The 57,671-nt window shown below is 51.4% G+C and carries 44 protein-coding genes and 1 pseudogene (1 of these 45 running past the window's edge); 19 read left to right on the top strand and 26 right to left on the bottom strand.

Annotated features, from left to right (window positions below; genetic code table 11):
• Nucleotides 1-113 (top strand): annotated as a pseudogene (locus ACQ4M4_RS19750) (IS982 family transposase); the annotation flags it as partial.
• A gap of 192 nt (nucleotides 114-305) precedes the next feature.
• Here ACQ4M4_RS19750 and ACQ4M4_RS19755 read toward each other — a convergent pair.
• Together ACQ4M4_RS19755 and ACQ4M4_RS19760 are read right to left on the bottom strand one after the other, a co-directional pair.
• On the bottom strand, nucleotides 306-1,019 hold the full coding sequence (locus ACQ4M4_RS19755) for a TenA family protein (protein WP_430686175.1): 714 nt from the start codon (nucleotides 1,017-1,019) through the stop codon (nucleotides 306-308).
• Between the two features lie 33 nt (nucleotides 1,020-1,052).
• Nucleotides 1,053-2,066, bottom strand: a complete 1,014-nt coding sequence (locus ACQ4M4_RS19760; RefSeq protein WP_430686176.1) for a phosphoribulokinase — start codon at nucleotides 2,064-2,066, stop codon at nucleotides 1,053-1,055.
• Between the two features lie 615 nt (nucleotides 2,067-2,681).
• On the opposite strand from ACQ4M4_RS19760, the gene petH reads away from it, so the two are divergent.
• Nucleotides 2,682-3,914 (top strand): ferredoxin--NADP reductase, encoded by a 1,233-nt coding sequence (gene petH / locus ACQ4M4_RS19765; RefSeq protein ID WP_430686177.1) that lies wholly within the window; start codon nucleotides 2,682-2,684, stop codon nucleotides 3,912-3,914.
• 231 nt (nucleotides 3,915-4,145) lie between these two features.
• Here the strand turns inward: petH and glpX are convergent, their stop codons facing one another.
• Nucleotides 4,146-5,186, bottom strand: a complete 1,041-nt coding sequence (glpX, locus tag ACQ4M4_RS19770; protein WP_430686178.1) for a class II fructose-bisphosphatase — start codon at nucleotides 5,184-5,186, stop codon at nucleotides 4,146-4,148.
• A gap of 625 nt (nucleotides 5,187-5,811) precedes the next feature.
• Nucleotides 5,812-8,040, bottom strand: coding sequence for a SpoIIE family protein phosphatase (locus tag ACQ4M4_RS19775; RefSeq protein ID WP_430686179.1), 2,229 nt, complete (start codon nucleotides 8,038-8,040; stop codon nucleotides 5,812-5,814).
• A gap of 1,170 nt (nucleotides 8,041-9,210) precedes the next feature.
• Here ACQ4M4_RS19775 and ACQ4M4_RS19780 point away from each other — a divergent pair.
• The 4 genes from ACQ4M4_RS19780 (at nucleotide 9,211) to ACQ4M4_RS19795 (ending at nucleotide 13,047) form a co-directional block, all read left to right on the top strand.
• Nucleotides 9,211-10,056, top strand: a complete 846-nt coding sequence (locus ACQ4M4_RS19780; RefSeq protein WP_430686180.1) for a diguanylate cyclase domain-containing protein — start codon at nucleotides 9,211-9,213, stop codon at nucleotides 10,054-10,056.
• Nucleotides 10,057-10,159: 103 nt separating this feature from the next.
• On the top strand, nucleotides 10,160-10,768 hold the full coding sequence (locus tag ACQ4M4_RS19785; RefSeq protein ID WP_430686181.1) for a DUF6272 family protein: 609 nt from the start codon (nucleotides 10,160-10,162) through the stop codon (nucleotides 10,766-10,768).
• Between the two features lie 81 nt (nucleotides 10,769-10,849).
• Nucleotides 10,850-11,191: a slr1659 superfamily regulator gene (locus tag ACQ4M4_RS19790; protein WP_430686182.1), complete on the top strand. Its 342-nt coding sequence runs from the start codon at nucleotides 10,850-10,852 to the stop codon at nucleotides 11,189-11,191.
• Between the two features lie 44 nt (nucleotides 11,192-11,235).
• On the top strand, nucleotides 11,236-13,047 hold the full coding sequence (locus ACQ4M4_RS19795; protein WP_430686183.1) for an adenylate/guanylate cyclase domain-containing protein: 1,812 nt from the start codon (nucleotides 11,236-11,238) through the stop codon (nucleotides 13,045-13,047).
• Here the strand turns inward: ACQ4M4_RS19795 and ACQ4M4_RS19800 are convergent.
• The 5 genes from ACQ4M4_RS19800 to ACQ4M4_RS19820 all read right to left on the bottom strand — a co-directional run bounded on the left by ACQ4M4_RS19800 (nucleotide 13,014) and on the right by ACQ4M4_RS19820 (nucleotide 16,080).
• Entirely contained in the window at nucleotides 13,014-14,270 is a 1,257-nt protein-coding gene (locus ACQ4M4_RS19800; protein WP_430686184.1) for an amidohydrolase family protein, read from the bottom strand. The two genes, ACQ4M4_RS19795 and ACQ4M4_RS19800, sit on opposite strands and share 34 nt — an antisense overlap.
• Before the next feature lies 1 nt (nucleotide 14,271).
• A complete protein-coding gene (locus ACQ4M4_RS19805; protein ID WP_430686185.1) occupies nucleotides 14,272-14,697 on the bottom strand; it encodes a GlcG/HbpS family heme-binding protein in 426 nt (141 codons plus the stop codon).
• A 102-nt stretch (nucleotides 14,698-14,799) separates the two neighbouring features.
• A complete protein-coding gene (locus ACQ4M4_RS19810; protein ID WP_430686230.1) occupies nucleotides 14,800-14,961 on the bottom strand; it encodes a Uma2 family endonuclease in 162 nt (53 codons plus the stop codon).
• On the bottom strand, nucleotides 14,949-15,287 hold the full coding sequence (locus ACQ4M4_RS19815; RefSeq protein ID WP_430686231.1) for a Uma2 family endonuclease: 339 nt from the start codon (nucleotides 15,285-15,287) through the stop codon (nucleotides 14,949-14,951). Before ACQ4M4_RS19815 ends, ACQ4M4_RS19810 begins: the two co-directional genes overlap by 13 nt.
• A gap of 157 nt (nucleotides 15,288-15,444) precedes the next feature.
• Nucleotides 15,445-16,080 (bottom strand): DUF3318 domain-containing protein, encoded by a 636-nt coding sequence (locus tag ACQ4M4_RS19820; protein ID WP_430686186.1) that lies wholly within the window; start codon nucleotides 16,078-16,080, stop codon nucleotides 15,445-15,447.
• 532 nt (nucleotides 16,081-16,612) lie between these two features.
• On the opposite strand from ACQ4M4_RS19820, the gene purL reads away from it, so the two are divergent.
• The 3 genes from purL to ACQ4M4_RS19835 all read left to right on the top strand — a co-directional run bounded on the left by purL (nucleotide 16,613) and on the right by ACQ4M4_RS19835 (nucleotide 22,747).
• On the top strand, nucleotides 16,613-18,952 hold the full coding sequence (purL, locus tag ACQ4M4_RS19825; protein WP_430686187.1) for a phosphoribosylformylglycinamidine synthase subunit PurL: 2,340 nt from the start codon (nucleotides 16,613-16,615) through the stop codon (nucleotides 18,950-18,952).
• Nucleotides 18,953-19,354: 402 nt separating this feature from the next.
• A complete protein-coding gene (gene purF, locus ACQ4M4_RS19830) occupies nucleotides 19,355-20,878 on the top strand; it encodes an amidophosphoribosyltransferase (RefSeq protein ID WP_430686188.1) in 1,524 nt (507 codons plus the stop codon).
• A 372-nt stretch (nucleotides 20,879-21,250) separates the two neighbouring features.
• On the top strand, nucleotides 21,251-22,747 hold the full coding sequence (locus ACQ4M4_RS19835; protein WP_430686189.1) for an ArnT family glycosyltransferase: 1,497 nt from the start codon (nucleotides 21,251-21,253) through the stop codon (nucleotides 22,745-22,747).
• 23 nt (nucleotides 22,748-22,770) lie between these two features.
• On the opposite strand, the gene scpB is transcribed toward ACQ4M4_RS19835, so the two are convergent.
• The 4 genes from scpB to ACQ4M4_RS19855 all read right to left on the bottom strand — a co-directional run bounded on the left by scpB (nucleotide 22,771) and on the right by ACQ4M4_RS19855 (nucleotide 26,184).
• Nucleotides 22,771-23,325 (bottom strand): SMC-Scp complex subunit ScpB, encoded by a 555-nt coding sequence (gene scpB / locus ACQ4M4_RS19840; RefSeq protein WP_430686190.1) that lies wholly within the window; start codon nucleotides 23,323-23,325, stop codon nucleotides 22,771-22,773.
• 92 nt (nucleotides 23,326-23,417) lie between these two features.
• Entirely contained in the window at nucleotides 23,418-23,924 is a 507-nt protein-coding gene (locus tag ACQ4M4_RS19845) for a hypothetical protein (protein WP_430686191.1), read from the bottom strand.
• Between the two features lie 242 nt (nucleotides 23,925-24,166).
• Nucleotides 24,167-24,769 carry a 3-isopropylmalate dehydratase small subunit gene (gene leuD, locus ACQ4M4_RS19850; RefSeq protein ID WP_430686192.1) on the bottom strand — a complete coding sequence of 201 codons (603 nt, stop codon included), beginning with the start codon at nucleotides 24,767-24,769 and terminating at the stop codon, nucleotides 24,167-24,169.
• 299 nt (nucleotides 24,770-25,068) lie between these two features.
• Complete coding sequence (locus ACQ4M4_RS19855; RefSeq protein ID WP_430686193.1) at nucleotides 25,069-26,184, bottom strand: metal ABC transporter substrate-binding protein; 1,116 nt, start codon at nucleotides 26,182-26,184, stop codon at nucleotides 25,069-25,071.
• A 71-nt stretch (nucleotides 26,185-26,255) separates the two neighbouring features.
• Here ACQ4M4_RS19855 and ACQ4M4_RS19860 point away from each other — a divergent pair, with 71 nt between their 5' ends.
• The 5 genes from ACQ4M4_RS19860 to ACQ4M4_RS19880 all read left to right on the top strand — a co-directional run bounded on the left by ACQ4M4_RS19860 (nucleotide 26,256) and on the right by ACQ4M4_RS19880 (nucleotide 33,784).
• Nucleotides 26,256-26,999, top strand: coding sequence for a metal ABC transporter ATP-binding protein (locus ACQ4M4_RS19860; protein WP_430686194.1), 744 nt, complete (start codon nucleotides 26,256-26,258; stop codon nucleotides 26,997-26,999).
• A gap of 201 nt (nucleotides 27,000-27,200) precedes the next feature.
• Nucleotides 27,201-28,055, top strand: a complete 855-nt coding sequence (locus tag ACQ4M4_RS19865; protein WP_430686195.1) for a metal ABC transporter permease — start codon at nucleotides 27,201-27,203, stop codon at nucleotides 28,053-28,055.
• 242 nt (nucleotides 28,056-28,297) lie between these two features.
• Entirely contained in the window at nucleotides 28,298-30,814 is a 2,517-nt protein-coding gene (ptsP, locus tag ACQ4M4_RS19870; RefSeq protein ID WP_430686196.1) for a phosphoenolpyruvate--protein phosphotransferase, read from the top strand.
• Between the two features lie 111 nt (nucleotides 30,815-30,925).
• The gene (pfkB, locus tag ACQ4M4_RS19875) at nucleotides 30,926-31,867 is read left to right on the top strand and encodes a 1-phosphofructokinase (protein WP_430686197.1); all 942 of its coding nucleotides are present in this window, start codon (nucleotides 30,926-30,928) and stop codon (nucleotides 31,865-31,867) included.
• A 78-nt stretch (nucleotides 31,868-31,945) separates the two neighbouring features.
• Nucleotides 31,946-33,784 (top strand): PTS fructose-like transporter subunit IIB, encoded by a 1,839-nt coding sequence (locus ACQ4M4_RS19880; RefSeq protein ID WP_430686198.1) that lies wholly within the window; start codon nucleotides 31,946-31,948, stop codon nucleotides 33,782-33,784.
• 141 nt (nucleotides 33,785-33,925) lie between these two features.
• On the opposite strand, the gene ACQ4M4_RS19885 is transcribed toward ACQ4M4_RS19880, so the two are convergent.
• From ACQ4M4_RS19885 to ACQ4M4_RS19900, 4 genes are all read right to left on the bottom strand, one after another.
• A complete protein-coding gene (locus ACQ4M4_RS19885; RefSeq protein ID WP_430686199.1) occupies nucleotides 33,926-34,222 on the bottom strand; it encodes a hypothetical protein in 297 nt (98 codons plus the stop codon).
• Nucleotides 34,223-34,711 carry a type IV pilin-like G/H family protein gene (locus ACQ4M4_RS19890; protein WP_430686200.1) on the bottom strand — a complete coding sequence of 163 codons (489 nt, stop codon included), beginning with the start codon at nucleotides 34,709-34,711 and terminating at the stop codon, nucleotides 34,223-34,225.
• A 379-nt stretch (nucleotides 34,712-35,090) separates the two neighbouring features.
• On the bottom strand, nucleotides 35,091-36,419 hold the full coding sequence (locus ACQ4M4_RS19895; protein ID WP_430686201.1) for a class I SAM-dependent methyltransferase: 1,329 nt from the start codon (nucleotides 36,417-36,419) through the stop codon (nucleotides 35,091-35,093).
• Nucleotides 36,420-36,560: 141 nt separating this feature from the next.
• Complete coding sequence (locus tag ACQ4M4_RS19900; RefSeq protein WP_430686202.1) at nucleotides 36,561-37,856, bottom strand: class I SAM-dependent methyltransferase; 1,296 nt, start codon at nucleotides 37,854-37,856, stop codon at nucleotides 36,561-36,563.
• A 245-nt stretch (nucleotides 37,857-38,101) separates the two neighbouring features.
• Between ACQ4M4_RS19900 and ACQ4M4_RS19905 the strand changes: the two genes are divergently transcribed.
• The 3 genes from ACQ4M4_RS19905 to ACQ4M4_RS19915 all read left to right on the top strand — a co-directional run bounded on the left by ACQ4M4_RS19905 (nucleotide 38,102) and on the right by ACQ4M4_RS19915 (nucleotide 43,801).
• A complete protein-coding gene (locus ACQ4M4_RS19905) occupies nucleotides 38,102-39,367 on the top strand; it encodes a M16 family metallopeptidase (protein WP_430686203.1) in 1,266 nt (421 codons plus the stop codon).
• A gap of 125 nt (nucleotides 39,368-39,492) precedes the next feature.
• Nucleotides 39,493-40,779 carry a M16 family metallopeptidase gene (locus ACQ4M4_RS19910; protein WP_430686204.1) on the top strand — a complete coding sequence of 429 codons (1,287 nt, stop codon included), beginning with the start codon at nucleotides 39,493-39,495 and terminating at the stop codon, nucleotides 40,777-40,779.
• Between the two features lie 847 nt (nucleotides 40,780-41,626).
• Nucleotides 41,627-43,801 (top strand): S8 family serine peptidase, encoded by a 2,175-nt coding sequence (locus ACQ4M4_RS19915; protein WP_430686205.1) that lies wholly within the window; start codon nucleotides 41,627-41,629, stop codon nucleotides 43,799-43,801.
• Between the two features lie 636 nt (nucleotides 43,802-44,437).
• On the opposite strand, the gene ACQ4M4_RS19920 is transcribed toward ACQ4M4_RS19915, so the two are convergent.
• From ACQ4M4_RS19920 to ACQ4M4_RS19950, 7 genes are all read right to left on the bottom strand, one after another.
• Nucleotides 44,438-45,439, bottom strand: coding sequence for a PDC sensor domain-containing protein (locus tag ACQ4M4_RS19920; protein ID WP_430686206.1), 1,002 nt, complete (start codon nucleotides 45,437-45,439; stop codon nucleotides 44,438-44,440).
• Nucleotides 45,440-45,551: 112 nt separating this feature from the next.
• Entirely contained in the window at nucleotides 45,552-46,976 is a 1,425-nt protein-coding gene (locus tag ACQ4M4_RS19925; RefSeq protein WP_430686207.1) for an SET domain-containing protein-lysine N-methyltransferase, read from the bottom strand.
• Nucleotides 46,973-47,746: an SDR family NAD(P)-dependent oxidoreductase gene (locus tag ACQ4M4_RS19930; RefSeq protein WP_430686208.1), complete on the bottom strand. Its 774-nt coding sequence runs from the start codon at nucleotides 47,744-47,746 to the stop codon at nucleotides 46,973-46,975. The genes ACQ4M4_RS19925 and ACQ4M4_RS19930 overlap by 4 nt, the downstream gene beginning before the upstream one ends.
• A 299-nt stretch (nucleotides 47,747-48,045) precedes the next feature.
• Nucleotides 48,046-48,471, bottom strand: a complete 426-nt coding sequence (gene speD / locus ACQ4M4_RS19935; RefSeq protein WP_430686209.1) for an adenosylmethionine decarboxylase — start codon at nucleotides 48,469-48,471, stop codon at nucleotides 48,046-48,048.
• Between the two features lie 1,221 nt (nucleotides 48,472-49,692).
• Nucleotides 49,693-50,289, bottom strand: coding sequence for a YiiX/YebB-like N1pC/P60 family cysteine hydrolase (locus ACQ4M4_RS19940; RefSeq protein ID WP_430686210.1), 597 nt, complete (start codon nucleotides 50,287-50,289; stop codon nucleotides 49,693-49,695).
• Nucleotides 50,290-50,736: 447 nt separating this feature from the next.
• Nucleotides 50,737-51,396, bottom strand: a complete 660-nt coding sequence (locus ACQ4M4_RS19945; protein WP_430686211.1) for a serine/threonine protein kinase — start codon at nucleotides 51,394-51,396, stop codon at nucleotides 50,737-50,739.
• Nucleotides 51,397-51,501: 105 nt separating this feature from the next.
• Nucleotides 51,502-51,654 (bottom strand): hypothetical protein, encoded by a 153-nt coding sequence (locus tag ACQ4M4_RS19950; RefSeq protein ID WP_430686212.1) that lies wholly within the window; start codon nucleotides 51,652-51,654, stop codon nucleotides 51,502-51,504.
• Nucleotides 51,655-51,741: 87 nt separating this feature from the next.
• Between ACQ4M4_RS19950 and ACQ4M4_RS19955 the strand changes: the two genes are divergently transcribed.
• Nucleotides 51,742-52,125 carry a hypothetical protein gene (locus tag ACQ4M4_RS19955; protein ID WP_430686213.1) on the top strand — a complete coding sequence of 128 codons (384 nt, stop codon included), beginning with the start codon at nucleotides 51,742-51,744 and terminating at the stop codon, nucleotides 52,123-52,125.
• Nucleotides 52,126-52,306: 181 nt separating this feature from the next.
• Here the strand turns inward: ACQ4M4_RS19955 and ACQ4M4_RS19960 are convergent, their stop codons facing one another.
• Nucleotides 52,307-53,704, bottom strand: coding sequence for an ATP-binding protein (locus ACQ4M4_RS19960; protein ID WP_430686214.1), 1,398 nt, complete (start codon nucleotides 53,702-53,704; stop codon nucleotides 52,307-52,309).
• Nucleotides 53,705-53,772: 68 nt separating this feature from the next.
• Nucleotides 53,773-55,437, bottom strand: coding sequence for an FAD-dependent oxidoreductase (locus ACQ4M4_RS19965; protein ID WP_430686215.1), 1,665 nt, complete (start codon nucleotides 55,435-55,437; stop codon nucleotides 53,773-53,775).
• Nucleotides 55,438-56,357: 920 nt separating this feature from the next.
• On the opposite strand from ACQ4M4_RS19965, the gene ACQ4M4_RS19970 reads away from it, so the two are divergent.
• On the top strand, nucleotides 56,358-57,671 hold the beginning of the coding sequence (locus ACQ4M4_RS19970; protein WP_430686216.1) for a GAF domain-containing protein. 1,635 nt of this gene lie beyond the right edge of the window; the window shows 1,314 of its 2,949 coding nt (coding positions 1-1,314); its start codon is at nucleotides 56,358-56,360; the stop codon falls past the right edge of the window.

Here is a 57,671-nt window from a genome sequence, read left to right on the forward strand (position 1 = left end):
ACCGCAGTCCGGTCAATTGCTTCGCCAACATCCTGTGTGGGCTGATTGCCTATTGCCACCAGCCGAAGAAGCCTGCTCTGAGATTAGATTGGGCTTTGTCTCCTGCGGCTTAACCATAACTGAGGTTGGAAAAAACCTCAGAAAAGCCCCTTTTTGCGTGCGTGTTGTGCAAGCAAAAAGGGGCACTTCAGCTTATCCATAATTCACGTTGGAAAAAGGAACTCAGTCCCTTCTCCACCTCAACTATCCCCAAATACGCTCACACCCCGCTAGGTTTCAAACCCAAGGGCTAACGAGCTAACTCGTTAAATGGTCCAAGCTCCTTCAAAAAAGGCCAGCTCACACTCTATGGCATAGCGGTATGTTTCCTTAACCAAAGGAGTCAGACTGGTATAGCGGTTAGCTAAGCTCTCCAATTGCTGTACCAAGGGTTCAAACTCATCGCTGCTATAGGTACGAATCCAGTCTCCATAGGCATGGTCAAACAAGCCGTCCTTCGATAATTCCACGCCCAAAAAGCGGTACAACTTCATGCAGGGTAACATAGCCGCAACCGTCACTCCTACCTCCTGGCTCCAGGCTGTCGCTGACAAAAAATCAGTGTACTGCCGAGTTGCAACTCCAGGATCAACCAATGGAAGATTAACACTCCACTGCGCTGCATAGCTTTGATGCAAATTCAGCTCTTGCAGGACGCCACCCGTCAGCTCGTATAAGACTCTAAAGCCTTCGGGGTCGGGCGTTTTTGCGGCGGCAATGCTATACGCTCGAGCAAAGGCTTCCAAAAAAAACGCATCTTGCCCAACATAGTAGGCAAACTTTGATTTGGCTAATGTTCCATTGCCAATGCCTTGAACAAATGGATGTTGCAGACAAGCGATCGCCACATCCTGATTTGCTCGCCACAATTTTTCTGCAATGTCCAAAATGGTTCCTCCCGACTCACCTGCACAACGCATCACAACACCAAACAGCAAATGCCCCAAAAAGAAATTCCCAGGCCAAACCTGGGAATTCACAAAACAAATCAACAACCTCACAAATTGCGCGTGCTAGTTCACAGCAGCCTTAGCGGCCAAAGAAGCCGACTCGCTAACTAAGCGCTCGTAAACCGCACGCATCTTCAAACCAACCAATACCTGGAAGAGTCCGCTACCATTGGCCGAACCGGGATAGTCCTTATGCTTCAACAACAGCTCGGTCATTTCCCCGTGGTACTTCGCCGAAGTATTGCTGAGGTGGCTTTCGATATAAATTAACTCTTCCAACCGATCGAACTGACCGTCTACTTCCAAAACCGACACACTGTGGTTGTAGTAAGCATCGGGGCCATAGAACAAGCGAATGCCAGGATAAGAGCAAGTCAGCTTGCGACCGCAAGGAATCCAGTCAATGGTAGAACCCTCGTCAAAGAGATAGACAGGCTCAAATCCTTCCACGCCATCCTTCTGGATCAAGCGCACCCGCAGCACTTTGCGCTCTGTGTCATCCTTAATCAAGCGAGTTGGCAGAATTTGGATAACCACATCGGCATGCTCTTTTTGAGGATCGATGTAGGCCATGAAGTCAGGACGACGGGAGTTGATTGCTGCCATTACGTCGTCGTAGGTGTGACCCCGCTCAGCCATGTCACGCTGAATCTTCCACGCAATCTTCACCTCATCATCAATGTCGAGGTAGACGCTGAAGTCGAGCAGGCTGCGCACCCGCTCGTCATACATCGGGTGCAAACCTTCAATCACAACGATGCGATTAGGATGGATCGTTTCAGGAGGATCGATCATCCCAGTTTCGTGATTGTAGATTGGCTTCTCGATGGAGTTGCCTTCCTTGAGGGCTTTGATTTGCTCGTACATCAAATCAAAGTTATTGGCTGCGGGGTTAAGCGCAGTCACGCCATGCTCTTTGCGCTGTTTGCGATCCAAAGAGTGGTAGTCATCGAGGCAGATGACCGTCATCATCTCTTCTCCAAACAGATCCGCCAGGCGACGAAGGAAGGTTGACTTTCCACATCCGGAGTCTCCTGCAACCCCGATTAGAACTACACGGTCTGGCTGACTGGTCATGATTATCCTCTAAGCTACCGAAGTTAACAACAGTTATGAATCCGCCTTACATAGCGCGGCAAAAACACAGGTTTGACTAAACGTTTGGCTTAGCCATCCTATGAAAAAGCAATCATGCAGTTATGAGCTGCAATCAGAATACAAGACATCTGATCACCCCTGCAATGATTAATAAATCTGCTGCGCACAGGCTGAAAAATTGCGCTGCAAAAAGGCACTAGGCAAATTTCCTATCAGTAGAATTTGTCTAGGTATTTAATACTATCCAATAAGCCCATCCTATCAGAGTGGTGTTCGAACTCACAAGGCATTTTGCTGCTCTGCTGGCGAAGTTCCAAATTTCACGCTAAAGATGGGGGAATGGCCTGATCTGAATCTGAAAATCCTGTGAAAATGATGCAGGGTTAACATTCTGCAATGTGAGCTGCATTTTATGGTGAAGGGACATTGGGTTAAGGATTTGCCTTGACCTTGTTTTCGACTGACTGAGGCTGACTTTGCAGTGCTACTCTATTACAAGCCGGGACAAGATTCCCAGATATTTTCTTGTGGTTTATTCCTGGGTCTCTGCCTTGTATTTTAGGTGTAGTGGTTTTAAGAGAGAATCGATTAGCAATGTACAATCCAAGCGCGGCGGGCGGTTCTGCCAACTCGTTGTCTGGTAGTCGTCTTTTTATCTATGAGGTTGAAGGACTACGCCAAAGCCAAGAAACCGACAAAATGGGTTATCCGATTCGGCGCAGCGGCAGCGTGTTTATCACGGTGCCGTATTCGCGGATGAATCAGGAAATGCAGCGAATTACCCGCATGGGTGGCAGGATTGTCAGCATCCGGCCGGCAACTGCGGATGGAATTTCGGGAGCAAGCGAAGTCGCAAACGGCAAAGTCGCCTCAGTCTCTGAATCTCAGTCCACAACTTCAGAGAAAAAGAGCAAGCCCATGACTCAGTCAAAAGAGAAGGCAAAGTCAGATATTCCGGTCAATCTTTATCGACCTAATGCTCCATTTGTGGGTAAGTGCATCTCAAATGAGAAGTTGGTTGGGGAAGACGGGATTGGAATCGTTAACCATATTACGTTTGATCTTTCGGGTGGTGACTTGCGCTATCTCGAAGGTCAGAGTATTGGAATCATTCCCGAGGGGATGGATGCAAAAGGCAAGCCTCACAAATTGCGTCTATATTCAATCGCGTCGACTCGCCATGGCGATAAGCTAGACGATAAGACGGTGTCGTTGTGTGTGCGCCAACTGGAATATAAACATCCTGAATCGGGTGAGCAAGTGTTTGGTGTGTGTTCTACCTACCTGTGCAACTTGGAGCCCGGTGCAGATGTGAAAATCACTGGCCCGGTTGGCAAGGAAATGCTGTTGCCGGACGATCCAGAAGCAAACATTATTATGATGGCTACTGGAACAGGGATTGCTCCATTCCGTGCGTTTTTGTGGCGCATGTTCAAGGATGAAGAGCGGGCAATCAATGACTATGAGTTCAAGGGTTTGGCCTGGCTCATCTTCGGCATTCCTGTTACGCCCAACATTCTGTACAAGGAAGAGTTGGAAGCGATGCAGGGCAAGTATTCTGACAACTTCCGCTTAACTTATGCGATTAGCCGTGAGCAGCAGAATGCTGAGGGTGGTCGGATGTATATTCAGCACCGGGTTGCTGAGCATGCCGATGAGCTGTGGAACCTGGTGAAGCAGGAGAAAACCCACGTTTACATCTGCGGTTTGAAGGGGATGGAAGACGGCATTGATGCGGCAATGGCGGCGGCAGCTGGCAAGGAAGGGGTTGTGTGGAAGGATTACCAGCGTACGATTAAGGAACGCTGGCATGTAGAAACCTACTAGATTTTAATTTCTTATTCCCAATTATCCTTTTCAATTTTGTGGTCTTCTCTTTGATGGGGAGGCCACGTTTTGTTTTGCATGGATGGAGACTTGGGGTTTGTATGGTGCGATCGCTTCATGTCATGCTTGTTTGGGGCTCTTGGATGGTGTGATTTTGGGAGTAGGAGACAGGAAAAAAGCCCAGAGCTTCAATTGAAGCTCTGGGCTTTGGAAATTGACTGAGGTGGAATCTTACTTCAGCTGTAAAGACTTGGGCTGGTCAACCATGTGGATGGTATCGACGAACCGAACCGTCTTGGACTGAGTGGAGATAACCAAGCTTTGAGTACGAGCGCCACCACCAAAGAAGCGTACGCCTTCCATCAACACGCCGGGGGTAATGCCGCAAGCTGCAAACAGCACGGTTTTGCCCGATGCGAGTTCTTCGGTTTCGTAGACTTTGTCTGGATCGGTGATGCCCATTTCGCTGAGACGAGCCAGATTACCCTCTTTGGTCATGTTGGCCCATTCTTTGGTTTTGACCACAGCGGGGTCGTACACCAGTTGACCCTGGAAGTGGCCGCCTAGGCACTTCATGGCGGCGGCGGAAATCACTCCTTCAGGTGCTGCCCCAATACCCATGAGGGCGTGGGTATTGGTACCGGAGAAGGCGCAGGAGATGGCTGCCGACACGTCACCATCGGTAATGAGGCGCACCCGAGCGCCCACCTCACGAATTTCTTTGATGAGGTCATCGTGGCGATCGCGCTTCATGACCACAACCACCAACTCATCCATGGCGCGATCGAGGCACTCGGCCAGGATCTTGAGGTTTTCGGTTGCGCTCTTGCGGATGTCAACTTTTCCTTTGGCGGCAGCAGGAGCAGCCAGCTTTTTCATGTAAAAGTCGGGTGCGTTGAACAGGCCACCTTTTTCGGAAATGGCCAGCACTGCCATGGAACCCGGCTGTCCATAAGCGCAGAGATTGGTCCCTTCGCAGGGGTCAACCGCAATGTCAATTTCGATGAGTTCGTCGGGGTTGCAGAAGCTTTTGGCATCAGGCAGGGTGCAAATGCCCACCTCTTCACCGATGTAAAGCATGGGTGCATCGTCACGCTCGCCTTCACCGATTACGATACGACCACGCATGTGAATTTTGTTCATGCGCTCACGCATGGCTTCCACTGCTACACGGTCGGCTTCGTTTTTATCGCCTTTTCCCATCAAGCGGGCAGAAGCGATCGCCGCTTGCTCAACCACCTCAATAATTTCTAAGCCAAGAGTCGATTCCACCTGAGAAGCCCTCCAACTGCTGGTTTTGCGTCATTCTACGGACTGAGTCCCAGTCTCAAAGTTTATCAGAATTGGGGGATCGAATACGCATTCCTAGAGCGCTCTCAGCTGTATTTGCCTATTAGACCACTCGGTTTCATGGCAGGTTCAAACGCTGAAACCCTTTCCCAACCCCAGAATTCCCCCTTTTGCTCCTAGGTAAAATTTCCTATTAAAAAAATCCTATTTGCCTAATTTGCGACTTAATCAAACGTCAGTTTCGGTTAAGGGCTTTTCTGAGGTTTTCGCGGCGCGAAAACCTCAGAAAAGCCCATTTTTGCGTGCGCAACGCGCACGCAAAAATGGGCACTTCAGCTTATCCAAAATTCAGGTTAATCAACGTTCGGCCTGGATCAGCCGAAGCCCTCAGGGTTGCGTGCGCATTTCACACGCAATCTGGACTTTTCTTTGAGAGTTGCGCCCTGGGCACTCCTCAGAAAAGCCATGAAGCATAATGTCAATCCGGTGGGTGTAGCCGTGTGGATCAGGATCAGAGGTTGGGGCCGGCGAGCCCGACCAGTTCATCTTGTACCGTCGGGGCATGAGTAGAATTGGTCGCGGGCCGATATTGGAAGAGACTAACGTTTTAAATCTGTTGTGTCGGCTCGGTTCTCTCTCCCTTAAGGTCGTACCTCATGGATTCTTCGTGGCCCTGTTTCAGCACAATCAGGGTTAAATCATCTCGGATGGGTTGGTGATGGGTGTGCGATCGCACGTCGTGAATCACGGCATCAATCACCTCTTTGGCGGGCTGGTGCCAGTGATGCTGAATCACATTGATGAGGCGATCGAGACCATACAATTTGCGATCGCATCCTTCGGCTTCGGTAATGCCATCGGTGTACAGTACGGCCCCATCTCCCGGATAGAGCATGACATGAGTCTGGGCTATCCATTCAGAAATGTTGGGAGTAATGCCCAATGGATATCCCAAATCGACTGTATCAATGCGCTCAACAGTGCCATTGGCCCGCACAATGAGAACTTCTTCATGCTGACCGCAGATGGATAGCTTGCCTCGCTCTAGCGTCACAATCGCAAAGGTCAGATTTTTGCCCGGGCTGAGCCGTTGGGTATTTTCATACACCATTTGGTTCAGAGCATTGAGGAACTGTACCGGATGCAGGTTGGCTTCGGCGAGGAGCGCCCGCACGGCGGACTGCACCATGATCATGAGCACGCTACTTTCCAGGCCGTGGCCTGTCACATCGCCAATGCCAACAATTGTGCGATCGCCACTGTGAATAATGTCGTAGTAGTCGCCCCCCATTTCCGTGGCGGGTTCCATAAAGCCTGCAATATCTAGCCCTGGAATATTGCCCAACTCCTGCGATCGCGGCAGCATAAGCTGCTGCATGTGGTGAGCAACATCCAACTCGGTGCTCATGCGTAAATTGTCGGCCTTGAGTTGTTGGTTGAGCTTGGTAATTTTGTCGTTTGCCTCTTTGAGCTGATGGGTGCGCTGCTCTACTCGGTTTTCTAGCTCAACATTGGCGGCCTCTAGCTCGGCAAATGAGTCTTGAAGCTGGGTTGCCATTTGGTTAAACGACTGTGAGAGGGCCTCTAGCTCAGTAATCCCTTGTATAGAAACTGGTTGAACAAGCCGACCCTGAGTAAACCGTTCGCGGGCGGCATCCGCAACTGACTGGGCCGCCTCATTGAGCTTTAGAACCGGGTTCGAAATCCAACGAGCCGTCAAGATTCCAACGAGGGTAGCAAGTGTCAAGGCTGCAATACTGAGCAAGGCGGTATTGCGATTTTGGGCATGAATTTCGCTCATAAAATCCGCTTCGGGCACCACCATCACAATCAGCCAATCGAGCCCGCGCGTGTCTTGAAACGGCGTGATTTGCACAAATTGACGATCGTCTGAAATGTTGAGCGGGGTGTAGTCCTTGAGCGTAAAGCTAAGCTGACGGGCCGAGTCAATGTGGGCTAAGTTGCCAAACCACTGTGCCAAAAACTGCCCAGTTGCCCGCACCAAGCCATTGTTGCTTTCGGTCATCTTTAACCGCTGCACATCTTCTCCATCGCCCACGAGCAAATCTTCTTCAATTGAGGTAGAACTGGCTACCAGTGTGCCGTCTCGCTCAATGATAAAGACTTCTCCAGATTGGCCAATTTGCAAGCTACTCAAAAAGGTATCGAGCTCAACCGAGAGCAGAAAATCCGTCGCGCATACCCCGAGTAGTCGTCCGTTTGGGGCATAGGCTGGCTGGCTGGCGGTAATGACCGGAACCAGGGCATCAAAATCCAGATAAATTTGGCTCCAGGTGGGCTGGCCGCTGGTTTTGGCGGCCTGATACCAGGGACGCACTCGGGGATCGTACGGGCGATCGCCTACACGGTCCAGGGCTCCTGGTTTTCCTTGCCTATCCAACGGGTGGTAATGAAACCGAGCGTTTGTGTCTGGGTTGCTAAATTGCACCTCCAGCATGCGTATATCCCGGTCGTTGCCTCGCCCTACGCCTAAAAACGCTCCATCTGATTCGCGGCCGCAATACACCAGGTTGGTGGTGGCAAACGTACTTGCTTGCTGCCAAAGAATGGTGGAATCTTCAATTTGGGTGACGTTAATGTTGCCCTGGGTGAATGAGTTCGTGACAACCTGGTTAATGAGAAACGGTACGCTCATGTAGTTGGTGAGCTGTTGCTCAACCCGAGCGGTAACCTCGTCGCGGAGCTGAGATGCCAAGTTGTTGACGGCTCGTTGCCCATTGCGGTATGCCAGGTAACTGACCAAGCCAACGGTTCCCAACAGCTGAAGCACAAACGGAACAACTAGCAGCAAACGTAACGGCACTTGCTGGGGCATACACTTGGGTCAAAAATGAGGGGTGGAATGGGAGATGGTGGCTTATGTTTGACGATTGTGGGAGGGATAGAATGCACAATTCAATTGATGCACAATCCGGTAAATGCGCAATTAGGAAAGGCTGAAAGCTACACAATCTCCCTGTCATTATACGGAGAAGACTGACGAAAAGGTGTTCTTGCTCTATCTGGATGAATCGGTTTTGGTTTTGATATAGGAAATTGCGGATTTCATCGATCAGTTTGATAACGATTGACTCAGATTGAAAGTACGGACTGATGGATAGGAGCTTCGGTATGGATGAATGGCGCGATCGCAAGATTTGGTGACAGGCTTAAGAAAAAAATTTGATTTTGAAAACCCTATTGTTCCGGATGACGATCGCCTGGGTAAGTATACAGATAAATACTGAATTTACTGCAGGAAAGGATACTCCTCGCTATCATATTTAGGGAAAGAGTTCGTTTGGTGGCGATCGCATGCATCGCTACGAATGGTGTGCTGAATTGACCTTGTTAGATAGGGGTCAAATGGTATAGTGCGGCTCTTTTATAGAGCTAGGGCGATCGCTAGATTGATTGATCAACAATGTGGATTGAATGAAGCCAATCCGGTAATTTGCTGATTGAAAATCGATTTTTTGCGGAAGAATGATGATCATGAATTCCATCAGCCTTTCTTTCGCACAAGGGTTCAACTAGGTCAGAATAGTTGGACTGTGATTGGGTCAGGTGGATTGCTCTTGACCTTTAAATACGAGAGTATGCCTCCCTTTCAAAAGGCTGAATCCTGAATCTTTGCACTAAATACGAGCGAAAAACCTCAAGCTGATGGGTGCGATCGCGCACGAATTTCTATATTTTTTATATCTTGAGATGGCGCGATAACTTGTTTGATATAGGGTGGTTTAATTTAGGTTTTATGGCATAACTGTGATCAACACTACGGGCTGGACTCTCGAAGGTTGATTCACTAAATTTATGGGTACTTCTTAAAAAGTAATGATGTTGAGAGACGTAAGTTTTATCCGCTCTGCCCAACAGCGTTACCGAAATTACCGAACTACCCCAACCCATTTATGAATGTCTGATTTCAAGAATTTGGAACAAGCGGGGTGGATCTAGTAGTGGAACCTTTTGTGCTAGCAGTATTGTGCAGAAATGAACAGTTATGTCCGAACAGTTTCACTCTGGGGTGCAAGTGAATTACTTGTTGGCTGAGGTAGAGCGTTTGCAACGAGAGATTGCGCAGTTACAGCGCTCCAATCAAGATTTGCAGATGGCGCTTGTGACGACGGCAGAGCATGGCGATGTTGTCGAAGCGCAACTCCAAGAAACCAATGAACGGCTGCATGCCGAGGTGTTGGAACGCAAGCGTGCAGAAGCAGCTTTGGAGGCGATTGTACGCGTGATTTCGCGACAAAAGGATGATTTAGAAATCATTTTGCATACGATTACTGAGCATGGAGACGTGCTAGATGCGCAATGGCTAGAGAAGGTGAATCAGGCCAATTTGCTGGCTACCTCGGATGGATTGACTCATATTGCGAATCGGCGACGGTTTGATGATTATCTGCGGCAGCAGTGGCAACACCTAGCCCGAGAGCGATCGCCCCTCTCGGTTTTGCTGTGTGATATCGATTACTTCAAGCAATACAATGACACCTATGGTCACTTACAAGGCGATGACTGTCTGCGAGAGGTGGCACGGGTGCTGAACCAGTCTGTTCGGCGGCCTAGCGATTTGGTGGCCCGCTACGGTGGCGAAGAGTTTGCCATCATTTTGCCCAACACTCCTTTGGATGGGGCAAGAACGATTGCCCAGGATGTTTTGAAGGCAGTGGCCAACTTGCATATTCCTCACGGGCGATCGCCCATTAGCCCTGTACTTACCATTAGCATTGGGTTGGCGTGTCAAATGCCAGATCTCACGCGATCGCCCAACACCATTCTCGAGATAGCCGATCGCTTGCTCTACCAAGCCAAGTTGCGAGGCCGCAATCAGATTGCCGATTAGGGGTACTCTAACGGGTGGGCGTACAGCGTCTTGAAACCACTTGGATCGACGTTGTCTCAAACCCATTGCGTTCCCAGTCCAACCGCTTGCACGATTCATGCCCATGCCAACCAACCAGCCTATGCGCTCCAACCACACCATTCGGGTTTATGGAGAAACACCCCATATTATTCCTGAGAGCAATGAATATTTAACCTTGCATTTTTCGCCATCGTCGTCCCCTCGCAAACAGCGGTGGAATAACTATGGTCTATCGGCTGATTTTTTGGGTGACTATTTTGCGGCCTTTTTTCCAGGCGATGAACTGCCCGATAGCAAAATTAACCGTCGAGATACGGTCAAAGCAGCGGTAAGCTTTATTGCGAACGAACTGCTGGAAAATGCGGTGAAATATAACGATGATTCGATCAATCATCCCATTAGTATTTCGCTGCACTTATATCAGCAGCGGTTGATCTTTCAGTCCATTAATCATGCCACCACAGCCTCGGCTGAACGCTACCAACAGTTTGTACAACAGCTCGTCAATGCTGAAATTGATGAATTGTATACTCAGCAGTTGGAAAAAACAGCAATGGGCACCGGCGATTCGTCGATGGGGTTGCTGACCATGATTTATGATTATTCTGCCAAGTTTGGCTGGCAGTTTGAGCCAATCAGCGAAGCTCCCGAAGTGTATAAGGTGAGTGTGCTTGTCCATTTAGACGTTTAGCCTGAAGCGTTTGGATTGTAGCGCTTTAGGAATGTAGAAGATGAATGCAGTAAGCCCCGCAAGTGGCAGGATTTTGGAAGCATGAAGATTGGGACGGATGATTATCAAATTTGGCATGAGCCCGAAAACTCGACGGTTTGGTTTCGCGGTTTTTTGCGCTTGGATGGGATGGCTGAGTATCAACCTGTGATGGAGTTGCTATTGGATGCGGCGGCTCAAGCTTCTACTCTTACCCTAAATTTACGAGAGCTAGAATTTTTGAATAGCTCGGGTATTAGTATGTTGTCTATGTTTGTGGTTAAGGTACGAGAGCAAGGAGATTTGCAGCTCATCTTGCAAGGGTCGGAGCAAGTCCTGTGGCAGACAAAATCTTTGAAAAATTTACAACGTTTAATGCCCAGCCTCACGCTAGAGTTTGCATAGATGGAGTGTGCATTCTAAATAGGGTGCATCCGTAAAGCATGGCAATGGCAAATGAGACAAGCGATCGCGATCGCCAGCTGACTGCAGAAGTTGAACGCCTCCAGCGCGAGGTGCAAGAGTGTCGGCAGATCATTAGTGATCTGCAAATTGCCTTAACCACCACAGCCGAGCATGGCGACGTGATGGAGGAGCAACTCCATCAAGCAAACCAAAAGCTGCGTGCCGAGATTTCAGAACGCCAAATGGCCCAAGCCACGCTTCAAAACATTTTGGAAACGGTGTCGCGAGATAAGGCCGATCTTGAGCTGATTTTGAAGGCAACGGCAGAACATGGCGATACGGTGGAATACCAGCTCTACACCCAGGCGGTGGAAACCATGCGCCAAAGTGAGGAGCTGTTTCGCGCAATTTCCGAATCTACGTCCATTCTCATGATCTTGACGCAGCAGCCAAATGGGGCGATCGCCTATGCAAACTCGGCCTCAGGATCTTTTTTGGGGATCGAGATTCCGGTGCTTGTGGGGCAACCATTGTGTAACTTTTTTGCAGAGCCTGCGGATTATCAATACATTCAGCAGCAGGTGCAGCAGCAAGGCTTTGTCCATAATTACGAAATGCAAGTGAAACGCAGCAACGGTCAACCGTTTTGGGTGTCGGCTTCGGTGCATCCCTTGCAGTTTGGTGGGCAGAGTACCCTGCTCACGACCTTGTATGACATTAGCGATCGCAAAGCTGCCGAATCGGCCCTGCGAGAGTCGGAAGAAAAGTTGCGCCAGCAAGCGTTAGAGCTAGAGCAGCGGGTCGAGCAACGCACCGCCGAGCTGCGCAAAGCCGAAGAAAAATACCGCAGCATTTTTGAAAATGCGGCCGAAGGCATCTTTCAAGTAACAGAGGCCGGACAGTACCTGAGTGTGAATCCGGCCCTTGCGAAGCTGTATGGCTACGAGTCGCCCGAAGCGCTAATGCAGGGCCTTACCAGCGTGAAGCAGCAGCTCTATGTGCAGCCGCGCCGCTGGGAAGAACTGATGGCGTACCTGAAGGGCTTTCCCGAGGTGGAAGGATTTGAATCTCAGGTGCGACGTAAAGACGGCACGATGATTTGGATCTCGGAAAATGTGCGGGTGGTGAGGGATGAGGCAGGTCAACTGCTGTGCTACGAAGGTAGCGTGCGCGACATTACCGATCGCAAAACAACCGAAGCCGAACTGCGCTTACAGCGGTTGCGCTCTGAGCGGTTGTTGCTGAATGTGTTGCCTCAGGCGATCGCCGAACGCCTGAAACGGGGCGAAAAAACGATTGCCGATCGCTTTACCAATGCCACAGTGCTGTTTGCCGATATTGCAAACTTCACGCACCTTTCAGCCCAAATTCCTGCAACGGAATTAATTGGCCTGCTGAATAATGTATTTTCGGCCTTTGATGAACTGGCCGATCAATACGGGCTAGAGAAAATTAAAACCATTGGCGATGCCTACATGGTGGTGGGGGGCGTGCCCAATCCCATGCCTGACCACACCGAGGCGATCGCCAACATGGCGTTGGATTTGCAGCAAACGGTCTCTCAATATTTTTTGCAAGACGGTCAACCGATTTTGCTGCGGATGGGCATTCATACGGGGCCGGTGATTGCGGGGGTGATTGGCACGCGCAAGTTTAATTACGACCTGTGGGGCAATACGGTCAACGTGGCCAGCCGGATGGAGGCCCAGGGCGAACCAGGGCGCATCCAAGTAACTGAGGCCGTATACGAACGCCTGAAATCGCAGTATGAGTTTGAAGCTCGGGGCGCGATTGATATTCGGGGTAAGGGCGTAATGTACACCTATTGGCTGACGGGGCACAAAGCCGAAGCGTAGGCGATCGCGCGCCGCAATTCATCCACCCGAGTGTGTTGTAACTTGCCTTGCTTAAAGACGGCCAAGCGGTTGGCTTGATACAAAATGGCTTCGGGGATGGTGGTGGCATCCAGCACGACCAGATCGGCCTGACAGCCGGGCTCCAAGCCATAGTTAGCTCGGCGCATCATGCGCGCAGGATGGGTGGTGATGGTGTGCCAAAGCTGGTTGAGCTGACGATCGCCCGTAAAGCCCGTAATTTGGGCAAGCAACAGCAGCGCCGCCAGCGGATCGGCCTTGCCATGCCGCACAAAGGGATCGCGCAGGTTATCCGTGGCGCAGACGACATTGACGCCCGCTTCGAGTAACGCGACAACGCGAGTTAACTTCATGCGGGTGGGCAATACCGTGACGCTGATGCCAGCCTGCTTGACAAGGGCGATCGCGGCATCCGCATCCGTATCCGAGACATGCGCCAATGAGGCAATGTGGCCAACATTGACTCGGCCTTGCCATCCTGCCTCAATCGTTTTTTGGGCTAGATACGGCAGCGTAAATGCCTCTGGCCCATCCCAGTTGTCGAGATGCACGTCAATATCGCAGTCGTATTGCTGCGCCAGACTCAACAACTCATCCACCTGCGCCTCAGGGCTGGATGGCCACAGCCCTTGGTTAATGTTGCCGCCGATGACCTCCACACCTTTTTGCAAGGCTTGCTCGATGTAGGGTGCAACCCCCAGTTCCAGGCTATTTTCAGTTTTGAACCAGCCTTCTTGGGGAAAGGCAATGAGCTGGAGTTCGATGCGATCGCGCATGTGTTGCTGAACCTGCTGCAATGCCTCGATAGCCCGCAGTTCCAGGAAGGGATCGGCCTCTACATTCGTGCGGACAACCGTCGTGCCTGCGGTCAGACTCCAGTGCAAAGCCTCGGTTGCTCGTTGGATGAGGTCTTCGGTGGTGAAGCCTTGCTTGAGCGTGCGAATGGTTTGGATCGCTGTGGCCAAGCTACCATCGGCAAACACATCTCCAGCGCGATCGGCAGTCAACGCCTTGTCAAGGTGGGTGTGTGCGTCGATAAAGCCAGGAACCACCAGCCGACCGCCCACATCCCAAACATGCTCGGCCTCCAGGCAATCGCCTTCCTGAAGGGTGGCGATCGCCCCGTTGGCTAGACCAATGCACCACCGTCCTGGGCGATCTGGTAGTGTTGTGTTGGTGAGTGCCCAGTCTAAACCTGATGTCATATCAAGCTCCTGCGGCGATCGCAGCGTGCAGGGCCGCGATCCCGGCTTGGCCGACTTCTACATCCTGTGCGCCAGTTCCAGAACCCACACCGATCGCACCCACGATCTGATCCCCAATGGTAATGGGCAGTCCTCCCTTGAGGTTCGTTAGTTTGCCATCGGTGGCAAAGGCCAAGCGGGCTTCCACATCGGCATCTACGCCGCCCGTTGGCACGCGAGACGAAGCTGCGGTCACGGCTTTGTTAGTGGCTGAAAGCTGGCTCAGTACCTTGGCACCATCCATCCGCACAAAGGCCAACAAATTGCCGCCCGTATCTACAATGGCAATGCACTGGGGCACGCCCATTTCTTCGGCTTTGGCGATCGCCCCCTGTAGCACCACCATGGCTCCGGCGTGGGTGAGTTCTTGCGTAGCTCGTGTGTACATGCGCTCAGGCTCCAAACATCAAGTCTCAAACAGACACCAGATTACAGCGATTTTCTGCTGGTTGAAACCTAAATGCTGGGATCATCCAAGTTGGTTGGCGATTCAGTTCGCTTGCCACAGCCACCCAAGGCGCAGCTCAAACCCAGGCAGGACGGATTCACCTGAGAGCTGCTCTGGAGCTTGCAGCACGTCTACCGTTTGGCTTGGGCGGTAAATTTCGACCCGATGGGCGTCTGGATGGATGAGCCAGCCTAGCCGAACGATTCCTGCATTTTGGCGCGAATGAGGGTGATGTTGTCTGAGGGGGAAGCAAGCTCTAGGACAAAATCAGGGCAGATCGGTGGAAATCGCCGCCGCTCATCCGCCGATAGGGCTTCCCATCGAGATCTCTCTATCCAGGCCACATCGGGCGATCGTGTGCCTCCACCCGGTAACCGAAAGCACGTCGAGGAATCAAACACAGCGCCTAAGTTCGTGCCTTCGTTCCAGATCACAACATCAGCGGTAATTTCTGCGTTACATCGACTAGTTTCCCCATCCGAGAGGGATAAAACGACTAACTCTCCGGCTGCACTCTGCTCCAGCTTTATCTCTGGATTTTACTCACACAAATGCTCGAACCGCTCATTGGTGAGTTCGATTACCGGGCTAAGGTCAATGGAGCGAAGATAGGAATAAGACAAACCGCCATTCGCGGAGTGTTCCAACGAAAGGCGGCTGTAAAACTTAAGAAACCTTCAAGCTAAATTAAGCGGGAGCGCCTTTTGCGCGAGCTTTGGCTTTGGCGGCACTCTTCTTGAGTGCATCCAAGCGGGATTCGTAGCGCTTGCGCTGGTTCTTTTTGGGAGATTGCTCGATCAAGACTTTGAGAGCACTGCCCAGGCTCTTGTAGGCATTGGGCAGGGTGTAGCCAAAACGGGTGGCCAGGGCGATCGCCTTCTCATCGGCTTCGATCGCTTCTTTCAGGGTTTTCTCGCCGTTGTTCTTTTTAAAGATGCGCCAGCCAGATACACCGCACAGGGCCAGGGCTAACAGCAACAGCAGACCATCCTGTACCCACAGTTCACCAACGGCACCACCCAAACCGATGGCCAGTGCAGCCATTTCCCAGCCATCTCGGGGAATGGTGTCGTTTTGGATGCGGGCAATTTCGTGCCAGAACAGCAGATTCCGCTGGTCGAGGGCTAGCGCTTCCCACTTCACCAGATCCACCATCACCTCAACCTGATCTTTGCCGATCTCTTCGCAAGTGATGATAGGAGGATTCGCTGAAGTTGCTGCCTCAATGGTGACCCAGCTTCGTAGCTCGGGTGGCAGCAGTGACTTAAGTCTCCGCAGTTCGCTCAAATCGGCTCGGGCAGAAGAAGTGGCGTAGGAAGTCATAGTCGGTATTTAGCCTGGCGCGGCTACTACAGAGGTAATCTAAGATCCATTTTCTAGGAGTATAGCGGTCTTTTGACCTGTGTGAAGAGGCCGGAAAACCCAACATGGGCGATCGCACTCCCAAGTATGCCTACTTTTATAGTAACGCCGTTCTAAATGAGCCGAAGTGCCTATTGTGACGAGTGAAACGCTCAAGCGGCCATGGGCTGAGCTGGACGGAGCCGTTCTGGATCGGTGTTTCTGGGGATTGTGTGCCGCATCTTGCTGAGAACAGGGCTGAACTGCAACCGACGATATACAGAGTCCATCGAGTCTGAGTAATCGATCGATCGTTGAGTTTTGAACAATCGATCAATCACAGGACTTACGCAGTTGAATGATGGTTGGGGTGCTCAGCGCTCCAACCATCATTCAACTCCCTAGTTTTTCGGATGAAGTGCGTAAGTCCTAAATCATTCTAAATTTCCATGATTCTCCCATCATGGGATGGAAGCCCGATAGAATTGTCTATGTTCTTTTTCCCAACACGACCATGACCGAGGCTTCTGCTCTAGAAGGCGCGCCTTTTTCACCTGAAGAAATTGCTTCTGAGGGCATTAAACCCGATGAATATGAAGAAATTGTGCGCCGTTTGGGACGCCATCCTAACAAAGCCGAACTGGGCATGTTCGGTGTAATGTGGTCGGAGCACTGCTGTTACAAAAATTCGCGTCCGCTGCTGCGCCAGTTCCCTACCGAGGGCGATCGCATTTTGGTTGGCCCTGGCGAGAACGCGGGTGTAGTGGACTTTGGCAATGGGCTGCATGTTGCCTTCAAGATTGAATCTCACAACCACCCGTCGGCGGTGGAGCCGTTTCAGGGCGCGGCGACGGGTGTGGGCGGCATTTTGCGTGACATTTTCACCATGGGTGCACGACCGATTGCCGTGCTCAACTCGCTACGCTTTGGCAGTTTGGAAGATGCGAAAACCCGTCGGCTGTTTAGCGGGGTGGTGGCGGGCATTGCCCACTATGGCAACTGCGTGGGTGTGCCTACGGTGGGTGGTGAGGTTTACTTCGACCCTGCCTATTCCGGCAATCCCCTGGTGAATGCAATGGCGATCGGGCTGATGGAAACGCCTGACATCGTGAAATCGGGAGCCAATGGCTTGGGCAATCCGGTCTTGTATGTGGGTTCCACGACCGGACGCGATGGCATGGGCGGAGCCAGCTTTGCCAGCGCTGAGCTCAGCGATGAATCGATGGACGATCGCCCTGCCGTTCAAGTGGGTGATCCTTTTCTGGAAAAATCGTTAATTGAAGCCTGTTTGGAAGCCTTCAAAACCGGGGCGGTTGTGGCGGCGCAGGATATGGGCGCAGCGGGAATTACCTGCTCCACGTCGGAGATGGCGGCCAAGGGCGGTGTGGGCATTGAGCTCGATCTGGACAAGATTCCGGTGCGGGAAACGGGCATGGTGCCGTACGAATTTCTGCTGTCGGAGTCGCAGGAGCGCATGCTGTTCGTCGCCGCCAAGGGACGGGAGCAGGAGCTAATCGATATTTTTCACAAATGGGGTCTGCAAGCGGTGGTGGCCGGAACCGTGATCGCGGAACCCATTGTGCGGATTCTATACCAGGGGGCGATCGCCGCTGAAGTCCCTTCAACCGCACTGGCCGACAACACGCCCATCTACCACCGCGAACTGATGGCTGAGCCGCCTGCTTATGCCCAAAAAGCCTGGTCCTGGAGCGAGGCGGAACTGCCAACTTGTGATGCGACTGGGATTGCTGGCAAAACCTGGACGGAGGTTTTGCTCCACCTGTTGGATACTCCGACGATCGCCTCCAAACGCTGGGTGTATCGGCAGTACGACCATCAAGTGCAGAACAATACGGTGATGCTGCCCGGTGGCGCAGATGCCGCCGTGATTCGCGTGCGGCCACAAGTGGTTGAGTCGGGTGACGCGGTATCGCCTGCTTCCTTTCAGACGGGCATTGCGGCGACGGTAGACTGCAACCCCCGCTATGTGTATCTGCATCCTTACGAGGGCGCCAAGATGGCCGTGGCAGAGGCCGCACGCAACCTGAGCTGCGTTGGGGCAGAGCCTGTTGCGGTAACGGATAACTTGAATTTTGGCAGTCCGGAAAAGCCGATTGGCTATTGGCAGCTGGCAGAAGCCTGTCGAGGATTGGCGGAAGCCTGCGGCGAGTTCAGTACGCCGGTGACGGGTGGCAACGTGTCGCTATACAACGAAACCTTGGATTCTGAAGGAACCCCCCAACCCATTTACCCCACGCCGGTGGTGGGCATGGTGGGACTGGTGCCAGATATCACCCAAGTGGTGGGTCAGGGTTGGCAAGCCGAGGGCGATCGCATCTATTTACTTGGCTCTTCCAACGCTTTAACTCTGGGTGGCTCGGAATATTTGGCCTCGGTACACAGCACCGTGGCGGGTATGCCGCCCATTGTGGACTTTGACCTGGAGCGACGGGTGCAGTTAGCCTGTCGGCAGGGTATTCGCCAAGGCTGGGTCAAGTCGGCTCACGATTGTGCGGAAGGCGGTTTGGCGGTAGCGCTGGCAGAATCTTGCATTGCGGGCGATCGCGGTGCAGAGATTACCCTACCCAGCGTGGACGGTCCGCGGCTAGATACGGTGCTGTTTGGGGAAGGAGGCGCGCGCATTGTGGTGTCGGTATCGCCCGAACATACGGCAGAATGGGAAACCTGGTTACAGGAACAACTGGGCGATCGCTGGCAACAGCTGGGTTCGGTTGGCTCATCCACCGATGCGTTGCGAGTTTCTATCCCCGGCGGTACCCCAGTCATCGACGTTAGGATATCAGAAGCAACCAAAATGTGGTCGGGTGCGATCGCCCGTCGCATGGATGCCTAGTCCAGCCTTTTCCATTGCATGGTCGCGTGGTGGGCCAAAGCGATTGTGGTTTTGGCCCTATCTGACATCGATTTTGCAACTCACATTCCATGGATTCTCGGCACTACTTGCTGCCACCCTGGATATAGGATGATTAAGGAATCGTTAATACAGACTAAAGCCCGCTCATTTGCGAGCCCATCCGTTCATTCATTCCCTGGTTCACTCAGCCGATTCTGCTCTCAATTCTTGTTCTCGTTCACGAATCCCCCATTCACAGCCAAATTCTCGTCTCAAACAAGATGACCCGCCTACTGAGGTCAGCTTTTGTTCATCTACCCGGTAAGGTGCTTGTTGTTCCCGACCTTACCGTTCAGTTCATTTTGCCGACTTGTCTCTGTCCAACATGGAGCCAAAAGACTCATGATTCCGACCTCTGAAGAAAGCTCGTTTCCCTGGGATGCTGCCGAGGAGCGCGATGCTCAACGTCCCGATAAACCTGAGGAAGCCTGCGGAGTATTTGCGATTTACGCTCCAGATGATGATGTCGCAAAGCTCACCTATTTTGGTCTCTTTGCGCTTCAGCACCGGGGCCAAGAATCGGCAGGAATCGCCACATTTGAGGGCATCCATGCAGACGATCCCACGAAGACTCGCGTTCACCTGCACAAGGAAATGGGTTTGGTGTCGCAGGTCTTTAACGAACATATTTTGAAGGACATGCCCGGTGAACTGGCTGTGGGCCATACCCGGTATTCCACAACGGGCTCTAGCAAAGTGGTGAATGCTCAGCCTGCGGTCGTGGAGACTCGCCTGGGAACCCTGGCTTTGGCCCACAATGGCAACTTGGTAAATACTGGCAACTTGCGAGAGGAATTGCTGAAGGCCAATGCGCAATTGCAAACCACGACTGATTCGGAAATGATTGCTTTTGCGATCGCCCAGGAAGTGGATTCGGGTAAAACCTGGACGGATGGTGCAATTAGCGCCTTCAAGCGCTGTACGGGAGCCTTTAGTTTGGCGATCGCAACGCCCATTGGGTTGATGGCCACGCGCGACCCCAACGGCATTCGTCCGTTGGTGATTGGCATTCTGCACGACGAACACAGCAACGGTATCCCACGCTATGTGATTTCGTCTGAGACGTGCGGACTCGACATTATTGGCGCGGACTATGTGCGCGATGTGCAGCCAGGGGAACTGGTGTGGATTGACCATGAAGGACTGCAATCAATTCAGTGGGCCAACGAAACGCGCAAGCTCTGCATCTTTGAGATGATTTACTTTGCGCGTCCTGATAGCTTGATGAATGAGGAATCGCTGTACAGCTACCGTTTGCGCTTGGGACGGCAGTTGGCCATGGAGTCCACAATTGATGTGGATTTGGTGATGGGGGTGCCTGATAGTGGCATTCCTGCGGCGATTGGCTTTTCGCAAGAGTCTGGCATTCCTTTTGCAGAAGGCTTGATCAAAAACCGCTATGTGGGCCGTACGTTCATTCAACCGACCCAAAGCATGCGCGAATCAGGCATTCGCATGAAGCTAAATCCGCTGCGCGATGTGCTGGAAGGAAAGCGCATCATCATCATTGATGACTCGCTGGTGCGAGGAACAACGAGCCGCAAAATTGTGAAGGCGCTGCGAGATGCCGGTGCGCTGGAGGTGCATATGCGGATTTCGTCGCCACCGGTGACGCATCCGTGCTTCTATGGCATCGACACCGATACTCAGGATCAGCTGATTGCAGCCACCAAGTCGGTAGATGAGATTCAGCAGCATATTGGAGTGGATTCGTTGGCCTATCTCAGCTGGGATGGCATGTTGAAGGCAACGCTGCAAGATCGCGAAACCTTCTGTTCGGCGTGCTTTACAGGCAGCTATCCTGTTGATGTACCAGAGCAGTTTAAGCGGACGAAGCTACGATACGAGACGGTAGCCAGCAAATAGGGTGATTGGTTTACTCACCGATTCGCCGTCAACTTGCTGAACCGCTTGCATGATCGCTAGTTTGGAAGGTTGAATGCTGGCACGGCTTAGCCGCCCAACATTCATGCAAGAACTTTACTCTGCAAAACCCGCGCAATGCGCGGGTTTTGTCGTACAGGGCTTACGCGGTTGAATGCTTTTGGGGGCGCTTAGCGCCCCCAAAAGCATTCAACTCTCTCACCATTCAACTCCCTGGTTTTTCGGATAACGTGCGTCAGTCCCATCATGATTACCGGAAGCTGATTGCTGGAATTTGCAACGGCGTGTGTAAAGTAGAAAAGCAGCTTTTGCCAAGCTCGTTTCGCTAAAGCCACCGTTTGCGGAGACTGTTCTGTGCGCCTTGCTATTCCTTTGCGCGATCGCTCATTCCTCATCTTCAATCTGTTGATTCCGGTGGGATTTGCGGCCTTTGTGCTGTTGTTCATGCCCATTGACAACGTGTTCGCATTTGATACGGATGAAGGCATTGAGTTAATTCGCGCCAGTCTGTATTCCAAGGGTTTTGCACTCTACAGCGAAATTTGGAGCGATCATCCGCCATTTTTGACGGTGCTCTTGGCCCAATGGTTGGATTGGGTGGGGCATACGATTGTGAATGCTCGATTGCTGGCGCTCTTTTTTGCCACGCTGCTGGTGTGGACGACCAGCCAGCTTGTGCGAATGACGGTTGGGCCTATTCCGGCAATCCTGAGCGCGATATGGCTAACGGCATCTAGCCAATTTTTGCGGCTGAGTGTGTCGATCATGATTGGACTGCCAGCGTTGGCACTTACCACTTTGGCGATTTATTTGGTGTTGTTGTATCAAACAACGTCTTCACTTCTGTTGTTGTTGCTTTCTGCGGTACTGTTTGCGATCGCATTACAAACCAAAATCTTCTTGGCGTTTGTGGCTCCTATCCTGGTTCTGTATTGGCTGCTGTCCAAAAGCGATCGCCTCACCCAGTTCACCCTGAAAACCAAAGATTTATTGGCTCCCTTTATTTGGGTGGTCTCCATTGTGATCGTCTTTTTGGCCACACTGCCGTTACTCAAAGCGCCCAGTATTCAACAAACGATCGCATTCCATTTCGAGTCAGATACCCAATCTGTGTTTGGTATACAGGATAGTATCTTGCGCTTGCTCGATATGATACTCAACGATATCGATTATTGGTTTCTGGCGATCGTGGGTATTGTGTGGCTAGTGCGGCAAAAAACTTGGTTTCGGAGCTTCCCACTGTTGTGGTTGTCGGCAGCGTTACTGTTGTTAGTCCGCCATAAACCGATCTGGTATCATCACTATCAACTTTTTTGTGTGCCGTTAATTTGGCTAGCGGCTTACGGTGCATCATTTGTTCTGGCTCAATATTCCTTCCAAAAAAACGCGCCCAAATGGCGTACCCAATGGTCACAAAAATCGCGTGGTATCAAACTGGCAACCGCCTGTTTAATCTTGGCGTTGGTCGCAGTTCCGATTAAGCTCACGTTTGTGCAAGTTGCCAATCATCAACGCTTCATTGCCAATTCGACCGACCATTTTGCCATGTTGGAGCAGGTGCGAGCACGGCAGGCCGATACGGAGTGGCTGTTTACCGATTACCCAATTTACGGATTCTATGCAGATCTCAAGGTGCCGCCAGAGATTGCCGTGTTTTCTCGTAAGCGCTTGGTATCCGGCAATCTGACTCCAGAGGAGTTGCAGCGAGTGTTTCGCCAGTACCAGCCGGAGCAGGTGGTGTTAGGTCGTTTTCCTGAGGTGCGGGCTGCGCTGCAAGTCGATCTTGCACAGGGGTATAGCCTGGCGTTTGAGAATCCGACGGTTGCCCTGTTTGTGAAGCAATCTCCGTAGCGTTGGCTTGAGTCTGATTTAATTCACGACTCGTCTGCATCAACATCTTCATCACTGGCTGGGTTTTGCTCGGCGTGATCTGCCCGTGCGGATGTTGCACCCAGTTCTTGCATGGAGGGCAATTTGTCAACTTGGAAGTATTGGTAGAACTTGTCGGTGACTTGTAGCCAGGAGGATCGGCTGTCGGCTTTTCGTCGCTTTTTGACAAAGCCGAGTTCGACGAGTTCCTGCACATGTTGGTAAGCACCAGAGCCGCGCAGATCGACCAGGGAGGTGAGGGTGAGTGGGCCTTTGAGGGCGATCGCCGCTAGAGACCGTAGTGCACCTAATCCTAAATCCACGGGCACTAATGTTTGGATTAAGTCTTGATATTCTTCGCGCAGTTGCAGGCAAAAGCCATCGGGGGTTTCTACGATTTCGAGGGCGCTGTCACGATGGGCGTAGTCGGCCATCAGTTCGATCAGTCCTTCTTCAACCTGATCGCGGCTAAAGCGGGAATATTCCACTAGTTTGGCCATTGGAAGGGGCTGGCCTTTCAAATACAAAATTGCTTCAAGTTTGCTGGCAACACGAACCATTGACTGAATTTACTCTAGTGTTGGCAGGACGAATGCTAAGGCAGTTTCCTGAAATGCAGACTGCTAGCATCTACCTGTTTGAGTTCTGCATCTTAGCTCGAAAGTGTGAGGCTGGAAAAGATTTGCTCCACGATTTGCTTGGTTTTGGCATCCAGGGCGGGCCAGTCAACTTCGCCAATGTCGTCGATGAGGCTGGTATCAACTTCTACATCAATGTCTTCAGCGATGTTGAGGAGGGGGTGGTAGTTTTTGAAGCAGATTTGGTAGCAGACTTGCCACAGATCTACGGAAACGGTGCGATCGCCCTGTTCTAGGCACAGGTAATAGGCGGGAAGGGGTTGGGGAAGCCGAGCAAGGGCTTCTTCAATGGGTTCGGCGTCTTTGGGAGGGGTGGTGGCGAGTTGTTGCCGCAGTTGCATGACTTGTTCGCGTACATCTGGAGGAACTTGCTCGTCCCAAATGGTTTCTTCGCGGTAGGTGCCTTTCCAGGTGGATTCGTCGAGGGCTTTGCGAATGTTGTCGATCAGGCGGATGAAGATGGGCTGCATGAGCAGTTCGGCCTGATGCCAGGTTTCGGGGTTTTTGAATTTGGGGGTCATGGTGGTGGGGCTGATGTGGAGGGCATGTGTGTTGCGAAAAACCCTGCTCCAGGGGACTTCCCCCCATTCCCCCGCTTTCTGGGGACTCGACTCCCCCAGACCCCCCGCAAGGGGTTAATGGCTCAATGCCAATCTGCGCTCCGGGTTAGGGCTGGGGTTGGGTGGCAAGGGGTGGCGGATTGGGGTTTATGCGAACTTCGAGCAGGCGAGCCACGAGCAGGTGAGCTGGTTTTGGGATAGCGTTACTGTGCAGTGGCCCAAGCGATGTAGGGGAGGCGGGTGGCGGTGGTTTGGATGCGATCGCCCTGGGCGACGAGTTGGCCGGTGGCATCCCAACTGCCGGAGACGAACATTTGCCGGGGACCGTCGCCCATGTGCACGGGGATGGAGAGGGTGCCGCAGGTGGCGGTCATGGCTTGTAGGTCAACGGTGAGGGGAGCGATGGGGTTGGTGGCGATCGCATCTTGTAGGGCTTTTACGTCGTCGCTGCTGGCGGTAACGCAGGGAATGCCCATGGCGACGCAGTTGCCGAAGAAGATTTCGGCGAAGCTTTCGCCGACGAGGGCTTTGATGCCCCATTTGGAAATTGCTTGGGGGGCGTGTTCGCGGGAGGAGCCGCAGCCAAAGTTACGGTTGACGACGAGGATTTCGGCTCCCTGGTACTGGGGTTGGTCGAAGGAATGCTGGCCTTGTAGCTGGGCGCGATCGTCTTCGAAGGCGTGTTCGCCCAAGCCATCGAAGGTGACGCACTTAAGGAAGCGGGCGGGAATGATGCGATCGGTGTCGATATCGTTACCAATGAGGGGAATGCCGCGTCCGGTGACTTGTTCAACTTGGCTAGACATGTGAAAACGCTCCTTACGGTTTTTGGTGGGAAGGGATTGGGGCGTGTTTGATGGGTACCGTGCTGGCATGGCACGCATCAAACACCCAAGGATGTTGGTGATATATCTGCGCCTTAACTAGATCCATTCTGCACTTAGACGGGCGCATCGACATAGATCCGATATCGACCATAGACCGAATAGATCCGATTGGGCGATCGCTTTTCTGTCTACCATTCCCAACGCTACCAGCATTGAGGCTGTCAGCCTCAATGCACGGGGCTGAACCAGGCCCAGGATTTTGACAGCCTGCACTCAAGCTAAGAGCCAACCGGAGCCGAATTTTCGTCGCAGGTACCGCCCAACGCATTCACGATGGTGCAAGTGTTGCTCACAAACATTTGCTGATAGGTTGGGGCTTCTGAGTCAGCGGTGCCGGGGCCTTCGACAAACAAGGGGCGATTGGCGATCGCAACGTTGGCATTGTTGGCTAAGGTCTCGATCAACTGTTTGTTGGTGGTTTGTTCGGCAAAAACGGCAGGAACGCTGGCGACTTTGACCAGTTCGACCAGTTCGGCCATGCGGGCTGCAGAGGGCCGGGCATTGGTGCTTAGTCCCTCAATGGTTCCGGCGACTTCTAGCTGGTAGGCGGCAGCAAAATATCGAAACGAGTCGTGGGGTGTGACTAACTTGCGGGCCGAGGCGGGTACTGTGGCAATTTGCTGTTTGATCCAACCGTCGAGTTGGGTAAGTTCGGTGGCGATCGCTCCAGCTTTTTCTTGAACGGATGATGCTTGATCGGGGACGAGGGCGGCGATCTGCTCTCCTACCAGTTCGGCCATGCGGGCACCGTTGTTGGGGTCGTGCCAAACGTGGGGGTCGGCTGTAAGCGCTGTGGTTTCGTTGGCGTGGCCATCTTCGTGTCCGTGCTCATGGGTGTGCTCATCGCCATGCTCGTGTCCGTGCTCATCGGCATGCTCATCGCTATGCTCGTGTCCATGTTCATGGGCTGTTCCCATCAAGGGAGCAGGAACGGCTGCTTCGGCCACGGCAACTTTGGGGGCGGGGGTTTCGGTTGCCTCAATCATGCGCTCTAGGCTCGTTTCGTACTCAAATCCGGTGTACAGCACAAGTTGGGCTTCTTCTAGCGCTCGCCGATCCGATGGGGCGGGTTGGTAAACGTGAGGATCGGTGCCGGGCTGCATCAAACAGGTGAGATCGATTGCATCGGCTCCAATTTGGCGGGCCAAGTCGCACAACAGTACCGAAGTGGCAACGACTTTTGGAGCATTACTGCTTGCTGCAGGGCTAGGAGAGGATGCCTCGTTGAGGGTGGGAGCCTGGGCCTGTTCGGCAGAATTGCAGGACGCAAGCCCAAGCACCAAGGCCAGCGCCGCCATGTGCCAAAACCGCTGAGGCGATACGGATGAATGCATACAAGAAACCTCTGATATACTCGTGAGTGGAGCGAATTTGAGAACGGTTATCATTTTTCTTTCAGGTTGCTATGCTAAAGGTTCAACACCTATCTGTCAATTACCGGGGAGTCGAGGCGCTAGAGGATATTTGCCTCGCGGTGGGTGCCGGAGAATTGGTAGGGTTGATTGGCCCAAATGGTGCGGGTAAAAGCACGCTAATTAAGGCACTGCTGGGATTGGTGCGACCTCAAGCTGGCAGGATTTTGTTTGAGGAAAAGCCGCTGGTGCAGCAGCGACGGCGGGTAGCTTATGTGCCGCAGCGATCGCAAATTGATTGGGATTATCCGGTCACGGCGTGGAACGTGGTGATGATGGCCCACACGGCACAAACGGGCTGGTTTCGTTCCTACACGGCGCGATCGCGCCACATGGTCAAGGAGGCGATGGAGCGCGTGGGCATTTGGCATTTGCGCGATCGCCAAATTGGAGAACTGTCTGGTGGGCAGCAGCAGCGGGTATTTCTAGCACGGGCGATCGCCCAACAGGCCGACCTATTTTTGTTTGACGAACCGTTCAATGCGGTCGATAAAAAAACGGAAGGCGTGATTCTCGATCTATTTGCCGAACTCAAAGCCCAAGCCAAAACCGTTCTTGTGTGCAGTCACGAATGGGGCCAAGCCCTGCACCGCTACGATCGCCTGCTGCTGCTGAACCAACGCCTCCTCGCCGATGGCGACCCCCAAGCCGTCATGACCCTCGACAACATCCAGCGCGCCTACGGCGAAAACCTTTCCACTCACAGCCATCGCACCGAAGTTCCCTTCTTCTGCTGAAGCGTAATGGCGCTGCGATAATTAGCGAATTCATTCGGTGCGTTACGCTACTGCTAACAGCACCCTACGTTCAATTGGCGAATTCACACGGCAGGCCCCGTCCACCCTCCCCTCTCCTCCCTCTGCCTTATCCCCAATCCCTAAATCCTAAATCCTAGCCCCTTCCCTCCTTCCCCTTCCCTCCTCCCTACTCCCCTCTAAATGCTCGACTGGCTCCTCGATCCGCTGTCCTACCAATTCATGCAAAATGCGATCGCCGTTGGGGTATTGGTCGGCATTTTGTGTCCTGTTGTGGGTAGTTTTTTGATTGTGCAGCGCATGGCGTTGTTGGGGGATGTGATTGCCCATGCGGTATTGCCGGGATTGGCGATCGCCAACTTTTTGCAAGCGGGAATTCTCGTGGGCTCCTTCATTTCGGGCATGCTCAGCACGGCGCTCATTGCCTGGATTCGCAGCCAAACGCGGGTCAAGGTGGATGCAGCGATGGCGTTGGCCTTTTCCTCCTTCTTTTCGCTAGGCATTTTGCTGTTCACCCTGCTAGATACACGGCTCAACCTGGAAGAAATTTTGTTTGGAGATATCTTGAGCGTATCGACAGCGGATGTGTGGCAAGCGGGTGTGATTACCGTGCTACTGCTGGTCGTGGTGCGCCTTTTTTACAAAGAGCTGCTGTTTTACACCTTTGACCGGGCTGGAGCCGAAGCCGCAGGTTTGCCCGTCAACCTGATTCACTACAGCATGATGGCGGCAATTACCCTGGCCATTATTGTGGGCATGCAAACGGTGGGCGTGGTGCTGGTGATTTCGCTGCTGGTGGGGCCAGCCATTACGGCCTATCTGCTCGTCAAGCAACTGCACTGGATGATGATTTTGGGCGCTGGATTGGGGGTCGTTGCGTCTCTCAGCGGCATGTACATTAGCTACTACCGAGATGTGCCCTCTGGCCCAGCGATCGCCCTGGTCACATTTGCGTTGTTCTTTTTAGCGCTGCTGTTTAGTCCGTATCAAGGCATCCTCACGCGACCTCGCGCTGCCCGCAAATCGGACAACTCCTAAATTGAGATAGCGCAATTGAAGTAAAGCAATCTCTATCAAATATTACAAACCACAAATTTCTAATTCAAATTGTTTCAATTTCCCCTTGCTTTAGGCAGATCTAACAGAGGGATTTGGAGCTTTATCTTCATTTGTAACTCAGGGATTTGTCGAATTATGAACAAGCAAGTTTTTGAGCTTTTGCCAACCGTTAAGCTGAGAGCAAATCGACCCTTAATCGTAACGGTTGAAACATTTAAGAAATGCTTAATTTAGACCTCAAAGAAAATAATATCGAGCCTGATTCGAATGGGCAAAATGCGATCGCCCAAACCCTCGCTCCAGAAAGGGTTCGGTTGGGTGCAACGGTTGCTAGCAAAGCCGATGCCATTCAACAAGTAGGAAGCTTGTTGGTGGCTTCGGGAAATATGCAATCGGGTTATATCGACAGCATGATGGGGCGAGAAGACGTTGCCAATACCTACTTAGGGAATGGCATTGCAATTCCCCATGGGTTGCCGAAAGATCGAGACTTAATTTCACAAACTGGAATTGCTGTTTTGCAAGTGCCCAAAGGGGTGGAATGGAACTCTGGCGAAACGGTGCAATTGGTGATTGGCATTGCGGCAAAGTCGGATGAGCATATCGAAATTTTGTCGAATTTGACCCATCTATTGAGCGATGAGGCGGCGGTTCAGCAGTTAGCCACAACGACCAATCCGCAAGACATCATTGCGCGGTTGACCCATGCGCGATCGCCCGACGCATCTGAAGAACCTGCCGAGCCGGACTTTGCCCGATTTGTCGATGTGGCGATTGTTGATCTGGCGGGGCTGCATGCACGTCCGGCGACTGCATTGGTGAGCTTGGCCAAGGGCTTTGATGCGGAAATTCGGCTGCGGTACGGTCATCGAATTGCCAGCGCTAAAAGCTTGATTTCTCTGCTGAAGCTGGGGGTGGAGCAGGGGCAAACGGTGCGGGTCATGGCTCAGGGGGTGGATGAAGAAGCTGCCGTTAGAACTATTGCTGATGCGATCGCCGCTGGTTTAGAAGAAGAGGAAGACACCCCAACGCCTGCTGCCCTGGGCCGCACACTTCAGTTTGAGGCAGAGCCCATTCCTGGAATTGCCGCCTCGCCGGGGCTGGCGATCGCCCCGGTGTGGCAGCTCAAGCGCGGCAAGATCGTGTTTGCCGCCACAGCCCTCAGTCCCGTCGCGGAGGAGTCGCGGCTGCGCAAAGCCCTGGCAACGGCCAAAGCCCAGCTTCAGGATTTGTACGAAGAGGTGAAGGCTAAGGCGGGTGCCGCCAAAGCGGCTATTTTTCAGGCGCATCAGGAGTTTCTGGAAGATCCAGACTTATTCCAAGAGGCGATCGCTCTGTTAAAGCAGGAGCGCAGTGCCGCGTGGGCCTGGCGACATGTATGTGACCAACGGGCCGAAGCCTTGGAGCAGTTGCCAGATGTGCTGTTGGCGGCGCGAGCGGCAGATTTGCGCGATGTGGGACAGCGGGTGCTGCGTCTGCTGGCCGAAAAGGTGGAAGAAGATCCCAAAATGCCGGACTATCCGGTGATTTTGGTGGCAGAGGACTTGACCCCATCGGATACGGCCAAGCTCGATCCAACGTTAACGGTGGGTCTGTGTACGGCCTATGGAGGCGCAATTTCGCACTCGGCCATTATTGCGCGATCGCTCGATATCCCAGCGGTGGTGGGGGCTGGGCCAGCGGTATTAGGTCTGGCAGACGACACCCAATGCATTCTAGATGGAGAGTCGGGCAACCTATACCCCCATCCCACCGAGGCCGATGTGGCAACAGCGACCTCGGCTCAGCAAGATCTTCACGCCCAGCGTGAGGCCGAAAAGCTGGCTTGCTATCAGCCCGCCATGCTGACCGATGGCTACCGGGTCGAGGTGGTTGCCAACATTGGAGCCGCCTCCGAAGCCGAGCAAGCCGTCAACGCAGGGGCAGAAGGGGTAGGTCTGCTGCGTACCGAATTCTTATTCCTAGGCCGCACACAGCCCCCCAGTGAATCAGAGCAGGTTGCGGCCTACACCGAAATGACTCGCGCCCTCAACGGCTTACCGCTAATTGTCCGTACCCTGGATATTGGGGGAGATAAGGTCATTCCCTATCTCAATTTGCCCAAAGAAGATAACCCCTTCTTGGGGGTGCGCGGTATTCGCCTTTGCTTCCAGCGGCAAGACTTGTTTGAAACTCAGTTGCGAGCCATCTTCCAGGCGGCAAAAACGGGGCCTATCCGCATCATGTTCCCCATGATTGCCACGGTGGATGACTTTGTTGCGGCCCGTCGCCAAGCCGAGGCGATTCGTACGGAGATGGGAGCGCCCCATATGGAATACGGCATGATGGTTGAGGTGCCGTCGGCAGTGATGATGGCGGATGAGTTTGCCGAATTGGTGGACTTCTTCTCGGTGGGAACCAACGACCTGACGCAGTACACCCTGGCGATGGATCGCGGCCATCCCATGCTGGCAAAACATGCCGATGGCTTGCACCCGGCTGTGTTGCGCATGATTCAGCGCACCACGGAGGCGGCCACGCGTCACGGTAAGTGGGTGGGTGTGTGTGGCGGCATTGCGGGTGAACCGCTGGGAGCGTCGATTTTGGTGGGATTGGGCGTAAGCGAACTCAGCGTCAGCATTCCCAGTGTGGCGGCGGTCAAGGCGAAGCTGCGGAGCCTGTCGAAGGTGGCAACCCAAGACCTGGCTCAGCGGGCGCTGAAGTGTCGCAGTGCCCAAGAGGTGCGATCGCTCCGTTAGGCATCAACCTGTTGGGTCGCAGAAGCTAGCCTCGGAGCGAGTTCCGCTCTGGTGTGGTTTTGATTTTTTCGTGTTGGTGCTTCGATTCTTTTATGTACAAGGAGTTTTCCTATGGCAAATCCCCGCATTGCCACGGTGACCCTGAATCCAGCCATTGATGAAACGGCTGCCATTCCCCATTTTCGGGTTGGCGAGGTGAATCGGGTGGACTGGAGCCAGCTTGATCCGGGTGGTAAGGGTGTCAACGTGGCTTCGTTTCTCAGTGATTTTGGCTTTGGTGTGTCGGCAACGGGTTTTTTGGGCAATGAAAATGCCAAGCTGTTTCGCACGTTGTTTGCTCTCAAGGGCATTGCCGATCGCTTTGTGCTGATTCCGGGCCAAACCCGCATCAATTTCAAAATCATTGACGAAGCGCTAGAGCAGGTGACCGATATTAACTTTCCGGGCCAAACTCCGGTGCCAGACGAATTGGCGATGCTCCATCGGGTGATAGATGAACTGGCGATCGCCCATGACTGGTTTGTGCTGGGGGGAAGCCTGCCCGTTGGGGTTCCCGAAGATATTTACTACGAAATTACCCTGCGGTTAAAAGCGCAAAACAAAACGGTGGTGCTTGATGCCAGCGGCCCCAGCTTTAAGCATGCGATCGCCGCATCTCCCTATGCCATTAAGCCCAACTTAGAAGAGTTGGAAGAATTGCTAGGCACCACGCTCACCAACGAAATGGAGGTGGTGAGCGCCGCTCGGGAACTAGTGCAGCAAGGAATTACCTGCGTGACGGTCTCGATGGGGCCAAAGGGCGCAATCTTTGTTGAAGCAGACGAAGCGGTGTGGGCCATTCCGCCCCATGTCGAGATTGTGAGTACTGTTGGGGCGGGCGATGCCATAGTTTCGGGGCTTATTACCGGAATCTTGCATGGCCAGTCGTTGAGCGATCGCGCTCAATTGGCGACCGGCTTTTCGATGGGGGCGCTCACCCAACTCGGGCCTCGATTACCCTCGGTCGCCACGATAGAAGATTTTGCCAAAATGGTCACCCTCAAACCGCTGTAGAGATTCAAGTTTCAACGTTCAAACTTCTATCAATGCAACTTACTTAAATCCTGATGTAAACCGATAAGGAAATAGGCGATGACAACCAAACGAATTGTGGCGGTGACAGCCTGCCCCACCGGAATTGCCCATACGGTGATGGCTGCCGAAGCCCTTAAAAAAACTGCCCAGGTGATGGGGCACGACCTCCAGGTAGAAATGCAAGGCGCAGAAGGGGTAAAGCAGCCTCTTTCTGATGCGGCGATCGCTCAGGCTGACTTGGTGATTGTCGCGGCCGATATTTATGTATCGCCCGATCGATTTGATGACAAGCCTGTGTATGCCGTGTCTACCAGCCGCGCCATTCGCGATACCCAAGCGGTCATTCAAGAGGCGATCGCCGAAGCCGACGAAGTGAGAGCGTCTGTCACGAATCCCGTCAGCGAAGCGGCGACCCCAACTCCGCCAGATCCGGTTGTGTCGGCTCCAGCGGTTCCCAAAAACTTGGTTGGCATTACCTCCTGTCCAACGGGGATTGCCCACACCTTTATGGCCGCAGAAGCCCTCCGCAAAGGCGCAGCCCAGCTCGGCCACAATATAAAAGTTGAGACTCAAGGTTCCGTTGGGGCCAAAAACCAGCTCACGCCCGAAGACATTGCCCAGGCCGATGCCGTGGTGATTGCTGCCGATACCCATGTCGATATTTCGCGCTTTGCAGGCAAGCGGTTGTATCAAACTTCCACCAAACACGCTCTCAAAGATGGAGCCTCGGCCATTCAGGCTGCGCTGGAGTCTCCCGATCCGGTGATGGCTGGTGGAGAAGGGGGCGATCGCGCCGACTACCTTGCATCTGTGCAGCGTGCCAAAGCAGAGCAATCTGCCAAGCGCTCTGGCCCCTACAAGCACCTGCTCACGGGCGTATCCTACATGCTGCCGATTGTGGTTGCGGGCGGTCTCATTATTGCGCTGTCCTTTGCCTTTGGCCTCAATCCGCCCGAAGGCACCTTTGGCCATGCCCTTATGCAAATTGGCGGCACCACCGCTTTTTCACTCATTGTGCCGGTTTTGTCCGGTTTCATCGCCTTCTCGATTGCCGATCGCCCGGGTTTGGCTCCAGGCTTGGTGGGTGGTTTGCTAGCGGCCAATTTGGGCATGGGCTTCCTCGGTGGGATTCTCTCCGGCTTTTTGGCTGGATACGTTGCCTTATTTTTGCGAGAAAAAATCAACCTGCCGGTCAACTTTGAAGGCTTAAAGCCTGTGTTAATTATTCCGCTGCTGTCTACTCTGATTGTGGGTCTGCTGCTGATTTATGTATTTGGCGTTCCCGTCAAGGCCATTCTGGATGGGCTCACCGCCTTCTTGCAAAACATGGGGCAAACCAACGCGGTCATTTTGGGCTTGATTGTGGGCGGCATGATGGCGGTGGATATGGGTGGCCCCGTCAACAAAGCCGCCTATACCTTTGCCGTGGGCTTGCTTGCCAGCGACATTACAGCTCCAATGGCCGCTGTTATGGCGGCTGGCATGACTCCACCCCTGGGCTTGGCATTGGCAACGTTGCTCTCCAAGCGCCAGTTTGTTGAAGAAGAACGGCAGGCGGGCAAAGTTGCGGCGGTCTTGGGCATTTCCTTCATCACCGAAGGGGCCATTCCCTTTGCCGCGAAGGATCCGCTGCGGGTGCTGCCATCCTGCATTATTGGCTCGGCGATCGCAGGTGCCCTCTCCATGCTGTTTGGCTGCACGCTGCGGGCACCCCACGGTGGCATCTTTGTGCTGGCCATTCCCAATGCGGTTGGCAACGGTGGGTTATATATTGTGGCGATCGCCGTTGGCACCCTGGTCACAGCCCTTGTCGTAACTCAGCTCAAACGTTGGCAGCCCAAGCCCAAAGCAAGCTCTGCCGAGCAGGCTGATTTAGCTGTACCTACCGCCCACTAGTACTTGAATTAACGTCAGTTTCGGTTAAGGGCTTTTCTGAGGTTTGCGCGTTGCGCAAACCTCAGAAAAGCCCATTTTTGCGTGCGCAACGCGCACGCAAAAATGGGCACTTCAGCTTATCCAAAACTCAGGTTTGAATTATTAATTTTTGACCGATTTCCAACGAACTTTTCCGGGTAAATCATTGCCCAAATGAAATCGCTCAAATGAAACCGGGAATCGGGTATGCGCCCGATTCCCGGTTTGCGATCGCAGGTGAGTTCCTGAGGTCTTCCCTGCTATGGCTGTCTTCATCGACATGGCGATCGCGGCACGAGTTGATGCAAGGAAGGATGGGCGATCGCTCGACTGACCATTGCTAATAAAAAAGCGGTGTTCTGATTCCAGAACACCGCTTTTTGTATTGTCACGAATAAGACGGTACAACCGTTTAGACAATTATGGGCACTTCACTGCGCCGGAAACGGGAGGAACAACGGGAGCGCCAGCTTTTACGCTCTCGCACAGCAGCGCAAGAGTCGTCTTGTTACCGTCAGTACCAACACCGAGGTAAACCCGACCTGCATAACCCTTCAACACGATGGGGTTCTTAACAGGAGTACCAGTCGAAATTGCTTCAATACCTTTTGCAGCGGAGGCATACTTGTAGTTGTCGGTATCTTTGATACCCAATTCCAAGTTGTTGAGGTTACCAAATACTCCCTTCTCCAGGAAGTAGGCTTGCTGACCACGGTTCATCGTACCAACATAGGTAGAAGCTTCGGATTGACGAGCTTTGTTGGCCTGGTTAAGGAAGGAAGGTAGAGCGATCGCAGACAGAATACCGATGATGATGATAACCACCAGCAGTTCAATCAGGGTGAAACCTTCGTTGCCCTTACGCTTGGACAGCTGCATCAGAAACTTGGCTTTGAGATCAGTTTTCATGGGGTGTATCTCCTTGAGTTGCGGGTTAGATGGTGTTTTGCTAACTCCTGGATATAACTTGCCCTCTTTTTCAGAGTTTCATATCACCCCATTTCAAAAAAAAGATTTTTTTGGCAGCGATCGCCCCAAATCCGCTGAAAATCTTCCTGATTTTGCCCCATAGGTGAGAAAACATTAGCCTGTTGACGGAGTATCCCCCATGCCACAGGCTATTAGAACTCGTGCGCAAATGGCTTTAAAGCATGAATCGCTGTACAGCAGCGCCGTACAGCGATTCATGCAGGAGGTCTATTGCTATCGCTCATGGGTTATCGCTGATGCCGATAAGATCACAAGACGTGCTGCATCGTGGATGCCAGGGCTGAGCAGGCGCTAGAAATCACTCTTCGGTTTCCAACAAAACATATAGGAACGCATCCAAGCGGTTGAGAGTGTCCTGGACTACCGCGAACGCCTCTTCGGACGTGAGCGCTTCTAAGGTGATGGGGTTCACAGGATGCAGAACCCGATACCGCTCAGCCAGGGTATGAATCGACTGGGGGCCATCCCATAAGGGCAGCAACGCAGCAGCGATCGCCCCATCCAAATACACCGGCCCAAACGCTGGCAGTGGAATATAGCTCGATATTTCAAAATCCCGTTTAGCGCGCACAGCCTCAATCAATCCCTGCTTTGCTTTTTCAGTTTTGATCTGGGGATGCAAATGCACCATTGCCCGAGACCACTGCTCCTCGCTCCAGTCATCCACAGGAGTACCCGCCAGAGCGATCGCCTCCTGGCCCACGCACCAAAAATCGATCAAACGATTGACCGGATGCATCAGCTCCAAAATCATGGCCCGCTGTAATGGCGATGCCTGCCCCAACACCAAAGCCCAAAAATCAGGCAAATCATCCGGCTGTTCAAACAAATCGGCCACTTCCCAGCGCCGCCAAGCCACCATACGGACAAACTCCAGCCCAGCAGCATCAAGCAACTCGACCGCTTGAGGAACCGTAAACCCCTTATCTCCCAATAGCAGCAGATTGGCGAGAATGTCGCTTTTGCCATCTGGCGTCGCAAACCGATCTTGCCAGGACTGCATCCGAGCAATCACCTCCGGTTTCAGGGCCTGCATGGTTTGGGTTGCAACCTTAATTTCTGCATCATCGGGGGCATGGTCCATCAGCCCCATCATGCGAAATAGCTCTTGTGCGCGGTAGTAGGCACCCCGTTGGGCCGCACTGTGGAGATTCGTTCGCAAAATACCGTGAGGCTTGAGCACCGCGCGCAATGATTCCAGCACGAGCGGCGGATTCGGAACCAAGTACAGCACTTCATCGCAATTAATGTAGTCAAACTGAAGCCCCAGCGATGACACCTCTTCAATGGGCATGGCATGAAACTGGGCATCGTTGAACCCGTAGTAATCCAGCCGAACTTTTGCAAGCTTGACAGACTCTTCGGATAAATCAACCCCAACAATGGTCGCTCCCGGATTGGCCTCCGCCAGAATCAAAGATTTGTACCCTGAGCCGCACCCAGCATCCAAAATCAGCATGTTTTGGGGATCGGGAACTTTTCGGAAGTGCAAATAGTGCGGGGTAACGACGTTGTGAATGAATAAGGATTCGTAATCCTCTTTGGGAGATTTATCTAAAGGAATGTTGGGGTAAGGAAGAACATTGAACTGCTGGCGAATTTTTTCGAGATCGTCTGTGGAATACATGGGCGATGTCCTTCAGTGCCGTGAATTGGGGCTAATCAAGGGTGAACAGGTGTATTGGAGCTGTCGATGTTGCTTTAAGCATGGATGCGGAAACGGACAACAGCTTTAGGCTTAGTCAGAAGAAGGGGTGAGGTCGCGTATCTATGTTCCAGATTCTGCCAGGATCAGCGGTAATGCTTCGAGGCGAGATAGCTGCTGCTGCAGCGGCTCAGCAATGTCTGCTGGGGTGACGGGCGCTAGGGTGATGGGATCTAGCGGGTTGAGGGTGCTGTAACGCTGGGACAGCGTGTGGAAGGACTGAGGACCTTCCCACAAGGGCAGTAGAGTTGCGGCAAGCTGGCTATCAATCGCGATCGCCTCGCTAGGTTGGGTTTCAAAAAATGGGCTCAGGTTGACCGATTTTTGAGTTGCACAGCTTTGTTGAATAGCTTGTAAGACGGTCTCATCCTGCAATTGGGGATGTAGGTGAATAGTTGCGGTGTCCCAATTAATGGAGGTTGAGGAGGCAGATGCTGCAGGACTGCACCACATGTCGAGGAGGCGATGGATGGGCATGAGTAGCTCAAAGAAGTAGAGCTGTTGCTCAACCGAGAGCTTGTCCAGGTTCTCTTGCCAATAGTCGGGTAAGTGGTCAGGATCTTGGAAGAGATCGATGAGTTGCCATTGCCGCCCGTTGACCATGCGGGTAAAGTGGAGCCCGGCTTGTTTAAGCAGGCTGAACATTTCAGGAATATTAATGCCCTGGTCGTGGACGGTAAGGTAACGGTGCAAAATGTCTTCGCGTTGATCTTCGTAACTGGGTGACCAGCCAAATCGTTTCATGACAGAGGTGTCTCGGAGCGATCGCATGGTCTCCACGACAATATCGATCTCAAAGTCTTGTGGGTTCTCGTCCAATAGCTCCAGCATGCCAAACAGGGTTTGGGCATTGGTGATGTAGCGTTGCTGGTAGCGATCGTGAAAGTTGGCGTGCAAAATGCCATCGGCCTTCAGCACGGATCCCATAATTTGCAAAGCTGTCGCCGGATCGGGCAATAAATATAAGACTTCGTCGCAGTTAATGTAGTCAAACTGCTGGTTGAGGGATGGCAGATCATATAAGTTGTAAACGGCGACCTCTGCCTCGCTACCGTGATATTGCAGGCGCTTGCGGGCCAAGTTTACAGACTCTTCCGAAATATCAATGCCCAAAATTTGGGCACCAGGGTTGGCCTCTGCCAGCTTGAGGGTGCTCATTCCCGTGCCGCATCCCACATCAAGAATCGACCGATCGCGCGTATCGACGACCTGGCGATGGTGCAAGTAGTAAGGGGTAACCAGGCTGTAGTTAAACAGATTGCCGCGATCATTTCGGGGCGAATCTTCTAACGGAGTAGAGGGGAAGGGAGCATAGTCAAACTGCTGACGGATTCTTTCTAAAAGTTCGGGATTCATCATGGGGAAGATGCGGGGCTCACACGGTGACATCAGCTCTGAGTATGCCCAAAAACCGAAAAATTCCTACTTCATTACAGATAGGACTTATGCACGTCATCCGAAAAACCAGGGAGTTGAATGATTTTTAGAGCGCTTAGCGCTCTAAAAATCATTCAACTGCGTCAGTCCTGACAGAAAGCGTTAGGATAATAAAATTCTTCAATTTTCGTTCCAAGCCTTTGAATCCACCTATCTCTTCATCTACGGTGCCGACCATTTCTCAGTTCCCAGGTTACGTGTGTACGCTCGACAATGGGCTGACTGTGATCCATCAGCAAACGCCAACTCCGGTGATCACGGTGGATGTGTGGGTGCGGGCAGGTGCGATCGCCGAGCCAACTCCTTGGGCCGGGATGGCGCACTTCTTGGAACATATGATTTTTAAGGGAACGGATAGCTTGCCGCCTGGATCATTTGATCAGGTGATTGAGCACCATGGCGGGGTGACCAATGCTGCCACCAGCCATGACTACGCGCACTTTTTCATTAGCACCACCGACAGTTGTCTTCCCAAAACGCTCCCCTGTCTGGCCGATCTATTAATTAATGCCGCGATCCCAGATGATGAGTTCGATCGCGAGCGAGATGTGGTGCTCGAAGAAATTCGTCAGTCAGAAGATGATCCCGATTGGTTGGGCTTCAAGGCATTGTCACAGTTGGTGTACCAAAATCATCCCTATGGACGCTCGGTGTTGGGTGAGCCCAGCAATTTGCTGCCGCTGGTGCCCAACGAGATGCGCTGTTTTCATCGAGCTTTGTACCAGCCGCACAATATGACGGTGGTAGTAGTGGGGGATATTGAGCGGGAGCGATCGCTCGATCAGGTCAATGCGGCGTTTGGCTCGTTTAACCCGCCGTTGGTGTATCCCCAGGTTACGGTCGAGGCCGAACCACCTATCGTGGGCATTCGTCGGCAAGAAATTGAACTGCCCCGCTTGGAACTGGCTCGACTGATGATGGCTTGGATTGGCCCTGGGGTGGATCAACTGCGGAGTGCCTATGGGCTAGATTTGCTGTCGGTGCTGTTGGCGGGCAGTCGGTCGTCGCGGTTGGTGCGCGAACTGCGCGAAGAACGGCAGTTGGTGCAGGATATTGGCAGCAGTTTTTCGCTTCAGCGCGACTCTAGCTTGTTTACCATTACGGCATGGCTAGAGCCCCAACATTTGGATCAGGTCGAGGCGTTGATTGGCGATCGCCTTTCGCTATTAACCAGCCGTCCAGTCAGCGAAGTGGAGCTAAGTCGGGTAAAGCGAATGCTGTGCAACGACTACGCGTTTTCGAGCGAAACATCGAGCCAGTTAGCGGGGCTATACGGGTACTACAGCACCATTGCCACGCCCAACGTTTCGACCATTTACCCGTTGCAGATCCAAAGCATTCAAGCAGAGGAGTTGCAGCATCTTGCCAGTCAGTATCTTTCGCCGTACCACTACGCAGTCACTATTTTGCGTCCGGCGTATGATGGCGGTTAGTGGCGTGCGCCGCGTGCTGCCAAGGCGAGTTCTCGCTAGGGTGGTATCCAGGGTTTGAAATTCGCGTGTCTGTTCGGATTTTGAGTTTCATTGCTAGGTTTTAGAGTTTCAGGTTGAACGTTTGTATGCTGAGTGCGCCTCGTCTTTCGCCAAGCCGCCACATCCATCGCACGGTATTGCCCAATGGTATGGTGGTGCTCGTTCTCGAAAACAATACGGCTGATATTATTGCCTCGCGCATCTTTGTGCGAACGGGGGGCCGATACGAAACATCTGACCAGGCGGGCCTTTCGCACCTGCTGATGTCGCTAATTACAAAAGGAACACAGCGCTTATCGTCGCTAGAAATTGCGGAGTGGGTAGAGTCGATGGGGGCCAGCCTAGGAGCTGACTCAGCAACCGATTACTGCCTGATGAGCCTGAAAACGGTGTCGCAAGATTTCCCCAATATTTTGGGATTGGCGGCAGAACTGTTGCGATCGCCCTCTTTTCCTGAATCGGAGGTTGAGCTAGAGCGACGGTTGACCCTACAAGGAATTCGCTCAACCCAAGAGCAGCCATTTTCCATCGCGCAACAGCAGCTGCGTCGTGCAATGTACGGCAGTCATCCCTATGGGCGCACGTCGCTTGGCACTGAGGAAACGGTGGCCCGGTTGACCCGAGACGATTTGCTGCAATTTCATGGCACTTACTTTCGGCCGGACAATATGGTGATCAGCTTGGCGGGACGCATAACTCCCGAAGCGGCGATCGCCCTGGTGGAAGAAACCTTTGGAGACTGGCCAGTACCACAGGATGAGAATGGTTCGGTGTCGCTGCCTGTATTGGATATTCCATCGGTGTTGCCTGCACCTCAGCGAGTTGCCACTGCTCAAGATACTCAGCAGGCCATTGTTATGTTGGGCTATTTAGCAGCTCCGCTCCATAGCCAAGACTACGCCACACTCAAACTCATCAATACGTATTTGGGAAGCGGATTATCGAGTCGGCTATTTGTGGAGTTGCGAGAAAAACTAGGCTTGGCCTATGAAGTTTCGACGTTTTATCCTACGCGGATGGATACGTCACAGTTTGTGGCCTACATGGGCACCGCACCTGGCAATGCGGCGATCGCGCTGGATGGTCTAAAGCGTGAGGTGGATCGGCTCACCACCACTCGGTTGACCGATGATGAATTGCAATCGGCCAAAAATAAGTTTCTCGGTCAGTATGCGTTGGGCAAGCAAACTAATGCTCAACTGGCACAGGTTCAAGGCTGGTACGAAATTTTGGGCATGGGCCTCGATTTTGATCAAGCGTTTCAAGATGCGATCGCGGTTGTAACGGCTGAAATGGTTCAAGAAACGGCCCAACAATATTTTGGCAATCCCTACTTTTCCTTGGTTGGGCCTGCAGCGGCGATTCAACCATAGGCGATCGCGCTCGAATGTTGAAGAAGCGTCTATGGGCAATGCTTGTAGACGCTTTTATTGCTATCAACTTGATGGCCACCCAACTTGGGCATGGCTAGATGTGCCTGCGGGATGGTTCTTTCAAGAGCCACCATGATTTTCGCTTTAACAATTCATGCTTTAACGATTCATGCTTCAAAGCGCTATTCGTGCAGGAGATTTCCTGCATATCCAACTCATGTGTTTGCTCTATTTCAATAACAAAGGTGAATTCTGAGTTGGCTCAACTGGCAGGCTATACCAGTGAAATAAACAAGTTCGGTTGGTGGAAAAGCGATCGCCATAAATTACCCCCAAGGGTACTAGTCCACCACCAAAAAACTCTTGAGAATTACTATAGATTTTCCTGAAAACATAGGTAGCTGAATTTTTTTACGCATTGCATCGTTAGAAACTCTAGAGCATGCTTCATCTACACCTGGAACAACCTGAAAATCTGCTTGTTCTCATGTAGAAAAGCTTGTCAGAGCTAGGTTGCAGAGATTTATTAACTCAGTCAATGCATTGGTGAACTGCATCAGCTTTGATTGCCAGAGTTGGCTCTACTCTGTTGATGAATGGAACAAGAAAAGAAAGAGGAAACTCAGCCGACTTCTATCGATCTGCTGTCTCATTTTTGGCAATCAACCTGACTCTTCTAAGTCAACATGAACCGCAATGAGAATCTGCGGCTAGTAGCTGCATGCTTTCAAATCATTTCTCATGATGCATCATAAACCACTTCCGAACTGAACAGTATTCACACCTCAATTCACACCTCAATTTGTTTGGCTGTTCCATTTTTTTACCCTATTCACGTCTTAAAAATATGGCAAGTTCTTTACCGACCGATCCGCTATTTGACCAACAGTGGTATCTCCTCAACACAGGACAAACCGGCGGTACTTCCGGAATAGATCTCAACGTTACTTCGGTGTGGCAGGACTACACTGGCGCAGGTGTGCTGGTCGGTATTTTGGATGATGGGGTCGACTATACCCATCCTGACTTGGATGATAACTATAGTGCCGACGACCAGTATGATGCTTACGAGCAAGATGGAGATGCTGCCCCCACCAGCGATTTCGATTCCCATGGAACGGCGATCGCTGGCATTATTGGTGCCGAACTCAACAACAGTGAGGGAGGCGTTGGGGTGGCTCCTGGTGCAACCCTGGCGGGCATTCGCATCAATTTTGAAGACTATGTCACCTTTGAGCAGCATAGTGCCGATGCCCTGATGCAAATGGCCAGTTTTGATGTGGTCAACAACAGCTGGGGCTACAATGCGCCATTTGCAGATGATTTTAGTGAGGCGCTGTACCAGCCCTACCAAACCGCTTTAACCAATGCCGTGCAGCAGGGGCGTGATGGCAAGGGCACAATTGTGGTGTTTGCGGCTGGCAATGCCCGCGAGTGGGGCGACAACACCAACTATCACAATCTCAACAATTCCCGTTTTGTCATTAGTGTTGCTGCGCTCAATCACTTTGGAAAGCACACGTACTACAGCACACCGGGAGCCAGTATTCTTGTTTCTGCCTTGGGTGGCGATTTGCTAGATGATGGCATTGTGTCTACCGATCGCGTGGGCAAAGATGGCTACAGCACAACCAACTACACCACCGACTTTGGGGGAACCTCCGCAGCAGCCCCCATGGTGACGGGCGTTGTGGCGCTTATGCTGGAAGCCAACCCCAATCTGGGCTATCGCGATGTGCAGACTATTTTGGCGTACACCGCTGTTCAAAACGATGCGACCAGCATCGGTTGGAACTGGAATGGTGCGCAAAACTGGAATGGCGGTGGGCTACATGTCAGCCATGATTATGGGTTTGGCTTGGTCAATGCCCATGCAGCTGTGCGACTAGCCGAAACCTGGACGCTACAAAGCACCGCTGCGAATGAACAATCGGTCAGTGCAACCAGTGCTCCGGCGGTGCCGGTGCCTGACTTGGGAACCGTGAGCGATAGTATTCAACTCGCCAATGGCTTACAGATTGAGCAGGTAGAAGTGGCGCTGGATTTGTCGCACACGTGGATTGGCGATCTCACCATTACGTTGACTGCGCCTTCGGGCACCCAGAGTGTGTTGGTCAAGAATCCTGGCAAAGATGAATACGGATATGATTCTTTTGGGCTATCGGGTAATGACATCAAGTTCACGCTGTCTTCGACCCACTTTTGGGGAGAAACGGGGGTTGGAACATGGACGCTATCCGTGACCGATTCCCAAGGGTTTGATGTGGGCATTCTCAATAACTGGAAGCTAACGCTCTACGGTAGTGAACTGACGGAAGATGATGTGTACATCTATACCGATGAATTTGCGTTGGTGGCAGATAATCCGGCAAGTGCGACCCTGGTCGATGGTGCTGGAACAGATACTCTGAATGCAGCGGCGGTAACTTCTAATCTAATCATTGATTTGCTGCCTGGTGCAACTAGCACGATCGCAGGCAAAAGCTTGTCAATGGGTCCCAATACCGTAATTGAGCATGTGTTTGGTGGAGATGGACAGGATGAAGTGCTGGGCAATACTGCCAACAACAGTTTGTCTGGAGGACGCGGCAATGATGGATTGAGTGGCAATAGTGGCGATGATACGTTGGTGGGTGGAGCAGGCAACGATACGCTAACTGGAGGATGTGGGAGCGATCGCTTCCTGTTTCAGTCTAATTTAGGATTTTCGGTCACAAACTTTGGCTTAGATACCATTACAGATTTTGTGTCGGGAATCGACAAATTGGTTTTGAGTCAGAAAAGTTTTAGCATGTTGCAAAGTGCGATTGGACAGGGCTTTAGTCTATGCACAGACTTTGACCAAGTTGATAATGATGCTGATGTAGAACTGAATACGGCGGTGATTGTGTACAGCCAGGGATCAGGCAATCTGTTCTACAACGCAAATGGTGCAAAAACGGGATTAGGCGCAGGAGCGTTGTTTGCTCAGCTAATAACTAAACCGATACTGAGCTCCGCTGACTTTTTAATTCAGGTTTGATTCAGGATTCTGTGTTCTTTGTGGTTGAATTGGCATCAATTTCGAATCATTTTTCTATCAGTTGGTCCAACCAGAGAGGGCGATCGCACCCTCTCTGGTTAGTATTTCGCACTCATCTCGTCAGCAGATCTGCGAGTGCTGGATGGGCTCTTTATATCAACTCCTCAAATTCAAGCTACAGACGTGGAACCGTTAGGACTACGACTGCACCTGCTGGTCTCAGCCTTCGCTCGCCCCGCGAATGAATTGCGGGCTACCCCAAGGAAGTCCACTCAAGTGGACTCACCCGCATCGGCACGGCTGCACAGGCATCTACTCAACATACTGTAACCGCAGAAGCGATCGCGCCATCCAGCATTGCTGCCAATGCAATTGAGGTAGAAGACCGTAGAGGGCAGTCCACTTGAGTGGACTTCCTTGGGGTAGCCCGCAATTCATTCGCGGGCGACAGGATCTGTAACCTGACTATAGAGAATTGATATTAGATCTCCTGCACGAATTGCTTTTTAAAGCATGAATCATTGCGCGGCATCGCCGCGCAATGATTCATGCAGCAGGTCTATGATGATGGTTTTTATTGGAGAACCCTGGCTGTTCAGCTGCGTTGTATCGCTATAGAAGACTGCTGAATTGGAATTACACGAAGTCGGATTCTGGCAGCGTAACAACCACTAACCAATCCAGACCATATTCATCCTGCCAGGGAGCAATGTGGACAAATTGGCGATCGCCGCTTTCCTGCGAGAAATCAAACTGCTGGGTGGTTTGAATGGTGTGAAAATCCTGGAACTTTTGCGTGAGAGCGGTGCCAACAGCCTTCACGACGGGGTCGGGCGTGTTGAACACGCTGTAGCGTGTGGCGGTGCCATCCAGCTTGTACAGCATGGGATAAGCGCTAGAACTAGCGACCAACATGCCATCCCGCTCCATAACAAAGACTTGTCCTGCGGCGCTAATCGGCAAATTAGCCAGGAATTTGCCAATGTCGGTAACGAGGAGATCCACCACAGTGAAGCCCAGCAGCGTACCGTCGCGGTTGACCAAGGGATATTCTGCATTCAGGCAAACGTAGTACTCGTATCCAACGTTTGAGAACTGGTCTTGCTCTAGCTCCTGTCCACCGTCAACGACATCGGTGGCAATTTCGGTGGTGTAAACGGGGGTCCAGGCGGGTTTGCCTTCAGCCATAATTTTTTTGCGCCAAGGCTCGCCAAACGGGTCGTAATCATAGCTTTGAATGAGATGGGTAGCATTCCCCTGGTCATCGGCGGCGTAGTCGTACCCTTTTCCCCCAGGATTTTCATACACCGAAAGATCGACGCCAGTGACCCAAATTCCGGCTCCGGCTTCTTTGCCACTGACGATCGCTGCTCCGATATAGCTAAAGTTCTCAAAAATCTTGGCCTGTCTCCAAAAGTGCTGCGAACTCGCTTTGAGATCGTTGATATCTAATTGGCCACTGAGCATGAGTCCAGCATTGAGCTGATTGAGTTGGTGTGGCAACGTTAAATAATGAGTTAAGTGATCATGAACTTGCTGCCCAATCGTACTGAGTAAACGATGGGAGAGTTTATCCACAGCAGTGTTCAGGCGGGCTACTTCATTTAATTCCATGGGATGCTGCAAAGTTGATTCCATAATTCATGATTCCTTGAGTTCATTCGTTTGGTGATTGAAATTGAATTGCGATCACAATCTTGTTCCCATCATCGTGTCACAAAACATCATGATGGAGCGGAAAGGCATTTTATCAAACCGTGAGGAGTGTGCTCGAAAGGTTGACTGGCGGTATGGGTGCTTCATCGCAAGGAACAAGGCGAACAGCTCCTCGACAGTTGGGCGCACCACACAAACAGTCAAATTCCAGCCGATTTTGATCGCGAAATGTTGCAAAATCAACTGTTAGCTCTTCGCCCTGGGTAATGTCGCGAGTGGCCACTAAATCAAACCCACAATAGGCTGTATTCGGATCGCAGGAATGGTTTTGAACCAGCCATTCGTTGGGATTGGGATCGCGCAATACCAGCACATTTTCTTTGAGTAAATAGGTATACCGCAAGAAGGCTTCTTTTTGGGTGGTTGTCCAGTGCGATCGCACATGAGATAGCGTGGCAATATTTTGCAGTGTGGCTTCTCGTTTCACAACCACATCGCCAGCCCGAAATGCCTGAGTTGCAAAGATGCCATAGGTTGCAATCGGGCTCTTTTTCATTTGATATTTCTTTTGGCGATCGCGGTGACGGTGCATGCCATCTGCAATGATTTGCCGTAAAAATCCAGCGTGTCCGGCACTATCCATGTGCAAGATCATGTCTGCTGGCGATTCCATATCGGTGCAAAAGACAGCACAGGGTGCGTTGATATCAATCAACATGAGTTCACCTTCCGCATTCAGCCGAAAATCAAAACAGGCATATCCGCCCTGGTTCATTTCTACAAACAAACGCTTTGCAGCATCTTGCAGCTGGCCGTTCAGTTCACCATCTTTGCAAGCAGTGTAATGCGTTTGTGTTTCTATCTGCTTAAACGATGGGTTGGACGAAAAAATTGCTTCAACAGGCGGGTAAATGACAGGATTACAGCTATCAACCGGGTTGCCGACAACTAAGACAGTAAACTCTCGCCCATCAATAAATTCTTCAATGAATGCGGTATTAAATTGCTGAATGAGAGCGCTAGTTTGATCCATCAATTCTGTATGAGTGGCGATGTGCGATCGCGCATGAATTCCCAATCCATCAGCCATTGATAGTGGCTTAACAAACAAGGGCCACATGAGTTCATTTGCTGCTGAGGCTGCTTCATCGAGCGTTTCTGCAACAACAAAGCCAGGTGTTTCTACTCCAGCAAAAAAGGCGATCGTTTTCATCAAGGGTTTAGGCGCATCATACAGCGATCGCGCTGGGCCTGTATAGGGCAAATTCAGGTCTTCTAAGGCACGAGTCACATCAACATAAGCTGCCACATCCCAAGCCTGAAAGCCACGACACAAATTGACAAAAATATCGTACTCCTGCTTTTTGAGGTGCTGGAGTTGGCGATAAATGGTGGCTTTGTCCAAGGTCACTGTATCAACCTCGGCGTTTGGCAGCCACTGGGTTATGTCTACAAGCCGCTGTCCTGCAAAAGAGTCTGTCGAGTGTGTCCAATCCGGTTGTAGAACACAAATTTTCATAGTGCTGTATATCCTCCATCTACCATTAAATTTTCTGCCGTAATGAAACTAGCTGAATCAGATGCAAGAAAGGCGATCGCTTCGGCAATTTCAATTGGTTCGGCAACTCGTTTGAGTAGCTGTGCACCGCCAATTTGAGGATGTTGGTCGGCGGTTTCACGCGTGAGACCCATCGTTTCCCAGTAGTACTTCTCGCATAGCTCGGTCCAGGTTGTTCCTGGACATACGGCATTGACCCGGATATGAAATGGTGCAAGCTCCATTGCCATAGATTTTGTCATACAGGTCAATGCACTTTTGGCCGTGCTGTAGAGAAGACAATCGGGCTGTGCAACAAATGCCAAATTAGACGATACATTGACGATCGCGCCTTTCCCAACGGCCTTCATCTTGGCAACGCAGTGTTTGATACACAAGGCATAGCCAATCACATTAACGCGAAGTGCTGTTTCCCATTCGGCGGCAGTGGCTTCTATGCCCTGAGGGACAAATAAGACTGCATTGTTGATGAGAATATCAACTCGACCAAATTGCTCAACCGTGCGAGCTACCATCGCTGCGATGCTTTCTTCTTGAGCAATATCTGTTTTGATAAAACACACATCGCCACCTTGAGCACGCAAGTCTGATTCCACCTGCTGCCCCGTTTCATCATTGATTTCAGCAATCGCAACGTTGACTCCGTACTCCACTAAGGTTTTGCAAGTGGCTTTGCCAATACCTCGGCCTCCTCCTGTCACGATTGCAACTTTGCCTTTCAGACCTTTCATATATCATTCCCCAATTTGTTCACGCTATCGTTTTAGCACCATGCGTTGTATGGCCTGTTGGGAATCTATGTTCAGTTCATGCCTCCATATATGAAATGTGTGACATGGGGTTGCTGATTTCTTAATATTTTAATCAATCCTAGAGTTCACTTTTGCATTGGTTTTGTGATTTCAGTGCGATCGCATGTAAATGCGAAAACTTAATCTACACCGGCACACCATCACGATGCCGCTGTGAACTACCGTGAACCAGTCGTTAAGGCATTCAAGGTGTATTGCCCTAACTACAGCGATGCGGTTTAGGTGTTGACCAGTAAATTAGCATCTGCCGAAGCCTGAAGTGAGGCTCGACCTCTAGGCATGGTAATGAGTGAATGTTTTTGAGCTTCGAAAACGGCGATTAAGTAATTGCAGGCCCGCTCTGGTTGAGTATGCTCTCCACAGGTGAATACATCAGCCGCAATAAAGCCACTTTCAGGCCATGTATGTACAGAAATATGAGACTCTGCTAGAAGCACTAAAGCCGTTACGCCGTGGGGATTGAAACGATAAGAAACTCTCTTTAGAAAGGTTGATTGAGCATGCTTTGCTGCTTCCCTCAATGACTTTTCAATAAATCGAACATTGTTTAATAGATGGGCAGGGCATCCATATAGCTCAAGGATGCAATGTTTACCGACCGGAATGGAATCAAACTCGTTAAGCGAAGCGAATTTATCGTTCAATGCCTTTACCTCACTTAGGTTGAATATTGCCGAGCATACTGCTATGGATGGGAACTACTGGGCGGCAACGAGCAACAGCAGACTTCTACAACATGGCTGGAAGATAAGATTGAGAATGATTCCGTGAAAATTGCTTACACAGACGTTTACAAGCTGTAGAGATACAGCTTATGTGCCTAGTGCGAGACATTTGGGGATCAAAAAACTCTGCAATGAGAGAAGTCTATATGTTGCTGCATTCACTTTGGGCGATCGCGAATGCAATGCTACTGCCTTAGTTGTATGAGCAGCGTGACCCAAGTTCTTGAAGTAAACTCATCCATACTGGCTGCATGAATATCTTCACAAGAAACTTGGCCGATCAATTGTCAATACCGTTTATGGCAAAGGATCAAGGGACGATGCGGGGGAGCATGGTTGCCTGAATTGCCATTCAAAAAATGACTGAATATCGCGCGAACATTGAGCCAATAGCACGGGTAGTTACTGATTTGCACAATATCCACATCAAAGTCCTCAAGTCACAACAAGTAAACTTGGGGTGATGGCAGTAATATCACACAGTTTTTTAAGAATAAGTTCTGTAGAAATAATGAATTTCTACAATCAGGAGCTTGTTGAAAATTATAAAGTTATCTGTATTTGCACTTAATCATCATTTGATATATCAGTGTTGTTGCGTAGATGCTGCTGATAAAAAACGACCGCGCAGTTTTATGCATGAAAAATGCTGTGAACCTAGGTTGGATACACTGATTTTTAGTGTTGAGAAAAATCAGTAGTTCCAGCCAAACTTTGTCCGAGCTTGAAGTTTCAAAAACAATTTTGATGATGATGCCGTTATTTTTTGTTTTCAGGAGTTATTTTATGAGCGATGTGATTTTATCTGTGGCTGTTAAAAAAGATACATTGCGCTTTGAATTTGCATGTCACTCTGGCGGGTAAGTGTTGACGAAATATAAAAGCAAAAACATGCTGATTGATGAGTGCGATCGCATTTGCGTGCATCCAGTCTCTGTGTCGATTTCCTATCTGCCCAACATCGCAGAATGTATCGTGATTTGCCCCACCGATCATATGGCTGTGTATGGTGAAGCGAACCGACTCGCAGTGGAATCAATTAACCGATATGACATGTTCGTGATTAGGCTTTCTGCATGAGTTGTTGTATGGCTCCGCCTCACAGCGATTCATGCTTAAAAGAACATTTGTGCGGGAGATCTATTCACGATCCGTTATGTACGATTCTGCCGGACGGCTATGGGGACATTCATTCCAAATTTCTTCTGGAAAAACGATTGCTTCTAAAATGTCTAAGCTGGGCAAATCAATCCTGTTGGTATTTAAGTTGATGCCGTACTTGAGATAGGCACTGTAGATCAGTTGGCTGCAATAGAATGCATTTTCTGTGCTGGAATTTGGAAAGTTGAAATTATAGGGTTTGCCAATAGAGGCTTGCAGAAGGCAGTATTGGGCAACCCCTACTCGAATGCGTCGCTCTTGGGTGAGCGATAGCCCTCGGTTGGCAAGTGGGTAGGCAATGCCGTAGAGCGTATCGACAAACAAACGATGTTCGGTGACTAAGCTGGCATCCCAGCGATCGCCCGGCATATCATACACCACCACGCCCATTGGGTTTGCTTCAACACATCTTCCTGCTGGCCCCACATACAATGCACAATGATCAATTGCTCCTGGAATGAGACCCCCTACATGCTGCCAAAACTTGCCGTATAGGCCATTGGGTGTGCCATCAACTGTGCAAATAATGTCGCCCGTTGTGACGGTCAATCCATTAAATTGATGCGAATAGATCATTGCTTGTTTGCCTACTGCCCATGAAACGACATCGAGCAAGAAAGCCCAGCCTGGTTAGCACTTTATGATGGCTGCTGCATAGGCTTTGACTTTCTAACTCACCAGTTTTCTTTCAGTCCAGTTTCGCATGGGGTGCGCGATCGCTCAAACCTAGCTCCAACCAGCAATCATCAACTCTGATCCCATTAAAAGTGCCAAGTGTGACCCAAACTGCCCCTCCCTCCTCCCAAAATTAGGAGACTGTGAATAAAAACTGGGTTGGAAGTCTCCCAGAGTTAGGGGTTGGGGGCGATGCAGGACATTGGATACATTTCAACCACCCGCTTACCCGAAACCTCTTCAGATAGGTTCTCAAATGATTGGATCTGCTGCATGAATTGCTGTGAGGCGGAACAACACAACGATTCATACTTTCAAGAAACATGCGTGCAGGAAGCCTATTGAGTATTAACGGGTGCGGCGGATATAGTTGCGATAACGGCGATATATCCATCGCACAGCGTCTAAACTTTGCCGAGGTACCCGCAGCCGCAGCCAGGAAAAAACTGGCCGATACAGCCAGTAATAAGCACGCTTTAAATCATCCCAAGCTTGGCACGGTTCTGGGTTGAGAAAGTCAGAAATATCGACAACAAAACCGCGTCCCTGCCACATCATCACATTGCGTCCGTGCACATCGTGGGGATGGAGCCCCCGTTGTTTGGCGATCGCCAGCGCTGCATCAATATCCTGAATCACATGCTTAGGAATATAAAGCCCCTGCTGAACACAATCGTACAGAGTCACACCATACAATCGTTTGAGGACTAAAAAACTTGGCTCTGCATACAAACACGACGAAAAAGCAGGATGCTCGCCCAATCGACGATAGACCTCAACTTCTTCATGCCATCCAGGCCGACCGGGTGCATAAATTTTGACCACCTCTTCGGGAAAATCGGGATGGCAAAATACGGCTGCGTAATTGCCCGTGCCTAGCAACTCCCAGGGTGCAGGAACCACAGACACGACCACTGGATTGTGTACGTCAAAGCTTTCTAGCTGCACATGGGGAAGCAACTGCTGATGAATGCGAGAGATGAGAGACTGAAGAGGCGTTTGAACCATTGCCTAGATACCACTACCCAAAATTTGTCAATTATTTAATGAATGAACTGATGGGGTTTGCATTCATGTCCAAGGAGGTAAACTCTTGAACTTTATGACTGAATTCTATCGGTTGGGTCGCCCATTCTGTTCTAGCATGGCTGGCGTAGAGTTAACGGACGAAGGTTGGATGGAGAAGGAGCGCACTGGGGTATGAAAACTTTCGGGCACAACCAAAGCGACGCGATACACTAGTAGGGCTTGCAGAATGTTGGGCACACCGTAGGTGCAGGTAAGTGTGTTCGATCAATCAAAAAAAATGTTTCCGGCCTCTACTACGGCTAGATTGATCTTTGGAGAAGAAAGATGGTGACGAAAACGAATGGAGCGAAAACAGAATCTTCTAGCCAGTCAACATCGGTCGATGTGGCCGATGACGACACGGTAGAAACGGCTAAAGCTGCAGGTTCGACTGCGGTAAGCACCGACGATTTAGACGATATTTTGGGGTCACTCAAGTCTTTGCTCAGCACGGTCGAAAAGCTGCAAAAGGCTCGTCAGGATGTGGGTGATATCAAGCCGTTGCTGGTGCGCATGCTGGATGGAGAATTGGTTGCTGGGGATGATCTGGAACAGTTGAAAACCGGAATTGCAGGCTTGATGCGGTTGGTGCGGGCCCACAGCGACCACCAAACGGCTCTGAGTAAGGCTCAACCCGCCAGAGATTTGCTAGATCAAGTGATGAAATAAGGCTGACGTGCGATTGCACGGTATTAAAGCAAAACGGTGCTGCATAACCTTTGTCTTGCATGGGTTCTACAACGCCGTTTTGTTTTTGACCCATTGACCTGAGCCTACCTTGGGTGGATAGGTTGAGTGCTTCCTCTGCTTTGCCAATTGTTCGCCAATATAAGTTTCCTGAACCCAAATGCTATCTGGGCTCGACTGGTAGGCATACGGTGAACTGCGTTCTGCCAGGTTTGGAATCGAAGGTAATGGTGCCATGGTGGCGGTTTTCGACAATGCGCCGGGTGGTTTCCAATCCAAGCCCTGAGCCGTTGCCAACAGATTTAGTGGTGAAAAAGGGCTCAAACACTCGGCTTTGAATGTTTGGCGGAATGCCGCTGCCAGAGTCGGTAATGCAAACCAGAATGTGATCGGTGCAATGTTGTGTGGTAATTTTGAGGGTTCCTTTGCCCTCCATAGCATCGACCGCATTATCAATTAAGTTTGTCCATACTTGGTTTAATTCGCTGCCGTAGGCCATCACTTTAGGCAGATGTGTGTCGTACTGTTTTTGTACCTCAACACCATACTTTAGCTTATGAGAAAAGAGCCGTAGCGTATCTTCTAAACCTTGGTGAATATCAACTTCTTGTTGTACTCCTTGGTCTAAATAGGAGTAGGATTTCATGGCTTTCACGAGTTCTGAAATGCGTTCTGCTCCGCGCATTCCATGTTTAATCATTGACATGACTTCAAACGATAACGCTAGCCAGTGTAAGCCCATGTTGCGGAGTTCGCTTACATCGTTGCGCCATCGATCCATCAGTTCGTCTAATGTATCGGTTGCGATATTGGCTTCTGCTAGAGGGGTTGCCAGTTTCCAGGGTTGTTCAACGCCATAATCCTCTAACCAATTCAGCAATTCATCTTCGCGATCGCTCACCTGGATCGGATCTAACCGTTCATTGAGAATTGCGTCATAACCGCGATCGCGAGTTTGTAACCATTGCTGTGTATGGGCTTCATCTACCTGTTGTTGCCCATAAACGAGATTCATGCGTTGGAGTTCTGCAACGGCTTCGGGCATTTCCCGCAGGGCACGCACCAAAGCTGCAGCGGGGTTATTTAACTCGTGAGCAAGGCCAGCAGCCAGCGTTCCCAAAGCCGCCATTTTTTCCCGTCCGCGAATGAATGATTCCAGCCCGCGAGTACGCTGCTGCACAACCCGAAACATCATGCGCTCAAAGTCGCGACATTCGTGCAGGAGTTTCAGAAAGTCGTCGCCTTGCAGTTTATAAAGTTTGCAGTTGGTCGTGGCCTTCATGGTGACGGGCATGGGCTCGTCGGTGAGGATAGGAATTTCACCAAAAAAAGATGGAGCCTCGTGCTGGCCGATCGGAATATCAATGCCGTCGCTGCGCCGGGTGATACTGACCTGTCCTTGAATGAGCAAAAACAGCCCACAGGCCATGTCTCCCTCGTGGACGAGGATGTGACCTGCAGGTTTTTCAATAACCTCGGCGCGATCGCAGATCCATTCCAGCCGCATTTTGGGCAATTGTTGAAATGGTTCAAGATGATTCAAATCCTCAATGCACAGCATGAGTAATTCCTGTGAGTAATTCCTTGGTTTAGGAAGACAAGTTTACTTGAGATCCCCTAGAGGCACGGCTACACATTGCTCAGGTAGCGATGGATGAACTGAACGGCGATCGCGCCTTCGCCCACCCCCGAGGCTACCCGCTTGACAGAGCCATGACGCACATCTCCGGCTGCAAAAATGCCGGGTACGCTAGATTCCAGCAAAAACGGAGGACGGTCTAGGCTCCACCCCCTGGGCGGTTTGCCATCGCGCATTAAATCTGTGCCGGTGAGAATGAAGCCCGGATCATCGCGTTCCACGATGCCATCTAGCCAATCAGTTTTGGGACTAGCCCCAATGAAAATGAACAGAGAGCGGGCTGGCACAACCTCAATGTGGTTGGTGGATTTATGAGCAATGGCGATCGCTTCAAGATGCTCGTCTCCTTTCACTTCTACGACGCTGCATCCCGTGCACACTTGAATATTATCGGTCGCCGCAATTTGGTCAATCAAATATTGCGACATACTAGCCGAGAGCGATTCTCCACGTACCAGCATGATGACTTTGCGTGCATATTTAGCAAAGTGCATGGCCGCCTGCCCTGCCGAGTTGGCCCCGCCAACCAGATACACATCTTCGCCACTGCACGCGATCGCCTCGGTCATGGCTGCTCCATAATATACGCCTGCACCCGTTAGCGCTTGGGCACCGGGCACATTTAACCAGCGGTAGGAAACTCCCGTGGCCACCAGTAGCGCATGGCAGCTAATGTCGCTGCCGTCGGCCATGTGCAACACTCGATAGGGATCTTGCAGGTGCACATGGGTGACTTCCTGCGGGGTCAAAATTTCCACCCCAAATCGGCGAGCCTGAGTGACAGCACGACGAGCCAAGTCGCTACCGCTAAGCCCCACAGGAAATCCCAAATAGTTCTCAATGCGAGAACTGGACCCCGCTTGCCCACCTGGGGCTTCGCGTTCTATCAGTACGGTGCTTAGCCCTTCGGAGGCTCCATACACAGCGGCCGCTAATCCGGCTGGGCCACCACCTACAATGGCCAAATCGTAGAACGGGCGCTCGGCTTGCGTTTTCAGGCCAATTTTTTCGGCGATCGCCAAGTTGGATGGTTGAACCAACTGGGTGCCATCGGGTAGCAAAACCAGCGGTAACTGAGGCTTAGTCGAACTTTCTGCATAGCCGACGAGCGTTGCGGCTTCCGGCGCTTGCTCCATATCTAGCCATTGATACGGAACCTGGTTGCGCGCCAAAAAATCCTTAACCTGGTGGGACATTGGAGACCAGCGATCGCCAACTACCCGGATGCCCTGAAAGGGAGGCCGAAATTTAGCAAACCAGTCATCCAGCAAGTCATCCAAAACGGGATATAGCCGCTCTTCGGGCGGGTCCCATGGCTTGAGCAAGTAGTAATCGAGGCGAGCGCTGTTGATGGATTGGATGGCGGCATCGGTATCGGCATAGGCCGTGAGCAGCACACGCTTTGCATCTGGAACCATGGTTCGAGCCTGCTCCAAAAACTCGACTCCGCCCATGTTGGGCATGCGTTGATCGACCAAAAAGAGGGCGATCGCCTCATGTTTAAGCTGGAGTTGTCGGATCGTGTCGAGTGCTGCAAGGCCCGAGTTCGCTCGAACGACCCGAAAGCGATCGCCATATTGCTGTCGGAGATCTCGCGACACTGCCTGTAGAACTTCTGGATCATCATCAATTGCAAGAATTGCGGGTTTTGCCATAGCAAGAAAATGCCTTTAGAAGGGAAAAACGATGATTGGATTCACACCATCAAAATCAATGCGAATAACATGTGCGTATACGAGAGTTCCTCGATTTATTTCAATGGTTGTGCAATGGGTTAAACAATGGTTCGTCTAGGTTCCATTGAGTTAACTCGGCAATTGATTCAAAACTTAAAAGAGAATTGAGTCAATGAGAGCAATATGTATCGAGATGGCGGTCTTTTTACGGAAGCAGGACCGCAGGATCTTGTGTTAGAAACAGTTGGAGTTTAAAGCATTGTAAATGAGCAGTGTGTAGCCAAAAGCATCAGGGGTCAGGGTGTTTTGGAATCGCTGAGGCTACAAAACTTAACTGCGAAATTTAACCGAATTCAATGTTCGATACTTGTTCTTGCCTCACTCGCAACTTGGCTGAATATTCAGCTCACATCCTCTACTTGGGAGTAGCGTTAGCCGCAATTCTGCATCAAGCGAATTTAGCAATCCGATCTAAGAGGGGTTCTGTGGGTGTCGTAAATTTCTCCATCAGGTTGCCTGTAATTTAGAGATGGAGCATATCACAAAATCTTGAGATGCTTGGGTAGTTCTGCTTACCTTTCTTCATTGAATCGATCCGTTTGTTCAGTAGTTTCTCGGACTCATCCGGCGATTTATTTTCGTTTTGAAGCAAATAAATTGCACGGTAGTGCTGCTAATCGTGACCATGTGACGAAATCGACAAGTTTGGTTGCACAAGTGGTCCTCATTCATGATTGATCAGCGCGGGGATGGGGTGAATTTACGGCGGTCGTGCAGATTCTATATTTAATAAGCAATGCAAAGAAATCCCATAGGTAGGGGAAAATTTGAAATAGGGGCTCTGCTAAGCGCAACAAATGGGCGTGGGTTTCGTAAAGCTTATGAATGTGAGTATGCGTATGGACTCTTCGATGTTTGGGAATGAAGCAGCGCGACTACAGGCCCTACATCGCTACGATATTTTGGATACAGATGCAGAACCCGCATACGACGATTTGGTTCAACTGGCGGCCCAAATTTGCCACGTTCCCATTGCGTTGATTAGCCTTATTGATGGCGATCGCCAATGGTTCAAAGCGCGCATTGGAACCGAATTGACCGAGACCCCTCGCGATATTGCTTTTTGCAACTACACCATTCAAAGCAATGAACCGCTTGTTGTCACCGATCCCCAAATCGATCCTCGCTTTGCCGAAAACCCGCTAGTGACAGGTCCGTTGAAGATTCGATTTTATGCCGGAGCACCCCTCATTACTCCCGAAGGATACCGAATTGGCTCGATTTGCGTCATTGATCAACTCCCTCATTCGCCGTGTTCCGAGCAGGTTGCGGCTCTACAACGGCTGAGCCGCCAAGTAATTAGCCAAATGGAACTACGCCAAAGTTTTGCAGCCTTGCGCCAAAGCGAAGAGCAACTCTACAGGCTGGTGAAACATATGCCTGTGATGCTGAATGCCTTTGATATTGATGGCAACATCACAGTTTGGAACGATGAGTGCGAACGCATTACGGGTTACTCGGCTGAAGAAATGATAGGAAAGCCGGATGCTTTGCAGCGCCTGTATCCCAACCCTGTCTATTTGCAACAACAACTCTCTAGCTGGGAGCGTCGGGGCAATTCCTACCGCAACTGGGAATGGAGTTTAACGTGTAAAGATGGCAGTGTTCGTACGATTGCTTGGTCGAATGTTGCCGATCAATTTCCTATTCCAGGGTGGAGATTCTGGGGAGTTGGAATTGATGTGACTGAGCAAAAGCAGGCGGAGTGTGCGCTGCGGCAGCAAACCGAACGAGAACATTTAGTGGCGGATATTGCCAATCGAATTCGACAATCTCTGGATTTAACTGAAATTCTCAATACAACGGTTGCTGAAGTGCAGCGGCTATTGAAGGCCGATCGGGTTCTCACCTATCGGATCGATTCCCAAGGGGAGGGAATGGTGACCCATGAGGCGGTAGCGGCTGGATATCCAAGAATTCAAGATCAGGTTCTGCCGAAGGAAATTTTTCCGACGGAGTGCCACGAATTGTATCGACGCGGTCGAGTACGAGCCGTGATGAATGTGGAACAGGATGATATGTCTCCCTGCTTGGTCGAAATGCTGCGGGGGATGCAAGTGAAGGCCAAGCTGGTGGTTCCCATTTTGTATAAGGAAGAGCTATGGGGATTGTTGGTGGTGCATCAGTGCAGCGATGTACGACAATGGCAACCC

It is taken from the genome of Leptolyngbya sp. AN02str (genome assembly GCF_050565595.1).
In the GTDB taxonomy this organism is placed as follows: domain Bacteria; phylum Cyanobacteriota; class Cyanobacteriia; order Elainellales; family Elainellaceae; genus Kaiparowitsia.

Excerpts from the sequence above, each read along its gene's own strand:
- ACQ4M4_RS19760 (WP_430686176.1), bottom strand. The coding sequence starts at position 2,066 with ATGACCAGTCAGCCAGACCGTGTAGTTCTAATCGGGGTTGCAGGAGAC.
- petH (WP_430686177.1), top strand. The coding sequence starts at position 2,682 with ATGTACAATCCAAGCGCGGCGGGCGGTTCTGCCAACTCGTTGTCTGGT.
- ACQ4M4_RS19775 (WP_430686179.1), bottom strand. The coding sequence starts at position 8,040 with ATGCCCCAGCAAGTGCCGTTACGTTTGCTGCTAGTTGTTCCGTTTGTG.
- ACQ4M4_RS19780 (WP_430686180.1), top strand. The coding sequence starts at position 9,211 with ATGTCCGAACAGTTTCACTCTGGGGTGCAAGTGAATTACTTGTTGGCT.
- ACQ4M4_RS19785 (WP_430686181.1), top strand. The coding sequence starts at position 10,160 with ATGCCAACCAACCAGCCTATGCGCTCCAACCACACCATTCGGGTTTAT.
- ACQ4M4_RS19790 (WP_430686182.1), top strand. The coding sequence starts at position 10,850 with ATGAAGATTGGGACGGATGATTATCAAATTTGGCATGAGCCCGAAAAC.
- ACQ4M4_RS19795 (WP_430686183.1), top strand. The coding sequence starts at position 11,236 with ATGGCAAATGAGACAAGCGATCGCGATCGCCAGCTGACTGCAGAAGTT.
- ACQ4M4_RS19800 (WP_430686184.1), bottom strand. The coding sequence starts at position 14,270 with ATGACATCAGGTTTAGACTGGGCACTCACCAACACAACACTACCAGAT.
- ACQ4M4_RS19805 (WP_430686185.1), bottom strand. The coding sequence starts at position 14,697 with ATGTACACACGAGCTACGCAAGAACTCACCCACGCCGGAGCCATGGTG.
- ACQ4M4_RS19820 (WP_430686186.1), bottom strand. The coding sequence starts at position 16,080 with ATGACTTCCTACGCCACTTCTTCTGCCCGAGCCGATTTGAGCGAACTG.
- purL (WP_430686187.1), top strand. The coding sequence starts at position 16,613 with ATGACCGAGGCTTCTGCTCTAGAAGGCGCGCCTTTTTCACCTGAAGAA.
- purF (WP_430686188.1), top strand. The coding sequence starts at position 19,355 with ATGATTCCGACCTCTGAAGAAAGCTCGTTTCCCTGGGATGCTGCCGAG.
- scpB (WP_430686190.1), bottom strand. The coding sequence starts at position 23,325 with ATGGTTCGTGTTGCCAGCAAACTTGAAGCAATTTTGTATTTGAAAGGC.
- ACQ4M4_RS19845 (WP_430686191.1), bottom strand. The coding sequence starts at position 23,924 with ATGACCCCCAAATTCAAAAACCCCGAAACCTGGCATCAGGCCGAACTG.
- leuD (WP_430686192.1), bottom strand. The coding sequence starts at position 24,769 with ATGTCTAGCCAAGTTGAACAAGTCACCGGACGCGGCATTCCCCTCATT.
- ACQ4M4_RS19855 (WP_430686193.1), bottom strand. The coding sequence starts at position 26,184 with ATGCATTCATCCGTATCGCCTCAGCGGTTTTGGCACATGGCGGCGCTG.
- ACQ4M4_RS19860 (WP_430686194.1), top strand. The coding sequence starts at position 26,256 with ATGCTAAAGGTTCAACACCTATCTGTCAATTACCGGGGAGTCGAGGCG.
- ACQ4M4_RS19865 (WP_430686195.1), top strand. The coding sequence starts at position 27,201 with ATGCTCGACTGGCTCCTCGATCCGCTGTCCTACCAATTCATGCAAAAT.
- ptsP (WP_430686196.1), top strand. The coding sequence starts at position 28,298 with ATGCTTAATTTAGACCTCAAAGAAAATAATATCGAGCCTGATTCGAAT.
- pfkB (WP_430686197.1), top strand. The coding sequence starts at position 30,926 with ATGGCAAATCCCCGCATTGCCACGGTGACCCTGAATCCAGCCATTGAT.
- ACQ4M4_RS19880 (WP_430686198.1), top strand. The coding sequence starts at position 31,946 with ATGACAACCAAACGAATTGTGGCGGTGACAGCCTGCCCCACCGGAATT.
- ACQ4M4_RS19890 (WP_430686200.1), bottom strand. The coding sequence starts at position 34,711 with ATGAAAACTGATCTCAAAGCCAAGTTTCTGATGCAGCTGTCCAAGCGT.
- ACQ4M4_RS19895 (WP_430686201.1), bottom strand. The coding sequence starts at position 36,419 with ATGTATTCCACAGACGATCTCGAAAAAATTCGCCAGCAGTTCAATGTT.
- ACQ4M4_RS19900 (WP_430686202.1), bottom strand. The coding sequence starts at position 37,856 with ATGATGAATCCCGAACTTTTAGAAAGAATCCGTCAGCAGTTTGACTAT.
- ACQ4M4_RS19910 (WP_430686204.1), top strand. The coding sequence starts at position 39,493 with ATGCTGAGTGCGCCTCGTCTTTCGCCAAGCCGCCACATCCATCGCACG.
- ACQ4M4_RS19915 (WP_430686205.1), top strand. The coding sequence starts at position 41,627 with ATGGCAAGTTCTTTACCGACCGATCCGCTATTTGACCAACAGTGGTAT.
- ACQ4M4_RS19920 (WP_430686206.1), bottom strand. The coding sequence starts at position 45,439 with ATGGAATCAACTTTGCAGCATCCCATGGAATTAAATGAAGTAGCCCGC.
- ACQ4M4_RS19925 (WP_430686207.1), bottom strand. The coding sequence starts at position 46,976 with ATGAAAATTTGTGTTCTACAACCGGATTGGACACACTCGACAGACTCT.
- ACQ4M4_RS19930 (WP_430686208.1), bottom strand. The coding sequence starts at position 47,746 with ATGAAAGGTCTGAAAGGCAAAGTTGCAATCGTGACAGGAGGAGGCCGA.
- ACQ4M4_RS19940 (WP_430686210.1), bottom strand. The coding sequence starts at position 50,289 with ATGATCTATTCGCATCAATTTAATGGATTGACCGTCACAACGGGCGAC.
- ACQ4M4_RS19945 (WP_430686211.1), bottom strand. The coding sequence starts at position 51,396 with ATGGTTCAAACGCCTCTTCAGTCTCTCATCTCTCGCATTCATCAGCAG.
- ACQ4M4_RS19955 (WP_430686213.1), top strand. The coding sequence starts at position 51,742 with ATGGTGACGAAAACGAATGGAGCGAAAACAGAATCTTCTAGCCAGTCA.
- ACQ4M4_RS19960 (WP_430686214.1), bottom strand. The coding sequence starts at position 53,704 with ATGCTGTGCATTGAGGATTTGAATCATCTTGAACCATTTCAACAATTG.
- ACQ4M4_RS19965 (WP_430686215.1), bottom strand. The coding sequence starts at position 55,437 with ATGGCAAAACCCGCAATTCTTGCAATTGATGATGATCCAGAAGTTCTA.